Origin of the sequence: Spirillospora sp. NPDC000708 (assembly GCF_040299565.1) — a bacterium.
In the GTDB taxonomy this organism is placed as follows: Bacteria; Actinomycetota; Actinomycetes; order Streptosporangiales; family Streptosporangiaceae; genus Spirillospora.
Genome location: NZ_JBEPCJ010000001.1, coordinates 181669 through 235444 on the forward strand (window position 1 = coordinate 181669; position 53776 = coordinate 235444).

The following is a 53776-nucleotide window of genomic DNA, read 5'->3' on the forward strand; positions in this document are numbered from 1 at the left end:
GCCCCCCGTCGCCCCGCTGGGGCCGCCCCTGCCCCCCCCCCCCGGGGGGCCCCGGGGGGGCCCCGGCCCCCCCGCGCCCCCCCCCCCACGTCTCTGCGGCGACGGCTTCGGGGGTTCGGTGCTCAGGGTTCATGAAGGTGCGCCGAGCAGCGTCGCGGCGGCCGTGCGCGCGTGGCGGGCGGGGGCGGGATCGCCGGTGATGCCGGCGGTCACGATGGCCCCTTCGGCGAGCAGGAAGACCGGTTCGACGGCCGGCGATCCGGCGGCGCGGACCCATGCGGCGATCTGGTCATGGAAGGCCCGCTTGTGCGTCCGGACCTCGGCGAGCACCGCCGGGGACGAGGGGCCGAGCTCGCCGTGGGCGTTGATCCAGGCGCAGCCACGGAAGCCCGGCTCGGCGAACCACTCGGCGAGCCAGTCGAAGACCGCGAGGACCCGCTCGCGCGGATCGGGGACCCCTTCCACGTGGGCGGCCAGGCTTCCCCTCCACCGCTGGTCGCGCCGCCTGAGCATCGCGACGACGAGGTCCTCCTTGGCGGCGAAGATCCGGTAGATCCGCTTGAGCGGCAGGCCGGAGGCGGCGCGGACGTCGTCCATCCCGACCGCCTGGATCCCCCGCTCGTAGAAGAGCCTCTCCGCCGCGTCGAGCAGGGCTTCACGGTCCGACCGCGTCTGCTCGGCGGTGATCGGGGCGGGCACCCGCGCCTCCTTGACATTGAGAACGATGGTTCTCTAGCGTAGCGCCCATCGATAGAGAACGCTCGTTCTCAACCAAGGGGGCAGCCATGCCGGAAGATCGTCCGCCCTACCCGCCCTTCACGCGGGAGACGGCCCTGCAGAAGGTCCAGGCGGCTGAAGACGCGTGGAACACCCGCGATCCCGAACGCGTCGCGTCGGCCTACACGCCGGACTCGGTGTGGCGGAACCGGGACGCCTTCATCAGCGGCCGCGACGAGATCATCGCGTTCCTGACCCGCAAATGGGAGCGCGAACTGGACTACGCGCTGCGCAAGAGCCTCTGGGGATTCCGCGAGAACCGGATGGCCGTCCGGTTCCAGTACGAGTGGCACGACGCGGAAGGCCGGTGGTGGCGCAGCTACGGCAACGAACTCTGGGAGTTCGACGACCACGGCCTCATGCGGCGCCGCGAGGCGAGCATCAACGACGTCGCCATCACCGAAGCCGGCAGGCGCATTCACGGCCCCCGTCCCAAGAGCGAATACGGAATCGACATCCCGCTGCAGTAGCGCCCTGGACGTGTCGGCCGCTGACCTGTCTCCACCGGTGGCCGATGCGTCCGGCGTACCGGGCTCGATGGCTCTGCCTTGCGAAAATGCTCGTTAGGCCGATGATCTGTGCGCTCAGCGCTAATGACGGATGGCGTAAACGTATGGATAATCGGTGACGCGCCGTCCATGACGGCTGCCCTGTGCGCTGGCACGGGTCGGCGCGAACGGGTATTCATCGTTGACATCTTCGTGCTGAGGGCCGGTCCAGATGCAGTATGAGCAACCGACGCGAAGCGACACACCGCCGGCCGGAGATCGCCCCTTGTGGACGCTGATCGGCCCGGGACTGGCCACGATCGTCGGCCTGTTCCTGGTCACCGCGGCGTATGGGACGCATCGCTTCAGCGCCCCCGGCACGAAAACCGGATTGGTCTCCCCGATGGCTCCGGCCCTGGCCTTGAGCCAGGCGGATTTCTCTTCGGCGGTCATCGTCACCTACCTGGTCGCGGCCGTCCTGGCCCTTCCGGTGGGAGCTCTGCTCGGACGCCGCTATCCGACGGCCGTGACCGCCCCCGCGATCGGCATCATGATCCTCGGCGCGCTGCTGGTCGCTTTCGCCAACGCCACCGGAATGCTGGCCGCGGGGCGTTCGCTGGGCGGGGTCGGCGCGGGCGCGACGGTAGGAGCGACCGCCATGCTGGTGGGGCGCCTCCGCGACCGGCGGTGGCCGGTCGCCGCGGTGATGGCGGCCGCCGGGTTCCTCGCGCTGCTCAGCGGCCCCTTCGTCGATCAGGCGATGGCGGACGCGCTCAGCTGGCGCTGGACGTTCCTGGCCGCGGAACCGCTCCTGCTCGCCGCGCTGGCGGCCAGCACCGTCGCCGGAATCGTGCTGCTCGTGACTCGCCGGCCCGTCCGTCCGGCCCCCTATGGCACGCCTTATATGCCGCCGCCCTACCCGCCGCCTGGACCCCGCCCTTGAGCTGCGGCCCCCGCCGGTGGAGGCGGGGGCCGTTCTTCGGCGGTCGAGGCTATGACCAGGGCAGTTGGAGGTTGAGGGTGACGTCCCCGTCGATGGTGAAGGTGCACGGAACGGTGGCGGCGGATCCCGGGCAGCGGCCGGTCGTCCAGTCGCCGGCCGGGTTCTCGTGGGGCTCCGGGGTGTGGACGTAGGTGACCTCGTCGCCGTCGTGCACCGGGAAGGTGCAGGTGGCCGGCGCGTCGCAGGTGCCCGCCGGGGTCCCGGCGACGGTGATGTCGAGGTAGCGGGTCGCGTCCCCGCCGCCCCCGGCGTCGAGGTTGATGGTCAGGGTGCGCGGCGCGGGCGGGCCGTCCCCACCGTCCTGTCCTTGGCCGCCGTTCGGATCCTGACCGTTGTGGGGGTCCTGCTCGTTGTTGGGATTCTGGTCGTCGTTCGGGTTCTGGCCATTGTTCGGGTCCTGGCCGTCGTTGCCGTTCGGATCCTTGGGCGGTCGGTCGTCGCCCTTCTGCCCGTCTCCCGTCCGCGGCCGCCGGCTCGGCCCGGCCTTGGTCGTCTCGTGCTTCGGGGTGGGCGTTCTCCCCGCCTGCGGACGCCCGCTCTGGGGAAGAGGCCGCTCGTGCTCGGTGGCGGGCGAGGCGCCGGGCAGGGCGGGCAGGCGCGGCAACGCCTCCCGGACGGCGGGCGACCAGCGGCCCAGCGCGAGGCCCGCACCGACCAGTACCAGCAGGACGAACAGGGTGGTCAGCCCGCGGTCCCTGCGGCGAGGGCGCGGCGTCCTCGGCCTGGGGACGGGGCGGCGGGACGGACGGGCCCGGGAAGGCCGGCGCCGCGTGCGCGGCCGTGGCTGCCGGTGAGTGCTCGCGGCCGATGCGAACGTCCGGGCCGAGACCAGCCGGATCCGTGCGTCCAGCCGTTCGGCGGCTCTCGGCGAAAGCAGGAACGGCAGCGCGCGGAGGGCGGCGAAGATGCGTCTGTCTTCCTGGTCCTTGCAGCGCGAACAGGTATGGAGATGTCTGGCGATCTCCTCCAGGGAGGTCGCGGACAACTGCCCGTTCTCGGTCCGCCTGTCCTCCGCCGCGTCGAGCAGCTCGCGCAGCGCGTCGCAGGCGGTGCCGGGGTCGAGTTCGCCGCGGAGCCTCACCCGGAGCGCGGCGATCACGTGGCGGAGTCCCCTGCTGCGGGCCTTGTAGACGGAGGCCGCGGTCCCGCCGGCCTTGGCGGGCACTCCGGCGAGCTCGCGCAGCACCAGGTCCCGGACGATCTCCCGGGTCCGCGGCGTCAGCTGATCGACGGCCTCGTCGATCAGGGCCAGGGCACGGCCGTTCCATACCCGCCGGAACAGGTCGTCGAAGCCCGACGGATCGGCGGTATCGACATCGTCCAGCGCGACGGGGGCCTGGCGGGCCGACGTGGTGTAGCGCATGCACGTGTTGATGGCCGTGGTCCGCGCGTACTTGCCGAAGTCGTCGATCGACTGCCGCTTGTCGCGTTTCTGCCGCAGGGCGTCCAGCAGCGCCAGCGCGATGTCCTGCATCGCGTCCTCGACGACACCGGGATGCCGCCGCAACCGGGTCCAGCAGATCCGCTCCAGGTCGGGACGGTGCCCCTGGAGCAGCTCGATGACGGCTTCGGGCGCGGTGATGCCCCCCGCGTCCCGGCCCTCGAGGATGACCGACAGGAGCAGCGACTCGCGCTCCCGGTCGAGCCGCCCGTCCCCGGAATTCCGCACGCTCATGAAACCCGCCCCCGCTCCGGCTCGTCGCACCGCCGCCCCGCGGACGCCGGCCCCGCGGCACCCGGCCGCCGGACGAGGCCCGGTCGCGGCGCCCGCCTGACCAATCGCAAGAAGAGGTCGTGTCCCAGCTCCACCAGGAGACCGGACACGACCGACAGAACAAGCGCCTCGGTGAAACCAGCGCTCATCGTGGCTTCCTCTCGGTTCCCGGCGCCGTTGTGGCGCCCACTCGACCAAGGAGGAGCGCCGCGCCACGTCGGATCTGACAATTCGCAGGTCACGGGCGCTTTCAAGCGGGGAGGCCCGCCGCTCGGATCACCCTGCCCCGGTCTCACGCCGTGCCGGTCGGCCACACTTGAACGTTACGGATCCGCCCGTCCCGCGCCCGCCCGACGAGACAACGTGACCGGGAACGGACACGAGTGAGATCCGAATCCCGGACGTGATCGCAGGCCGAATACCGCCCATATTCCGCCACTCACACCAAAACGACCAGCGGCGAGAACTCGGGATTGCCGTGACGCTCAGTGGACGCCGCAGCCGGTCGTTCAATCCGGATCAGCCCGATGGGTGCGGACCGGTCGCCCTCAATAGCGGGTCATTGAGGCTCGGGCTCGGGCCCAGCGTCCGGTCGAGACGAAGCCGAGCAGCACGGTCGTGACGCCGCAGCCGACCAGAACGGCCGAGGCGGTGCGGCTCGACGCGAGGAACCCGGCGGACCCGACCGCGACGATCGAGCCGCACACCGCCACGCCGATCGCGGCGCCGGTCTGGCGGCAGGTCGAGGCGATCGCTCCGGCGACCCCGGCCTGGTCGCGCGGCATCCCGGACAGGGCGGTGTTGGTGATCGGGGTGCCGACCAGGCCGAAGCCGGCACCGAAGAGCAGATAGGCGAGCACGAGGTACCAGGCCCCCGTCTCGCGCCCGGCGCCGAGAAGCAGGCACGCTCCCGCCGTCAGCAGCAGCCCGGCCAGCACGAGCGCCGGCCGGGGACCCCGGGCGGCCACGATGCGGCCCGAGATCATCGCGCATGCCGCCAGCGCGGCGGCCATCGGGATGGTGAGCAGGCCCGCGTGCAGCGCGCTGTAGCCGCGGACGTCCTGCAGATAGAGGGTGTTGAGGAACAGGAAGCCGCCCAGGGCCATGAAGGCGACCAGCGCGATGATCGCCGCGCCCGAGAACGCCGGGCTGCGGAAGAGCCGGACGTCCACCAGCGGCCCCGCGCGCCGGGACTCGGTGACGACCAGCGCGAACACCGAGACGGCGGCCAGGACGAACAGTCCGATGATGAACGGCGAACTCCAGCCGTGCCGGGGTCCCTCGATGACGGCGGCCGTGACCGGGCCGAGGAAGGTGACGACGAGCAACTGGCCGAGAGGGTCGAACCGCTTGCCGCGCGCCGCCTTGGACTCGGGGACGAACCGCTGGGTCAGGTAGATGGCCAGGGCGCCGATCGGCACGTTGACCCAGAAGATGGACCGCCATCCGAGACCGCTGACCAGCAGGCCCCCGAGCACGGGCCCGCTCGCCCCGCCCAGGCCGGCCACCGCTCCCCAGGCGCCCACGGCGCGGGCGCGCTCCTTCGGGTCGGTGAAGGTGGTGGCGATGATCGACATCGCGACCGGGTTCAGCATCGAGCCGCCCACCGCCTGGAGCGCGCGGAAGGCGACCAGGGACCCGAGCGAGGGCGCGAGGCCGCACAGCAGGGACCCGAGCGAGAAGCACCCCAGCCCGACCTGGAACACCCGGCGCCGGCCGAACCGGTCGGCCAGCGAACCCGAGAACATCAGAAGGCACGCGATGACCAGCGTGTAGGCGTCGACCACCCATTGCAGGCCGCTGACCGGAGCGTGCAGCGCCTTCTGGATCGAAGGCAGCGCCACATTGGCGATCGTCGTGTCCAGCCCCGCCACGACCACGCTCAAGCAGCAGGTCAGCAGCACGACGGTCCGCTCGCGCGGCGACAGCGCAGGTGGGGACTCGGCGGAAAGGCCCGTGACCATTGCCGTCTAGATCTGCTTCTCTACAGCAATTGCCTTTGGCCGATGCGGCGACGTCGGGCCGCACGTACGCGGCCATATGCCTGTGCCGTCCCCGAACTCACCGAAAGCCGCTGATCGGCTGCACACCGGCACGTCGCGTCCCATGCGGCGACTGTAGGGAAGCCCAGGGACATTTCGATGACACCACCCTCACCGGAACCGGCTGCCTGGTCGGCTCGCCCGCCTACATCGCACCCGAGCGCATCAACGGCGAGCGCGCCACCGAAGCCGCCGACCTGTGGGCTCTCGGAGCCACCTTCTACACGCTCGTTGAAGGCCGTCCGCCTTTCACCCGCCCCGATGCCGTGGCCGTCTACGGTGCGGTCCTTCACCGGGCTCGCGCTCATGCACTGCGTCCCGTCATCGAAGCGCTCCTGACCACAGTGCCGCGCCCGGCAGGAAGCAGGCGTGGCGGCGTCTCCCGGATGGCTCCCCTTTCGGCGGCACTCGGCGCGGCGCGCCGGTGCTCCTCGCCGACCGCCTAGGCCGGGCGGGCGTTCGCCGGGTCAGGAGCGCAGGTAGGTGAGGACGGCCAGGACGCGGCGGTGCACGTCGGCGTCGGGCGGGAGGTCGAGCTTGGCCAGGAGGCTGTTGATGTGCTTGCCGACGGCGGCGGGCGACACCGTGAGCGACTGGGCGATGGCCGCGTTGGAGTGGCCTTGGGCCATGAGGGCCAGCACCTCGCGTTCGCGCGGGGTGAGGCGCCGCAGCGGGTCGCGGCGGCGGCCCAGCAGGTGGCGGACCACCTCCGGGTCGATGACGGTGCCGCCCTCGGCGACCTGCCGCACGGCACCGGCGAAGTCGGTGACGTCGATGACGCGGTCCTTCAGCAGGTAGCCGACCGCGCGGGCGTCGGTGGAGTCGAGCAGTTCACCGGCCGACGCCGCCTCGATGTACTGGCTGAGGACCAGCACGGGCAGACCCGGGTCGCGCTCGCGCAGGGCGATCGCGGCGCGCAGGCCGTCGTCGGTCTGGGTCGGCGGCATGCGCACGTCGGTGACGACGATGTCGGGCTCGTGCGCCTCGACCGCGGCGGTCAGCGCGGGCGCGTCCGCGACCGCCTCGACGACCTGGTGCCCGAACCGGGTGAGCACGGCGACCAGGCCGTCACGCATCAGGGCGCCGTCCTCGGCGAGGACGACGCGGAGGTGGCGGTCTCGCAGCATGGCAGCTCCACGGTCAGCAGGGTCGGGCCCCCGGGCGGGCTGGACAGGGTGAGGGTGCCGCCGACGACCGCGAGGCGGTCCGACAGGCCGGTGAGCCCGGTGCCGGCGGCCGGGTCGGCGCCGCCGACGCCGTCATCGCCGATCTCCAGGAGCAGGGTGTCGCCGCGCCGGCCGCCGGTGATCCAGGCGCGGCCCGCCTCGCTGTGCCGGACGATGTTGGCCAGCGCCTCGCAGACGACGAAGTACCCGGTGGCCTCCACCGGTGCGGGCAGCCGGCCGGCGAGGTCCAGGTCGAGGTCCAGGTCGAGGTCCACCGGTACCGGGGAGCGGTCCGCGGCGTCCTGCACCGCGGCGGCCAGCCCGTGCTGGGTGAGGACCTGCGGATGGATGCCGTGGATCAGCTCGCGCAGCTCGGTGAGCGCCAGCCGGGCCTGCCCGTGGGCGTGCGCGACGTGGTCGGCGGCGGGCCCGGGCGGCAGGTCGAGCAGCGCCAGCCCGAGGCTGGTGGCGACCGCGACCAGCCGCTGCTGCGCACCGTCGTGCAGGTCGCGCTCGATGCGGCGGCGCTCGGCCTCGAAGGCGTTGACGAGCCGGGCGCGGGACCCGGCCACCTCCGCCAGCAGCCGCGCGGCCTCGTCCGGACGCGGCGCGAGCATGCGCCGGGTCAGCGCCGCCCGCGCGGCCGCCGCCCCGGTGAGCAGGTAGGCGCCGGCCATCAGCAGCGCGATGCCCGCGGGCAGTGCCGCCAGCGCCTGGACGGGGGTGTGGATCGCCACGCCCGGCCACAGCCCCCGGCGGCCGCCCGACAGCACAGGCATCCAGGCGGTGAGCAGCGCGACGGGCAGCGCGACTCCGACGGCGGCCACGGCCAGGTCGAGCGGCCACAGCACGGTGGCCAGCAGGGCCGCGAAGCCCAGTTCCCGCCAGGTCGCGGCCTCCCGCACCCGGGTGGCCAGCCAGCCGCCCACGCCCGGACGGTCCGGAGGGCGGTGCGGGTCGGCGATCGGCCCGGAGTCCACCAGGCGCAGCCGCCACCGCTCGAACGCGGCGACGGGCACGCCCGCGAACGCCAGCGCCGCCAGCATCGGCAGCCCGACGGCCACCGAGGCCAGCGTCCCGCCGACGAGGAGCACGGCCACGACCACCGTCAGCACGAGCGCACCGGGAACCGAGCTGGTCACCAGGTACGCCAGGCTCCGCCACGGCCGGGCCGACGCCAGGAGACCCCGCCGCCGCAGTGCCGTGATCGCCTCCATCGCGCCAGAATAGAGGCGGTTTTCGGGAGCCGCCCATCCGGCTGGGGTGAGGGCCGGGGGTAAGGACAGGCATACCCCGAACACGGTGGCACGGCTGATCGACCCGGGCACCGCCGCACCGGTTGCCTGGAGCCATGGACATCGTTCGGCTCACCGCGGTGAGCAAGACCTATGGGACGGGCCCCGGCGCCGTCACCGCCCTGGACGGGGTCACGCTGGGCTTGGCGGAAGGGTCGTTCACCGCCGTCATGGGCGCGTCGGGGTCGGGCAAGTCGACGCTGCTGCAATGCGCCGCCGGGCTGGAGCGGCCGACGGCGGGCGCGGTCTCGCTGGACGGCAGGGACCTGTCGCGGCTGCGCGAGTCCGCGCTGACGAGGCTGCGGCGCGAGACGATCGGGTTCGTCTTCCAGTCGTACAACCTGCTGCCCGCGCTGACCGCCGAGCAGAACGTCGGGCTGCCGCTGCGGCTCGCCGGGCACCGCCCCGACCGGCGCGCCGTGCGGGCCGCGCTGGACGCCGTCGGCCTCGGCGACCGGGCGCGGCACCGGCCCGCCGAGCTGTCGGGCGGCCAGCAGCAGCGCGTCGCGATCGCCCGCGCCCTCGTCACCGCGCCGCGCGTGCTGTTCGCCGACGAGCCGACCGGAGCCCTGGACAGCGCGGCGTCGCGCACCGTGCTCGGCGTCCTGCGGACGCTGGTCGCCGAGCACGGCCAGACGATCGTCATGGTCAGCCACGACCCGGTCGCCGCCGCGCACGCCGACCGCGTCGTGTTCCTGGCCGACGGCCGTATCGCCGGCACGCTGGACGATCCCGACGCGGTGACCGTCGCCGGGCGCCTGGCCCGACTGGAGGAGGCGGCGGGCGCGGCGGGTGCGGCGGCCGGGGAGGCGACGGCATGCTGAGCGTCGCCGCCGCGGGCCTGCGCGCCCGCTGGACGTCCCTCGCCGGGCCGCTGGCCGCGCTCACCCTCGGCGTCGCGGTGATCGCCACGATGGCGCTGGTGCTGGGGGCCGCCTCCGACGACCCGCACCGGCTGCCGCGGCGGTTCGCCGCCGCCCCCGCCGTCGTCCAGGCCGACCCGAACCTGCGGCTCCGGGACCGCTACGGGACGCCGACTGCCGTCCCGTTCGCCGAGCAGCCCGCCCTGCCCGCCGCGGTCCTCGCCGCCTTCCCCGGCGCGGCGCTGGACCGCACGTTCCCCGCCCGGCTGCCCGGCGGCCCGTCCGACCAGGTCGGCCACGGCTGGTCCTCGGCCGCCTTCGCCCCCTACACCCTGGCCTCCGGCCGCGCCCCCGCGCGTCCCGGCGAGATCGTCACGACCGCCGGCGGGCGGCCGGGGCAGCGGGTCCTCGTGCACGCCGCCGACCGGGACGGTTTCTACACCGTCGTGGGGACCGCGCGGGCTCCCGCCGGCACGGCCGAGGTCGAGCACGCCGTCTTCTTCTCCGACGCCGAGGCGGCCCGGCTGTCGCCCCCGGTCGACGCGCTGGTGCCCGCCGGCCATGCCGCCGCCCGGCGAGCCGCCGGCCTCCCCGGCGTGCGGCTCCTGACCGGCCGCGACCGGGCCCTCGCCGATCCCGGCGCGCTCCGCGACCGCGCCGACCTGGCCTCGCTGACCTCCTTCCTCGGCATCGCCGCACTGCTCTCGGCCTCGGTCTCGCTGTACGTCACCGCCGGCGCCTTCGGACTGTCGGTCGCGCGCCGCCGGCGCGAGCTGGCGCTGCTGCGCACCCTCGGCGCGACACCGCTCCAGGTCGTCCGGTCGGTCGGCGTCGAGGCGGTGCTGATCGGGGTCGCGGGATCGGCCGCCGGATGCGTGCTCGGCCTGGGCGGCGGGCCGCTGCTCGCCCGGTGGCTCGCCCGGCACGCCATGGCCCCGTCCTGGTTCACCGTCCCGCGCACCACCGCGTGCGCGGTGCCGCTGACGCTCGCGTTCGCCGCCGGTGTCGCGGTGGCGGTGCTGGCCGTGGTCGCCGCCTCCGTCCGGGCCGCGACCATCCGCCCGGCCGAGGCCCTGCGCGCGGCGGACGCCGAACCCCGCGGATCGGGGCTGCCCCGGCGGCTGCTGGGACTGGCCGCGCTCGGCTTCGGCGCGGTGCTGCTGCTCGCGGTGGTGACGGCGGCGCCGGACGCCGTCCTGGACCCCAAGACCGACGTCGAGCTGGCGCTGCTGATCGTCGGTGGCGCGGTGCTGCTGGCCCCCGTCCTCCTCCCACCGCTGATCAGGGCGCTCACCTGGCCGCTCACCCGCGGTGCCGGGCCCGGCGGCCTGCTGGCCCGCGAACGGGTGGCCGCCGGCTCCCGCCAGGCCGCCGCCACGGTCGCCCCCGTGATGATCACGCTGGGCCTCGGGCTGGCCGTCCTCGGCACGACGGGCACCGTCCAGGCGGCCGAGGACCGCGGCCTGCATCGCCAGGCCGCGCCCGCCGACCTGGTCGTCCTGCCCTCCGGGGCCGCCGGGCTGCCGGCGTCGCTGGTCGCCCGCGTCCGCGCCGTACCGGGCGCGGCGGCGACCGCCGTCACCGACACCAGCGTGCTCGCCCGCGAACCCGCCCTGACCCCGTTCCACCTGGAAGCACCCGCGCCGGTCCCGTTCCCCGCCATCGCCGTCGACTCCCCTGCGGTGCTCGGGCTGCGCGTTCGCCAGGGCTCGCTGGACGGCTTGAACGACGCGACCGTGGCGCTCGACCGCTCCTGGCACAAGCGGGTCGGGCAGACCGTCCGCCTGTGGCTCGCCGACGGCACCCCGGCGGCCCTGCGGATCACCGCCGTGTTCGACGCCGAACCCGGCGGCCCGCGACTCGTCCTGGGACCGCACCGTGCCGGCGGCAGCGCCGGGCCCACCCGCGTCTACGTGCGCGGCGGCTCCACCGCCCTCACCGCCGTGAAGGCCGCGCTGGGTCCTGACCACCGGGCCGGCGCCGAGGCCACGGCCGTGCCCGCCGCCCGCTGGGCCGGCGGCGTCACCGACCGGCAGGCGGACCAGACCCGCGTCGGCCTGCTGGTGATGATCGGCATCGCCGCCGCCTACGGCGCGATCGGCGCCGTCACCACGGCCGCAACGGCGATCTCGGGCCGGCGCGGCGAGCTGGCCCTGCTCCGCAGGATCGGGACGACCCGGCGGCAGGCGTTCGCGTTCGTCTGCCAGGAGTACGCGCTGCTGGTGGCGGCCGGGGCGCTGACGGCGGCGGGCGCCGCGGGCATCGTGCTGGCCGGCGTGAGCCTGGCGGCCTGACCGCTCATCGGTCCCGCTGTGAAGGCCGGTCCCGCTGTGCGGGGCAGCGGTGCGGTGCGGGCCGGTGGTGCGGCCCTGCCTGGTGGACCACGATCGCCGTCTCGACCGAGGGGTAGATCGGGATGATCCGGGTGAAGCCGCTGGTCCGCAGGACCTGGCGGACGCGCTGGTTCACCGCCGCGACGGCGAGCACGCCCCCATCGGCGCCGTGCTCGTCCGTCTCCGGCCGCGGCGGGGGCCGCAGGAGGCGGTGAACGCCGGCCAGCACGCCGAGGCCGTTGGAGTCGACGAATTCGACCCGGGCGAAGTCCAGGATGAGGTGGCCGGCGCCGTCGCCGATCAGCGCGGCCAGGTGACCGCGCAGCTCGGCCGCGGAGGCGACGTCCAGCTCGCCGGCCAGGGTCACGACCGCCAGGCCGCCGTCCGCCGGCGGGAACCGGCTCTCCACGATCAAACCCACGGCCGTCACTCCCCGGGTTCCCTGCGAAGCGCGTGCTGCCTGGCCGTTTACCCGCTCCCGACCGGAGCACACGTGGCCGGCACAGAGAAGCCCAAGGTGTGATCTACGAAACTCTGTAGTGAACGAGGTAGATTTTCGAGAGAGCGGCGGGTAGTGTTCCTGTCATCGAAGAGAGACGAGTCCATGAGAAGCGGCAGAGAACGAACTGCCGGACGGTATGGATGACACCGGCCAGGCGTGCCGGGGCCAACGCAGTGCAAGGGGCTCCGGCAGCCGGCCGGACCGGCGGCCAACGGGCCGCCGGGAGCGACACAACGCAAGAAAAAGCAGTACGCAAGGAAACACGCAGTACCGAGAAACGCAGTACAGGTAGTGATGTCGAGGAAAGGAGGGTTCGACGCCATCGGGATCGCCCGCTGCAGGCTCCAGTCACGCCGCGCGGGTACCGCAGTTCCACGGATTGGAAGGTGGTCTACGGTCACGCATCCGCGATCCCCGCGGTCCCACGGTCATCAGAGTGGCACACGCGGAAGACCGGCTCTTCAGAGCCGGTAGATGGTGTTGTACCTTCGGGCCCCGGCGCCGCACTCTGGCGCCGGGGCCCCCGTTTGTCGTCGCTGCCGACCAAGGGCAGTACGGAAGGTTCATGAAGGCATCCCAGCCGGCCGAGGCCGGCGACCGGCACGACCGGCACCACCCCGAGATCCCCGGGCAGGACGACCCCGCCGGCCTCGAGGACAAGTTCGACGACGAGGACTACCCCGCCTACAGCATGGGCCGCGCCGCCGAGATGCTGGGCGTCACCCCCGCGTTCCTGCGCAGCCTCGACAACGCCCGGCTGTTCGTCCCGCAGCGCTCGTCCGGCGGCCACCGCCGCTACTCCCGCTACCAACTGCGGCTGGCGCAGCGCGCCCGCGACCTGGTCGACGAGGGGACTGCGCTCGAGGCCGCCTGCCGCATCATCGTCCTCGAAGACCAGCTCGCCGAAGCCCAGCGCATCAACGCCCGGCTCATGCGGGACCGCGACTCGCAGAACCCTCCCCAGCCCCCCGGATGATCCGGCCGGTGCCGGCGGCCTGAGGTGACGGCGTCTGACGCCAGGCGGGTGCGGGACTATCTACTATCGCTATAGTAGGTAGCTGTGAACGGTCGACGGAACACGTTTGCACCCGGCTGAGCAGCGCATATCCAGGCTGTGAACGCAGAGGACGCCGCGCGTGCCGACGGCCCGCCGGCCGGTCGCGTCCGGCCGGAGAGCCGACCGGACGACCGTCGTCACCAGGGACCGGCGATGCCCCCACCCGAGACCACGCCCCGCTCCGACTCCCCCGTCCTCAGCGTCATCGTGCCCGTCTACGGGGTCGAGGGGTATGTCCGCCAGTGCCTCGAATCGATCCTCGACCCGGCCGCCGCCGGAATCGAGGTCATCGCGGTGGACGACCGCTCGCCCGACAACTGCGGCGCGATCCTGGACGAGATGGCCGCGGCCGACCCCCGGCTCCGCGTCCGCCACCTGGACCGCAACGGCGGGCTCGGGCAGGCCCGCAACATCGGGCTCGACATGGCGGCGGGCGAGTACGTCTGGTTCTTCGACAGCGACGACCACGCGACCGAGGGCGCGGTCCGCGCGGTCCTGGACCGGCTGGCGAAGACCCGGCCCGACGTGCTGCTCGTCGACCACGAGCGCGAGCTGTGGGACGGCACCCGCGTGCCGAACTCCGGCGGCCGCCACTTCCGGGACCCGCCCGCGCCGGACTCCTTCCGGTGCGCGGACCGGCCGGACGTCCTGCGGATCATGATGGCGGCCTGGAACAAGGTGATCCGCCGCGAGTACCTGCTCGGCCTCGGGCTCCGCTTCAGCCCCGGCTACTACGAGGACCTCAACGTCACGTTCCCGCTGCTGATGGCGGCCGAGCGGCTGAGCCTGCTGGACCGGGTCTGCTACGTCTACCGGCAGCGCCGCTCCGGCGGCATCACGAGCAGCGCGAGCCGCCGCCACTTCGACGCCTTCGACCAGTACGAGCGGATCTTCGCGTTCATGGACGCTCATCCCGGCACCGAGCCGTTCCGCGGCCTGATGTTCGACCGGGTGATCGGCCACGCGCTGATGATCCTGGAGCGGGAGGACCGGATCTCCCCGCCCGACCGCCGCGAGTTCTTCGGCCGGATCACCGAGTTCTCCCGGCGGCGCCGGCCGTCCGGGCGGCGCGTTTCCGGCGGGCGGCTGAAGGCCGTGAAGTACCGGCTGATCGACAGGGGCGCCTACGCGCCGTACCGGCTGGCCGTCACGCTGGCCAAGGCGCGGCGGCGCGGCGGCGCGCTGCCGCGGACGGCCGTGCGGTTCGCGCGGCGCGGCAGGCGCACGGGCAGGCGGCTGCTCGGCCGCCTCTACTACCGCGTGCAACTGCGCATGCCCATCGACGAGAACCTGGTGGTGTACGCCGCGTACTGGTACCGCGGCGTCGCCTGCAACCCGGCCGCCATCTACGGGAAGGCCGCGGAGATGGCACCGCACCTGCACGGCGTCTGGGTGGTGAAGCCCGGAGCCGCAGGGCCCGTGCCGGACGGCGTGGACACCGTGGCGCCCGGCACGCTGCGGTATCTGAGGGTGCTGGCCCGGGCGAAGTACCTCGTCAACAACGTCACGTTCCCGAACGCGGTCATCAAGCGTCCCGGGCAGGTGCACGTGATGACGCAGCACGGCACCCCGCTGAAGAAGATGGGGCTGGACCAGATGGCGTTCCCCGTCGGCGCCAAGGGCCTCGACTTCAAGGCCCAGATCGCCCGCGCGGACCGCTGGGACTTCCTGCTGTCGTCCAACCCGCTGTCCAGCGAGGCCTGGCAGCGCGGGTTCCCCTGCCGCTACGAGCTGCTGGAGATCGGCTATCCGCGCAACGACCGGCTCGCCACGGCGACCCCGGACGAGCGGGCCCGCCTGCGCGCCCGGCTCGGCGTCCCCGAGGGCAAGAAGGCGGTCCTGTACGCCCCGACGCACCGGGAGTACCGCGACGGCTACCGGCCCATGTTCGACATCGACCGGTTCGCGCGCGAGCTCGGCGACGAGTACGTCCTGCTCCTCCGCCCGCACTACTACTATCCGGCGGCGGACGACGGCGGGGGCGACGACCGGGTCATGGACGTCTCCGGCCACCCGTCGGTCGAGGACCTCTGCATCGCGTCCGACGTGCTGCTGACCGACTATTCCTCGATCATGTTCGACTACGCCGTCCTGGAGGACCGGCCGATCGTCGTCCTCGCCAACGACTGGGAGACCTACCGGCTCACCAGGGGCGTCAACCTCGACATCACCGCAGCGCCGCCCGGCGTCCTCGCCCGCACCGAGGACGAGATGATCGAGGCGTTCCGGACCGGCGCGCCGTGGAGCGACACGGCGGCCAAGGCCCGCGACGCCTTCCGCGCCCGGTTCTGCCCCTGGGACGACGGCCGCGCGGCGGAGCGCGCCGTGGAGAGGGTCTTCCTCAGTGGGACGTGACCCCCGCCGCCCGCGTCGCCGCCGTCTGACCGCCTTGGGAGCGGGCCTTAATGTGGCCGGATGGGGTTCGAGGATCGGCTGGAAGCGCACCGGGTGGAGCTGACCGCCCACTGCTATCGGATGCTCGCCTGCGCGGCCGAGGCCGAGGACGCCGTCCAGGAGACCTTCGTGCGCGCCTGGAAGAACGCCGGCCGGTTCGACGAGGGCCGGGCCGCCCTGCGCACCTGGCTGTACCGGATCGCCACCAACGTCTGCCTCGACATGGCCCGCGCCGTCCAGCGGCGCGCGCTCGCGATGGATCTCGGTCCGGCCGCGCAGGCCGGGAGCGCTCTCGGCGCGCCGCTGGACCCCGGCGCGTTCGTGCGGCCGGTGCCCGACCGGCTCGTGCTGCCGTCCGGCGGCGACCCGGCCGAGCTCGCCGTCCAGCGCGACGCGGTCAGGCTGGCGTTCGTCGCCGCCCTGCAGTCCCTGCCGCCGCGCCAGCGGGCGGTCCTCATCCTGCGCGAGGTGCTGAGCTGGTCGGCCGAGGAGACGGCCGCGCTGCTCGGCAGCAGTACCGCGGCGGTCAACAGCGCCCTGCAACGCGCGCGGGCGGCCTTGTCCGCACGGCGCCCGCCGGCCGCGGGCGACGAGATCGACGAGGAGCTGCTCGACCGGTACGTCACGGCGTTCACCTCCTACGACGTCGACGGCCTGGTGGCGCTGCTCCACCGGGACGCCACCATGTCGATGCCGCCGTTCGCCTGGTGGCTCGGCGGCCGGGACGCGATCCGCACGGCCCTGCTCGGCGCGGGCGGAGCGTGCGCCAGCGACCGGCTGGTCCGCACGGCGGCCAACGGGTCGGCCGCCTTCGCGCAGTACCGGGACGGGCGGGCGTTCGGCCTGGTCGTCATCGACGTCCGGGACGGGCTGATCGCCGCCATGACCACCTATCTCGACGCCTCGCTGTTCCCGGTGTTCGGGCTGCCGATGACTCCGGAGCCGCCGTCCCGTATGTAGTGCATGACCGACACCGTTCACATGTGGCATGCCGAGTGCGGCACGGGCGCCCCCGTGGTCCTGCTGCACGGCGGGATGACCGACGGCCGCTGCTTCACCGGCAACCTCGACGGCCTCGCCGACGCCTTCCACCTCTACCTGCCCGACCGGCGCGGCCACGGCCGCACGCCCGACGCGCCCGGCCCGATCACCATCGAGATCATGGCGCGCGACACGATCGCGTTCCTGGACCGGGTGGTCGGCGGCCCCGCCCGCCTGGTGGGCTACAGCGCCGGCGGCAGCGTGGCGCTGCGGACCGCGATGCTCCGTCCCGACCTGGTCGAACGCCTCGTCCTGATCAGCACGGCCTACGACCTCGACGGGATGGTCTTCAGACCGTCGGCGGACGGGCCGATGCCGCCGCCGGTCGTCGACGCCTACGCCGAGGTGTCCCCGGACGGCCGCGACCACTTCCCCGTCGTCGTCCGGAAGATCGCGGACGCGGCCGCGACCGAACCGGCCCCCGACCCGTCCGACCTGCGCGCGGTGAAGGCCCGCACGCTGGTCCTGGCGGGCGACGACGACCTCGTCACCCTCGACCACACGATCGCGCTCTACCGGGCGCTGCCCGCAGCCGAGCTGGCCGTCCTGCCGAACGCCAGCCACCTGCTGCTGATGGAGCACCCCGAAACGGTGCGCGCCATGGTCCGGACCTTCCTGACCACCGACCCCGCGCCGACCTACATGCCCATCTCCCGCGCGGGCCACGACCCGACGGCGTAGATGACGTGGCGGCCCGGCGCGGCGGCGGCTAGGAGACGGCTTCCAGCGGCAGGTCGCTGCCGCGCCAGGTGGCCGCCAGCTCCTCGATCGGCACGCCGAGCGCCTCGCCGAGGCGGACGATCGTGCCGAATCCGGGGGACGGCAGCCGTCCGGTCTCGATCTTGCGCAGGGTCTCCGGCGAGATGCCGGCCGCGTCCGCGACCTCCGCGAGGTCGCGTCCCCCTCGCGCGTGGCGCAGCAGGGCGCCGAGGCGCCTGCCGGCTTCGATCTGCTCCGGTGTGAGCGGTTGGCGGACCATGCCCCCAGGATAGGGTTGGTATTACTATACCGGCAAGTGCTAAGGTTTCGGTATAGTAATACCAGCACCCTGGGACGTGAGGTACTCGTGATCGAACTGAAGACGCCGGCGGAGATCGAACGGATGCACGTGGCCGGGCGCTTCGTCGCCGAGGTGCTCTCCGAGATCGGCCGCGTCGCCGACGTGGGCGTGAACCTGCTGGACCTGGAGCAGCACGCGCGCGGCATGATCAAGCGGCGCGGCGCCGAGTCGTGCTACTGGGACTACGCGCCGTCCTTCGGCCGCGGCCCGTTCCGCAACGTCATCTGCCTGTCGGTCAACGACGCCGTCCTGCACGGCCTCCCCCACGACTACACGCTGCGCGACGGGGACGTGCTCAGCGCGGACATCGCCGTCGGCATCGACGGCTGGGTGGCCGACTCCGCGCGCACCGTCATCGTCGGCACCCCCGCCGAGGAGGACCTGCGGATCGTCCGCGCCACCGAGGAGGCGCTGGAGGCGGCGATCGAGATGGCGCGTCCGGGCAACCGCCTGGGCGACATCTCCGCCGCCATCTGGAAGGTGGCCAGCGACTACGGCTACCCGGTGAACACCGAGTTCGGCGGCCACGGCATCGGCCGCACCATGCACGAGGAGCCCCACGTCTCCAACAAGGGCCGGGCGGGCCGCGGCATGACGCTCCGGCCGGGGCTGACCCTCGCACTCGAACCCTGGCTCGCGCGGACGACCGACCGGATCGTCTACGACCCCGACGGCTGGACCATCCGGTCGGCCGACGGCTCGCGCACCGCCCACTCCGAGCACACGGTCGCCATCACCGAGGACGCTCCCCTCGTGCTCACCCGGCGCGAATCGGAGAACCCGGGCGGCTGATCCCGCCGGGCGGCCGCGAAGGGCCGTCGTGATCGACACCGGGCGAGGACGAGCGCGCAAGCCGATGCAGGCGTCCCCCCGCCCGCCATGGGGGAAGATGGCGGGTATGCGATCATCGACGGCCGCCGACGGCACCGGCGAGGACGACGCCGGCCGGTACCGGCGGCGCACCGCGCGCGTGCTGCTCGTGGACGACGCCGAACGCGTGCTGCTCTTCCGGTTCCCGCGCGTGCACCGCAGGCGGTTCCCGCGCGTGCACCGCAGGCCCAAGGCGGGCCACTGCTGGATCACCCCCGGCGGCGGCGTCGACGAAGGCGAGACCCTCGCTGAGGCCGCCGCCCGCGAACTCCTCGAGGAGACCGGCCTGGTGGCCGCGCCCGGCGACCTGGGCCCCACCGTCGCCTTCTCGTCCGGGTACGCCGACTTCCCCGGATGGGTGCGCGGCATGTTCCGCGACGACTACTTCCTGTACCGGACGGCCGCGACCGACATCGACACCACCGGGTTCACCGACGTGGAGCGCCGCAGCATCAGCGAGTACCGCTGGTGGCCGATCGCCGAACTGGAGAACGCGCCCGAACCCGTCTACCCGCTGCGGCTGGCGGCCCTGCTCACCGCGCTGCTCGCCGGCCCCGGCGGCGGCGAGCCCACGCAGCTCCCCTGGCACCACCCGTAGCCGGGGCTCGGCGAGCGCCCGGTGCACCGCGCCATGGCGCGTCCGGTCACTCGGATCCGGGAGCGGCCCGGCCTTCTCGCTCGCCGCCGGCCGGACGGACGAGGCCGTGGTCGTAGGCGAAGACGACCGCTTGGATCCGGTCGCGCAGGCCGAGCTTGGCGAGGATCCGCTTGACGTGGGTCGTGACGGTGGCCTCGGCGGCGTGGATCCGTCCGGCGATCTCCGCGTCGGACGCCCGCGGGCCAGGTGGAGCAGCACCTCGTGCTCGCGCGCGGTGAGGCGGTCGAGGCCCCGCCGGACAGGGTCTCCGGCGGGCTGCGCTTGAGCAGGAATCCGCTGGCCCCGGCGCGCACGGGCGGGGAAGACGTACTCGTCCAGCTCGAAGGGGTCAGGACCAGCACGCGGGCCGGCAGGCCCCGGGCGGTGATCTCCGCGGTGGCCGTGACGCCGTCCTTGATCGGCATGCGGACGTCCATCAGCACGATGTCGGCGACCACGGTGTCCTCCCGGTCCCGCAGCAGCCGCACGCGCACCGAGGTGGCCCACGCTCTACCGCGCGTCCCACACCGCCTTCCTTACCGGCTGCTTCCTCCCGCGCTGGCCCGAAGGAAGCCGCCCGGCCGAGGGCCCGATGCCTCGGGAGGCATAGCGCCATAGCAATATTGATCTTCGACAGCATGCTCTGAACGCCATAGCGTTCTTGCTGTGCGCAGCCGCACATCCAGCGAAGGAGAGGCCGACATGCTGACACCCACGCAACGCGAGGCCGAAGAGGCCGAGATCCGAGGGCAGATCGACAAGATCATCGACGGGCTCCGCGCGAAGGATCTCGAAGCGTTGAAGCGGCCCTACGCGCCGGGCGTCGTGTCCTTCGACATCGAGCCGCCGCTGCAGCATCTGGGGCTTGAGGCCAAGCTCGAGAACTGGGCGAGAGTGTTCGCGGTCTTCGGCGACGTGACGTACGAGATTCGCGACCTGACGCTCACCGTCGGCGACGGGCTGGCGTTCGGGCACGCCTTCGCCCGTCTCAGCGGCACGCTCAAGGACGGGACGGCGGTGGACGGCATGTGGGTGCGGGTCACCTACTGCCTTCAGAAGATCGACGGGACCTGGCTGATCGTGCACGATCAGGTCTCGGTGCCGCTCGACGTCCCGACCGGCAGGGGCGTGGTCGACCTCGAACCCTGACCGCCCGCGTCGGCGCACTCGCCGGCCCGGGACGGGCTGCGGCGTTCGAGGAGGACGACGTCGCGCCAGCGGCCGTGGTGGCGCCCGATCCGTTCCCGGACGCCGACCGCGCGGAAACCGGCCCGGGTGTGCAGGCGAAGGCTGGCGGTGTTCTCGGGGAAGACGCCGGACTGGACGGTCCAGATGCCGGCGCTCTCGGTGGAGTCGACGAAGGCGCGCAGCAGCGCCGAGGCGAGACCGCGGCCCCGGTGGTCGGGGTGGACGTAGACGCTGTGCTCGACGACCCCGGCGTACACGCACCGGTCGGAGACGGCGGAGGCGGCGATCCATCCCAGCACCGTCTCCGTCGTGGCGTCGGCCACGACGTACCGGTGGCCGGGCAGCTTCGCGAGGTCGAAACGCTCCCAGCTCGGTGCGCTGGTCTCGAAGCTCGCGTCGCCGGTGTCGAGACCGGCCTGATAGATCGCCAGGACGCCGGCGGCGTCTTCGGAGCGCATGGGGCGGATGAGCGTGCCGGGCGGGGACGCCGGCTTCCCGGCCCGCACGATCGCCGAGTGCAGACCGGGCGCCGCCTGATGGTTCACCGTGACGGTGATCGTCGTGAATCCCGCGGCGAGCAGGTGGCGGCGGTACTCCTCGACGGTCAGGGTGCCCGCGGGGCAGCCGGCGTCCTGTTCGACGGCCGCGCGCCGGCCGGGGTCGAGGCCGGGCTCGGCGATGATGTCGCTGACGCCGAGGCGGCCGCCGGGGCGCAGGACGCGGAAGGCCTCCGCGAGCACGCGGGCCTTGTCGGCGGCGAGGTTGATGACGCAGTTGGAGATGACCACGTCCACGTCGGCGTCGTCGAGCGGGACGTGCTCGATGCGCCCGTGCAGGAAGCGGGCGTTGCCGACGCCGGCCTTGCGGGCGTTGGCGCGGGCGAGGGCGAGCATGTCCTCGCTGGCGTCCAGGCCGTAGGCGGTCCCTGCCGGGCCGACGCGGCGGGCCGACAGCAGCACGTCCAGGCCGCCGCCCGACCCGAGGTCGAGCACGGTCTCGCCGGGGCGGAGGTCGGCGACGGCGAGGGGGTTGCCGCAGCCCAGGCTCGCGCGCAGCGCCGCCTCGGGCACTTCGTCCTCGGCCTGGTAGGCGGCGGCGCCGAAGCACGAATCGCCGCTCCCGCAGTCGTCCTGTGGTGTGTCACCGGCCAGAGCGGCTCGGGCGCGAGCGGAGTAACGGGCGACGATGGCGTCGGTGGCGGGCGTACCGCCGGTGCCGGAATCGGGCATCAGTCGTCTCCCTCGGGCGGGTCTTCCTCGGGCGGGCAGGTCGGCGCGGCCGGTGCGGGACGTCCCATGACCAGGTCGGCGGCGGTGGGGAAGCACTCCACGCACGCGGTGTTGATCCGGTAGAAGCGGGCGGTGCCGTGCCGGTCGACCAGCACGAACCGGACCTCGGCCAGCACCTTGAGGTGCGCGGACACGGTCGACTGGCCGACGTGGACGGCGTCGACGATCTCGCCGACGTTCATCGGCCGTCCCTGCCGGGCGAGCAGGGACACGATCTGGACGCGGGTCGGGTCCGCCAGCGCCTTGAACCAGGACGCGTACTCGGTCGCCGTCGGCCGGTCGAGCGGCCCTTTCGCCTCTTTCATCGTTAATCGACGATAGACGATGAAAGCGCCGCGGGAAAGAGGCGTGCGGCGGATACTCCCGGGCTCGCTCGACCGCGGCGCCTACCCGGGAGGCGGCTGGGCCGAGGTACGGCGGCGCAGGATCACCCATCGTCCTGCCAGGCCGATCGCGAACATGGCCACCCCGGCCACGACCGACGGCCAGGGCAGGGTGGCGACCAGGACGAGGCATCCGCCGGCGCCGAGCAGGTTGAGCGGGCGCGGCCAGCGGCGGTCGGACGCCGGCTGGGTGAACGCCGAGGCGTTCGCGATCGCGTAGTAGACGAGGACGCCGAAAGAGGAGAAGCCGATCACGCCGCGCAGGTCGGCGGTGGCCACCAGCACGCCGACCACGGCCGCCACGGCGATCTCGGCGCGGTGCGGGACCCGGTGGCGGGGATGGACGGCGGCGAGCCGGCCCGGCAGGTCGCGGTGGCGGGCCATGGCCAGGACGGTGCGTCCGATGCCGGCGATCAGCGCCAGCAGCGCGCCGAGCGCCGCCAGTGCGCCGCCCACCCGTACCACCGGCGCCAGACCGCCGGCGCCCGCGGCGTCGATGGCGGTGGCCAGCGGCGCGGTCGCGGAGGCGAGCCGGTGCGGCCCGGCGGCCAGCAGCGCCGCGGTCCCGACGGCCAGGTAGACCGCCACGGTGATGAACAGCGCGATCGGGATCGCGCGGGGAATGGTGCGGCGCGGGTCGCGGACCTCCTCGCCCAGGGTGGCGATGCGGGCGTACCCGGCGAAGGCGAAGAACAGCAGGCCGGCGGCCTGAAGGACGCCGTAGGCGCCGCCTGAGCCCAGCGACGACCAGCCGCCCAGCCGCGCGGTGCCGGCGTGGCCGCCCGCCGCGATGCCCGCGACCACGACGGCGAGGGCGATCAGGCTGGTGGCGACGAGCACGCGAGTGAGCAGGACGGTCTTTGTCACTCCGTGGTAGTTGAGCGCGGCCAGCCCCAGCACGGCCGCGACGGCCACGGCGCGCTGCGTCCACCAGGGACCGGGCACCGCATAGGAGGCGAAGGTGAGCGCCATCGCGGCGCACGAGGCGGTCTTGCCGACCACGAAGCCCCACCCGGCGGTGAAGCCCCACCAGTCGCCGAGGCGTTCGCGGCCGTAGACGTACGTGCCGCCGGACGTCGGGTAGGCCGCCGCCAGCTGCGCGGAGGCGACCGCGTTGCAGTAGGCGATCACCGCGGCGATCACCAGCCCGATCAGCAGCCCCGTCCCGGCGGCGCGCGCGGCGGGGCCGAACGCGGTGAACACCCCCGCCCCGATCATCGACCCGAGCCCGATCACCACCGCGTCCCCGGTCCCCAGCCGGCGCGCGAGGGCACCGCCGCCGGGCGGTGCCGCCGCCGTCCCGGCGGTCCCGGGCCCCGGGAGTGGTCCAGACGGCATCGCCGCCTCCAACCGCTATTCCATCAAACTGGTTTGATGTATCGTGCCGAGCATGCGGTCACCGAGTCAAGCCGTCCCGGGGCACGGCGCGCCCGGCGCGGGCGGAGCGGGCGGAGCGGGCCACGACGTGCCGGAGTTCGTGCGCCTGGCCGCCCACCCGGTGCGCTGGCGGCTGCTGACCGCACTCGCCACCGGCGACCTGCGGGTTCGGGAGCTCATGGCGCGGGCCGACGCACCGCAGAACCTGGTGTCCTACCACCTGCGGCTGCTGCGCGAGGGCGGCCTCGTCACCGCGACCCGCAGCAGTTTCGACGGCCGCGACAGCTACTACCGCCTCGACCTGGACCGCTGCGCGCACGCCCTCGCCGCGACCGGGACCGCCCTGCATCCGGCGCTGCGCGGCCTCGTCGCGCCCCCGACGCTCCCGGACGCGCGGCACCACCGGCCCCCGTGCGAAGTGCTGGTGGTGTGCACGGGCAACAGCGCCCGCTCACCGATCGCCGAAGCGCTGCTGCGCCACCACTCCGCCGGACGCGTGAACGCGATCAGCGCCGGCACCCGCCCCAAGGCCGCCCTGCATCCCGGCGCGGTGCGGGTCCTCCGCGAGAAGTACGGCATCGACATCGCCGGCCAGCGGCCCCGGCGCCTGGACGCCCTGCACGGCCGCCGGTTCGACTATGTGATCACCCTGTGCGACAAGGCCCGGGAGGTCTGTCCCGAGTTCGACGGCCGTACGCGGCGGATCCACTGGAGCATCCCCGATCCCGCCACTCCACTCGATCCCGCTACTTCGTCCGATCCCACCGGTCCGGACGACCGGGGCCGCGAGGCCGAGGAGGCCGCCTTCGCCCGCGCGGCTTCCGACATCGACACGCGCGTCCGCTACCTGCTGCCCGTCCTCGCCCTCGCATCGGAGGCCCGCCCATGACGGCGACCGACCAGTACGCCAGCGTCCGCTACCTCGTCGACGACGTCCAAGCGGCCGTCGACTTCTACACCGGCCACCTCGGCTTCACTCTCCGCCACAGCGCCGCGCCCGCCTTCGCCGACGTGGTGCGCGGACCGCTGCGGCTGCTGCTGTCCGGCCCCGCCAGCTCCGGCGCCCGCGCCACCCCCGCGGACACCGCCGGCGCCGGCCGCAACCGCATCCACCTGATCGTCGACGACCTGGACACCGAGATCGCCCGCCTCCGCGCGGCGGGCGTCGCGTTCCGCGGCGACGTCGTCTCCGGCCCGGGCGGACGCCAGATCCTGCTCAGCGACCCCGCGGGCAATCTCGTCGAGGTGTTCCAACCCGCCGCACGGCCCGCCGCGTCGCGCCCTTAGCCCGTCGCGGCGGTCATCGGCGGCGTGCGGCGCCGCCCGGCGGCACCTCTGCACGTCACGGCGATTCCGCCGGGAGGAGTTCGGCGAGCAGGGCGCGCACCCGCGCGTCGATCTCGTCGCGGATGGGCCGCACCTGCTCGACCGGCCGCCCGGCGGGGTCGTCGAGCCGCCAGTCGAGGTAGCGCTTGCCGGGGAAGACGGGGCAGACGTCGCCGCAGCCCATGGTGATGACGACGTCGGCGGCCCGGACGGCGTCGCCGGTCAACGGCTTCGGGAACTCCGTGGACAGGTCGAGACCGATCTCGGCCATCGCCTCGGCGACGGCGGGATTGACGGCGTCGGCGGGCGCGGACCCGGCCGAGCGGACGCGGACGCGCCCGGCGGCGTGGTGGTCCAGCAGGGCGGCGGCCATCTGGGAACGCCCGGCGTTGTGAACGCACACGAACAGCACCTCGGGCACGCCGGCGGCCTCGGTCACGGGGCCTCCCCCGAGGCGGGGCGGCGGCCCGGTCCGGTGCCGGTCACGAGACGGCCGCCGCGGTGGCGCGCGGTCCGAGGATCGCCGACAGCCGTTCCAGGACGCCGGGGTTGAGCCAGTAGTAGACCCAGGTCCCGCGCCGCTCGGAGCCGATCAGACCGGCCTGCCTGAGGACCTTCAGGTGGTGGCTGATCGTGGGCGCCGTGAGGTCGAACGCCGCGGTCAGGTCGCACACGCACGCCTCGCCGCCCTCGTGGCAGGCGATCAACGACAGCAGCCGCAGCCGGACGGGGTCGGCGACCGCCTTGAACAGCGGCGCCAGCTCGGCCGCCTCGGTCTCGCTCAACGGCTCGCGGACCAGGGGCGCGCAGCACGCTCCCTCGGCGTCGGCGGGGTTCACGATCGGCAACCGCTGCTTGGACATGCATCTAATTTGACATCCATCTATTCAGAGATGCAAACTCGGCCCGTCGGCTACTTAGATGCTCATCTAAACAGCGTTCACCGGGGCGCCCGCCGACCGGCGGGCGGCCGGCACCGCCCACGACCCGAGGGGAACCGCATGTCCCGCGTCCAGCTCGCCCTGCGCGTGTCCGACCTGGAGGGCTCGATCGCCTTCTACTCCAAGCTGTTCGGCGCCAAGCCGGCCAAGCTCCGGCCCGGCTACGCCAACTTCGCCATCGCCGAGCCGCCGCTCAAGCTCGTCCTGATCGAGGGCGAGGACGGCGAGCCGACCCGCATGGACCACCTCGGGGTCGAGGTCGAGGACTCCGGGCTCGTCAACGACGCGGCACGGCGGCTCGCCGGCGCCGGGCTCGCCACGCTGGAGGAGAACGGCACCTCGTGCTGCTACGCGCTCCAGGACAAGGTCTGGGTCCACGGCCCCGGCGGCGAACCCTGGGAGGTCTACACGGTCAAGGCCGACGCCGGCACCCTCGCCAAGGCCGGTGACTCCGCCTGCTGCACGACCGGCGAGAAGGCGGGCGACGACGAGCCTTCCCGGTCCGCCACCGGGTCGAGTTGCTGCTGAATCCCCCGGTCAGGCGGTCGGCCGGCGCAGGCCGCTCCGGTCGCGCGGCCCGGCCGCAGCCGGGCCGCTGCCGGGCCGCAGCCGGGCCGCGCTCATCCGTTGCCCGGCCGGTGGGCGGTGCCGAGGATCTGCGGAGCGGCGGGGAACGGCATGCCGGTGTCGGAGCGCTGGAGCGTTTCGAGGTCGTCGATGACGAAGCCCGCGTCCGCGATCGCCGCCGCGGTGTCGCGGCTCGTGTGGCAACCGCCGCTGACGATCGGCCACACGGTGGCGTCCGCGAGGCGCTGCATGCGCCGGCGGGCGGGCTCGCCGGCCTGGACGTGCTCGAAGAACCGGAGCTGCCCGCCGGGCCGCACGACACGGAAGAGCTCGGCGAGGGCGTTCGCCGGGTCGGGCACCGTGCACAGCACCAGGCAGGCCACGACGGCGTCGCAGGACCGGTCGTCGGCGGGCAGCCGGTCGGCGAGGCCGTCGACGACCTCCACCGGCACCGGTGCCCGCCGTGCGGCGGTCGTGGCCGCCCGCCGCAGCCGGGCCTCCGGTTCGACGGCCAGGACGCCGGTGACCTCGGCCGGATAGTGATCGAAGTTGGCGCCGGCGCCGGCCCCGACCTCCAGGACGCGTCCGGAGAGGCCGTGCAGGAGCCTCGTCCGGTACCGGCCGAGGCCGCGCTCCATCAGCGGTGACATGCGCGCGTAGAACCGCGCGAAGATCGGATGCCGCACAGGCGGCGGCGCTCCCGGTCCGGACATCGTTCGCTCCCCCTCGAGTCCTCGCTGAACGACCCCGTCCTTCCTCACTATGCCGGGTGCCGTTCGGCGCGGCGCCTCCGCGTCTACTCGGCGGGCGGGGCGATCCCGGTGAAGGCGAGGTCGACGATGGCGTTGATGTGGTCGGTGTCGGCGGCGCGGGGGGTGAGCAGCCGGCGGTAGTAGGCGGCGCCGTAGAGCAGTTCGGTGACGAGGTCCGGATCGGCGTCGGCCCGGACCTGGCCTTCGCGCTGCGCGATCCTGATGCGGTCGGCGGCGGCGCCCGCCAGGTGGCCGATGAAGCTGTCCCACAGGGCCCGGTGGATCTCGGGATCGTGCTGGGCCTCGCCGATCAGCGCGCGGTAGTGGGGGAAGACGTCCGGATCCCCGAGGATGCGCGAGGCCGCCGCCATCTGCGTCTTGATGTCGGCGACGAAGTCGCCGGTGTCCGGGAACGTCGCGTCCGTCCTCCAGGTGGTCAGCAGCCCGTCCAGCAGCACGGCGGCCTTGGACGGCCACCAGCGGTAGATCGTGTTCTTGCCGACGCCGGCGCGGGCGGCGATGCCCTCGATGCTGAGTTTGCGGTACCCCACCTCCTGACACAGCTCCATGGCGGCCTGGACGACGGCTTTGGCCGCCTCTTCACTGCGGCGATCGGGACGTCTCGGGGACATGGGCCCAGCATACCGTCTAGGCGATACGGAACGTTCCGTGTTGACTTGGTTCGCGAGCCCCGGCATCCTGAAGCGGCACGGAACGATCCGTGCCGCCAGTAAGGACAAGGCCGATGAAGGTTGAGATCACCCACGACATCGCCTGCAGCTGGTCGGCGCTCGGCTACGCCCGCTTCCGCCGGGCCGCCGAGGAGCACCGGGCCGGCGGCGGCGCGTTGACGGTGGTCTTCAGGCCGTACCAGACCGCCGTCCGTTCAGCGGGGACGCCGCTGGACGGCGGCCCGTCCCCGCTCGCCCCCACTGCGCGCGCCGAGCAGATCGCGCGGGCGGCGGCCGCCGACGGGCTGGTGATGAGGACGGACCGGATCGTGCCCGCCGACACCTCCCGCGCCCATCGGCTCATCGCGCTGGCGGCCGCGCACGGCCGGGCGGAGGAGATGGCCGCCCGCCTGTACCGCGCCCACTTCACCGACGGTCTGGACATCGCGGACGCGGGCGTGCTGCGGAGCCTGGCCTGCGCCGTCGGCGTGCCCTGGGACGCCGAGAAGGACGGCGAGCGGCCCCGTGCGGACCTCGCGCCGTCCGGCCCGCCGGTGCCGGTCTTCCGGTTCCCGGACGGGACCCTCCTCGTCGGAGCCGTGTCGCTCGCGGCGCTGCGGGGCGAACTGAAGCGGGCGGCCCTGCGCACCGCCGCCGCCTGATCCCCGAACGGCCCGGCGCAGCCGTGGCCGGAAAAAATCTCAGATCGCCCCGATCCGACCGATGAGTTCGCTCGGCATGCCCGGTCTCTCCTACGAACACAGCGCCTCGTACGAAGACGAAAGGGCAAGCAGATGAGCATCACCGGCTACACCACCGCTCCGTCGACGACCGCCACGACCTCGCCCCGCGCCGTCGCGCTGTGGCGCACCGGCGGGCTCGCCGCCGTCGCCGCCGCGGTGGCCACGACGGGCATCGCCGCCGTCGCCGACGCCGCCGGGATCTCCCTGGACGTCGACGGCGAGCCGATCCCGCTGCTCGGCTTCACCCAGCTGACCCTGGTGTGCTCCGCGATCGGCATCGTCCTGGCCGTGGCGCTGCGGCGCTGGGCCGCGACGCCCAAGCGCACGTTCCTGGTGGCCACCGCCGCTCTCACGGCGCTGTCGTTCGCGCCCGACCTCCTCGTCCCGGCGGCGCCGTCGACCCGGGCCGTCCTCATGCTGACCCACCTGGCGGCCGCGGCGATCGTCGTCCCGCTCGTCGCCGGCCGCCTGCCCGCCGCCCGCACCCGCTGACCCCGCGGAGGGACGCCGCGTCCGCGACCCGGACCCCACAGCCCCATCACCCGGCAGGGAGATGGGGCCCGCGGCCGTGAACGGGCGGCCGGGGCCCGCCCTGACGGGTCAGTGCCCGGGGATCAGCCCGGCGACGACGTCGATGTGCTCTACGGTGGGCGGCTCCGCGAACAGGTCCGCGCCGGCGGCTCGCAGGGCCGGCAGGTTGGCCTCCAGGTGGGCCCGGCGGTCGGCGTCGTCGGCGAACGCGTCGTAGATCGCGAACGTCGTCGGTCCGAGCCGCAGCGCGAACCAGACGACGGCCTTCCCCTCCTCGCGCACGATCTCCACCACGTCCTTGAACCTCGCCTCCACCTCGTCGACCTTGTCCGGCCTGGCCTCGACGCGGATGAACAGTCCCACGGTGACCATCGGGCACCCTCACTTCTGTAGTGATCGTTTGGAAAGTACGCTACCCCACATCTGTATCGATCGCTATAGAATGTCGGGCATGAGGACGGGACGCCCCCGGTCGTTCGACCGCGACCGGGCACTGGAGGACGCGATCGCCGTGTTCTGGGAGCACGGCTACGACGCCACGTCGGTCTCCATGCTCACCAAGGCGCTCGGCATCGGCGCGCCGAGCCTCTACGCGGCCTTCGGCGACAAGCGCGCCTTGTTCCTGGAGGCCCTCGACCGCTACCTGGGCACCTACGCCGCGTTCACCCGGCGCGCGCTCGCCGAGGAGACCGGCGCCCGCGACGCCGTCCGGCGCCTGCTGCACGAGGCGGCCGCCGCCTACACCCGGCCCGGCCTCCCGCACGGCTGCATGCTGATCAGCGCGGCCACCAACTGCTCGCCGCAGTCCGCCGACGTCGCCGCACACCTGCGCGACCTGCGCGAAGCGGGCACCCGCGCGCTCGAAGACGTGCTCCGGGCCGCCGTCCGGACCGGCGAACTCCCCGCGCACACCGACGCCCGCGGGCTTGCCTCCTTCTACGCCGCCGTCATGCAAGGCATGTCCGCCCGGGCCCGTGACGGCGCCGCGCAGAGCGAGCTGGAGCAGATCGCCGAGACGGCCCTCCGGGCGTGGCCCGACGCCCGCCGATCCTGACGGCGGGAACGCCCACGATCGTGACGGCGGGGACGCCCGCGTCGGTCAACGTACCGAGGCGCGACGGGCCGCCCCGCTCACCTTTTCTCCGTTTCGGTAGGACTACCGAAACGGAGAAAAGGGCTCAGAAGTGCGCTGAATGCCGGGTTACAGTCGCGTTGCCACGAGAATCGAACGGCAAGGGGGCTTCGCCGGATCTCGCGAGCGGGCACCATGACCACGAATTCACGCAGCGGGGGGAAACATGCTGGGTCGTGAATACAGCGGCGAACAGGGCGGTCTCACCGCGGAGCAAATCGCGTCGCTGACCATAGAGGGGCGGGGCGGCCAGCCACGGGAGGCGGGGAATCCCGGCGTCGTTCTCGGAGCGTCCGTTCACGAGGGCGTGTGGGTATCGGCGAAGACCGGGCAGCGGATCCACATGCGCATGGACCTGGCGGACTCCGCCACCGGCGCCCTCATGCCGCGTCCCACCATGCGGGTGTTCACGGGCGTCGCCGCCGCCACCGACGTCGTCGCGCTCACGACCGCCGACGGCGCGGCATGGCTCGCGGTCGCCCACGGCCCGGGCGCCCCGACCCGGTTCGGGTTCACGATCGCGCTGCCCGAGGGGCTGGCGCTGGAGCCGATGCCGTCCGGCGGACTCGACTTCATGCACCCGCATTACGGCGCGACCGTCGGCAGGCTCTACAGGCCGTGGGCGAGCGACGCGATGTTCCGCCCGTTGCCCGCGGAGTACCACGTCCGGGAACCGGCGGCCCTGACGGTGAGCGTGGACTCCGCCGGCGCCGTGTACCCGTTCGTCGTCGGCGTCGTCTACGGCAACTCTCCGCGCTGATCACCGTCGGCCGGCGGCCGCGGCCGGACGGGACGGCATGAACAGCGCGCTGACGTTGGCGATGACGCGCCCGCCGGCCGCGAACGTCGCCGTCCCCGCGGCGAGCCGCCGTCCGGTACGCGTCGGGACGACGGCTATGTCGACCCAGTCGCCCTCCCTGGCGGTCCCGACCATGTCGCAGGACAGGTTGACGGTGATGAGCGGTGTCGGCGGGTCCGTCCGGACCGCCAGGGCGTGCCCGATCACCACGTCGCCGACGGAGGCGATCACCCCGCCGTGCAGCAGCCCGCGGGCGTTGGTCTTGGGGCCCTCGACGAGGAATCGGGCGCGCAGCGGGTCGTCGCGGTGGCGCAGGAAGCCGCCGATGGCGGTGAGCAGCGGGCTCGGCCGGTCGTAGGGGACGTAGTCGGGGCGCGCGTCGGTCACGGTGCCTCCTCGGCGGCGGGACGGGGGTCGCGGGACGCGGTCGCGGCGAGGCCGCGCAGCGTCGCGGTGACCGTCAGGCGGAAGCGCCGGTCGGCCGCCTCCGGACCGCCGCCCAGCAGTCCGGAGGAGTCCAGGGCCAGCAGCCCCTGGACCGTCGCGAACAGGCCGATGGCCGCGTCCCGGGCCGAGCCGGGGGCGCGGTCGGGCCCGAGGACGGCCGCGACCCGGCCGACGACGATCGCGTGGATCTCCTCGGCGGCGCGGGCGTCGGACGCGCCGGGGCGGAACTCGGCGAACGGCCGGGAGAACATCACCTCGTGCAGGTGCGGGGCGCGGCGGGCGAACGACCGGACGGCCAGCGCCAGTTCGAGCACGTCCGCCTCGGGGTCGCCGGTGGGCTCCAGCGCGCGCAGGTCCGCCGCCAGCCGCGCGAAGCCGTCGGCGAACAGCGCGCGGGCAAGCCCGGCTTTGCCGCCGAACAGCTCGTTCACCGCCGCCAGCGACGTTCCCGCCCCGGCGGCGACCGCCCGGGTGGTCACCGCTCCGGCGCCGCCCGTCTCCAGCAGCCGCCCGGCGGCCGCCAGCACGTCGCCGCGCATCGCCTCGGTCCGCGTCTTCCGCCGTCCCACGCCGCCACCCTACCTCTTTTCGGATCAGTGATCCGAAAAGCGCGGGGCCCGGACGGCGCGGCGGTTCACCAGGAGCCGCCTCCCCCGCCGCCGTCACCGCCGCCGACCCCTCCCCCGCCTCCATCGCCGCCGAAACCGCCGATGGGGCCGTGGCTCGACCCGCCCCATCCGGACCTGGTCCGCCGGGTCGAGGAGAGCGTCCGGGGCAGCGTCCCCTGGGCGCGCTTCGCCTTCCGCGCGGACGCGTCGACGAACACCGTCGCGACCTCGGCGAAGCGGTCCTGGAGTCCCTTCTCCGGGCCGTCGTCGGTGTACCACTCGGGCGGGCCGCCCCGTGCCGCGACGTACCTGCGCAGGATCCCCGCGTATCGCCGCGCCACCGCGAACGGGAGGTCCTCGGCGTCCGGCACGTCCTTGATCACGAGGCCCCCGGTGTAGCGGTCCGCCTCGTCCCTGAGCTGCTGAGCACGGCGGGTGAAGAGGTCGATGCGCCGCGAGCGCACCCAGACGACCGGGGCCGCCACGAGCAGGGCCGCGCCCCAGGCCGTCACGTCCGTCACGGCGCCTTCGGCGACCGGGCCGTAGACCAGGCACAGGACCCCGGCCACGCCCAGCAGCACCGACGCGAACCGCAGCAGGGGCACGCCCGCCGACCAGGGCCGCCGCCAGCCGTGCGCGTCGACGGCCTCCTCCACCAGCGGACGCAGGCGCCGGGCCAGCCCGAGACCGTCGACGTCCTCGGCGGCGGCCTCGTCGCCGCCGGAGAACACCTCGTCGAGGAACGCCTTCTCGTAAGGCCGCAGGTCCGCGCCGTCGCGGGAGCCGGTCAGCCGGAGCCGCGGCCCGCCGCCGGCCGGCCGGGTGATCCTCAGGTGCCCGCGAGCGGCGAGGTCCACGGCGATGCTCGCGCCGAGGTCGGCTCCGCCGGCCTCGGCGGCCCAGTCGGTGCACAGGACGGTGAGTTCCGCGGGCACGGCGGCGGGGACCGCCGCGGCGGAGTCCATGCCCGCCCAGTGGAGGGGGCGCAGGAACACCACCACCTCGGCCGCGACGGCGAGCAACGCCGCCGGGACCGCGAGCCAGCCGAGCGCGCCGACCCGCCAGCCGCCCTCCCCGGACGGCTGCGGCCGCACCGCGCCGTGCGGCAGCACTGCCCGGACGGTGATGCCCTGCCCCGCTTCCAGCCGCTGCCCGAAGGCCGCGCTGCCCTGGCCGGTGTTCCACGCGCCGGCGCACGGCGCGGTCGAACCGCGGGGCCCGGCGTAGCAGGCCAGGGACCGGTAGGCGGCCGGCGCCCGGAGCAGGACGGTCGCCACGTCGATCGGGACCTTCCATTCGGTGCCGACCGCGTTCCAGTCCAGGACGTCCGACCGGACGGCGTGCTTCGCGGTGTAGTCGAGCGTGTAGGTGTGCACGCCGGTGACCAGCGTGGACGGGTCGCCGATCCGCACGTCCACGGCGCCCTTGGAGCGGGTGACGGACCGTCCGGCCGGCGCGTCGGGGCTGCCAGTGCGCACGTTCCCGATCGACGCGCGACCGGTCGGGATGCGCCGCTCGATGCCGTGCCGGCGCGCGCCCCCGAAGTCGTAGACGATCCTCTCCTGGACATGGAGGACGCCGTCCCGGTCCACCGCCAGATCGACCGCGTACGACCGGATGCGCTCCTGCACGGGCGCCGCCGACGCCGCCGGGGCGAGGAAGAGGAGCGCGAGGCAGGCCGCCGCCGCCGCGCCGAGCAAGATCCGCCGCATACGTCGTACGACTCCGGAAACGGGCGCCCGGTTCTGCCCGGCCCCACCCGGCGGCCCGGTCCGCTCCGCCCGCACGCCCGGGCCGGCCGTCCGGCCTATGACGGAACGCGTTCCTCCGGGTGCGGTCGGGCACCGCCCGGCGGGCCGATCACCTCCGGCCGCCGCTAAACCTGAGAAATGTCGATCATGGGCGAGGCGTCCGTCATCGAAAGTTCACAAGTGATCGACCGCTGATTATCAAGGTCTTGCGGGAAGCGCGAAGGGAGGAGCAATACTAGTCGCCGGGTTCATTCCCGCTCCCCACGGGACTTCACCGCGAAGGGACGTGATACCGCAGGTCAGCCGGTTTCGATAAAGCCGTTTCAGCCATTGCTTCAATGCGTGTCCCCAGCATGCCCGAAGAAAGGGAGAAAACCGTGAACCGTCTCGTCGACCGGATTCTCGACCGGATCGCGCCCAAGGCGACCGCGTCCGCCTGCAGCGGCGGCTACTTCTGCAACGCCGCCGGCCACCCGGGCTACTGGTACCGCTTCTGCTGCCTGGACAGCGGCTGCCAGTGGACCAAGATCCGCAGCTCCTGCTGACCCGACCCCGGGACGGGTCCGGGCGGCGGCGGCGCGCACCGCGGGCCGCCGCCGCCCGGCGCCCGAGGCCCGGCGTCCGGCGCCCGGAAAGAAGGAGCGCGGGGCGCGGGCGGGCACCCGTCCACCCCCCTTCGACGAGATCGATCGACCTGTTCGCGAGGAGTTCCCGATGCCCTACCTGGTGGCGGCCGTGGTGTTGCTCGGCGTGGCCTGCCTGCTGAACATGCTGCTCACGATGGGGATCCTGCGGCGGCTGCGGGCCGACGCCGGCCGCCCCGCCGCGGCGGACCTGCCGTTCGAGCTGGGGCCGGGCGCGTCCATCGGGGAGTTCGCCGCCGTGACGACGGACGGCGAGCCGGTGGACCACGACGTCCTCGGCGGCGTCGTCGCGTTCCTGTCCGCCGACTGCCCGGCCTGCCACGACCTGCTGCCCGAACTCGTCGAGCGGGCCCGCCGGCTCGACCGCGACGACGTGCTGGTGGTGGTCGGCGGGGACGACCCGGAGACCGTGCGGGCGCTGAGCCCGGTGGCGCGGGTCGTCGCGGCCGAGGCCGACGGCGGGCCGGTGGCGCGGGCGTTCCGCAACACCTGGACCCCGGCGCTGTACCTCGTCGGCGACCGGCGGGTCCTCGCCACGGCGGGACGTGTCGGCGACCTGCCCGACCCGCCGGGGGCGCGACGGCCGTCCGGGCAGGCCGCCGGCAGGCACTGAGCGGTGGGCGACTCCCCCGCCGGCGGCATGCGCGTCGGCGCCGCCGGCCTGTGGGCCGCCGCCGTGCGGGCCGTCGCGCTCATCCTGCGGTCGGCCAGGGCCGGCGCGCCGCTCTTCGTCGTCCTGACGCTCGCCGCGTCCGCGGCGCCGGTCGCGACCGCGTGGCTGACCAAGACGGTGATCGACCGGCTGACGACCCCGCACGGCGCGGTCGGCGGCCCGGCGCTCGGGCTGGCCGCGACCGGGCTCGCCGCGGCGGCCCTGCCGGTGGCCGTCCACTACCTGAGGGCGCAGATCGGCCGGTCCGCCGGCCTGGCCGGGACCGACCGGCTGTTCGCCGCGGCCGAGCGGCAGGTCGGGCTGCGCAACTTCGAGGACCCCGCCTACCAGGACCGGCTCAGGCTCGCCCAGGAGGGCGTCGGCCGGATCCCCGAGATCGTGGACGGCATCGGCGGCGGCCTCGGCGGCGCGGCGTCCCTGCTCGGCTTCCTCGGCTCCCTGCTCCTGATCAGCCCGGCCATGACCGCCGTCGTCCTCATCGCCGCGGTCCCCGCGCTCGCCGCCGAGATCCTGCTCACCCGGCGCCGGTCGGCGATGGAGTGGAGCATCGAGCGGTACCACCGCCGCGAGTACTTCTACGGGCAGCTCCTCACCGGGACGGCCGCCGCCACCGAGATCCGCCTCTTCGGCATCGGCGCGTTCCTGCGCGGGCTGATGATGCGGGAGCGGCGGAGCGCCAATGCCGAGAGCCGGCGGATGGACCTGCGCGAGCTCCGGACGCAGGGCGGGCTCACGGTCATGAGCGCGGCGGCCGCCGGGGCCGGGCTGTGGTGGGCGGTCACGGCGGCGCGGCGCGGCGAGATCGGCATCGGGGACGTGTCCATGTTCCTCGCGGCGGTCGTCGGCGTGCAGGGGGCGCTCGGGACGCTCACCGCGGCGATCTCCGGAGGGCAGGCCCGGCTGCTGGCCTTCACCCACTTCATCGCCGTCACCGACGCCGAGCCCGACCTGCCGAAGGCGCTGGACGGGGAGGCGCCGCCGCTGCGGAAGGGCATCGAACTGCAGGACGTCTGGTTCCGCTACAGCGACGACCATCCGTGGGTGCTGCAAGGCGTCGACCTGACGATCCCGCAGGGAAGCGCCGTCGCGCTCGTCGGCCTCAACGGCGCCGGGAAGAGCACCCTCGTCAAGCTGCTCTGCCGGATGTACGACCCGACCAAGGGCCGGATCCTCTGGGACGGCGTCGACCTTCGCGACATCCCGCCCGCGCGGCTGCGCGAGCGCATCAGCGCGGTGTTCCAGGACCACATGAACTACGACATGACGGCCGGTGAGAACATCGCGCTCGGCGACCTCACCGCGCTCGGCGACCGGGACCGCCTCCGGCGGGCGGCCGTCCGGGCGGGCATCGACGGCACGCTCTCCTCGCTGCCGCGCGGCTACGGCACCCCGCTCACCCGGATGTTCGTGCTCGGGGCGGACCAGGACGACCCGGTGACCGGCGTCGTGCTGTCCGGCGGGCAGTGGCAGCGGCTCGCGCTGGCCCGCGCGCTGGTGCGGGAGGGCCGGGACCTGATGATCCTCGACGAGCCCAGCTCGGGCCTCGACCCCGAGGCCGAGCAGGAGGTCCACGCCCGCATGCGGGAGCACCGCGAGGGCCGCACCAGCCTGCTGATCTCCCACCGGCTCAGCGCCGTCCGCGACGCCGACCGCATCGCGGTCCTGCGGGACGGGCGGATCGTCGAGCACGGGACGCACGACGCGCTGCTCGCGGCGGACGGCGGCTACGCCCGGCTCTTCCGCATGCAGGCCGCCGGCTACCAGCAGGAGGTGCCGTGACGCTCGCGCGCTCCGCCGCGGGAACGCTGATGGCCGCCGGGCTGCTGGCGCTGGCGGTCCGCCGCGTCCTCATCGTCACGACCGTGGACGGCGCGAGCATGGAACCGGGCCTGCGGTCCGGCGGCCGCGTGCTCGTCCGCAGGACGAGGCGCGCCCGCCGCGGCCAGGTGGTGCTCTTCTGGGCCGCGGACGGGCAGGACGGGACGGACGGGAACGGGCGTCCGGCCGCCCGGCGCGGGACGCTGCTCCTCAAGCGGGTCGTGGCCGTGCAGGGCGACACGCTCCCCGCCGACTGGGCCGACCCGGACGTGGAAGGGATCGCCGGAACCACCGTGCCGCGCGGCTCCCTGGTGGTCCTGGGCGACAACCGTCCGACGAGCTGGGACTCCCGGCACTACGGGTACGTCTCCGGCGACCGGCTCGTAGGCGTCGTGATCCGCACCCTGCCCGCTCCCACCGCCCGGTAGGGGTGGTTGCTCTGGCCGAACACGGCGTCGATGGCGAGCAGCCGCATCAGGCAGTGACCGACGGGCGGCGGGCGCGGGCGGCCGCCGCCGCCAGCAGCAGGACCGCCCCCGTCCCGAAGACGGCGTTCCCGGTCAGGGCGGTCGCGACGGGGACGCCCATCTCCTCGGCGTGCGTGAAGCCCACCCACACGTAGGTGAGCAGCGCGCCGCCCGCCAGCGCCAGACGATGGGACGGGCCCCAGCCGCGGCTCCGCGACCAGCGCGCGCACACCGCGACCGCCGCGCCGAGCACGACGAACCACGCCGCCACCGGCCACCAGACCGAGAGCCCCTCGGGCAGCCGGTCGCGCAGCCAGTAAAGGCTCGTGACGGCGAAGGCCGCGGCGCCGACCGTCCACGGGCTCGGCGCATCCGCGTCCACCTGCGGCTTGACCGCCGGACGGCGTCCCAGGACGAATCCCGCGACGATCAGCCCGACGATCGCGATGCCCGCGACGGCGAACTGGCGCGGCGAGGCGACGAAGTGCTCCGACCGCGCCTGCGCGACGCCCAGCAGGACCGAAGCGGCCACGAACAGCAGTCCGGCGGCGAGCAGCCCGGCCCGCCCGAGCCACGGCCGGCGCGGATCGCGCGTGAACGCCTCGACGAGCGCGATCGGGACGCAGATGCTCCAGATCGTGTGCATCGACACGACGTCCTCCAGCATCTCGACGCTGGTGCCGAGCAGCGGGATGTGCGTGGCCGCGTAAGCCGAGCCCATGTCGAACCCGCCGTAGTGCGGGTTCCACAGCATCTGGTCGACCGGGCCCTCCTCGATCAGCGCGTAGGCGACGGCGAGGACGATCATTGTCGGCCGGCCGTGCCCGGCCCGCCGGGCCGTCTCGCGCACCAGCAGCGCGCCGCCGCCGTACAGCGGGGCCAGCATGACCAGGCCGGACAGCTCGGTGATCGGCTGGTTGCCGAGCAGGAACAGCGCCAGTGCGGGCACGAACCGGCGGCGGCACGCGGAACGGAACATGCTCGCGAGCCTAGGAACGGGCACCCGCACGCCGAATCGGCCAACGGTCGACGCCCGGATGGCCACCTGGCCGTGCCGCTCGCTACCTCGGTCCGTGCTCGTCCGGCTCGTCCGGCTCGTCCGCCGCTCCTCACGGGTCGCGGACACCGATCGCGGCCGCGAGCGCGAACGCGCCGAGGCCGATCAGGGCCGCGGTCGCGGCGACCGCGCCCAGGTCGAAGAGCCGGCCGATGAGCAGGTCGCCCGCGAAGGAGAACAGCCCGGCGGCGGACTGCAGGACGCCGTAGTAGGCGCCGAAATATCCGACCGGGGCGTGGCAGGCGGTGCGTTGGAAGACCGCCGGCTGGATCAGCCCGTTCGACAGGCCGTTGAGGACGGCCGCGATCAGCAGCGGGACCGTCCGGGTGCCGTCCAGGGGCGCGAGGACGCAGAACGCCGCCGCGGCGCACAGCAGGCCGAGGCGCAGCACCCAGGGACGTTCGCCGCGGTGGCCGGCGGCCACGAAGGGCTGGGCGGCCGCCGCGACCGCGGCCAGGACGCAGAAGCACAGCGTCGCCGCCGCCGGAGTGAAGTCCAGGAGCGGGACGGCGGTGAGCATGCCGTTGGCCAGCAGCGTCGTCGGCGAGGCCGCCAGCGCGAAGAGCAGGAAGGAGCGGTCGCGGAACACCGTGCGCACGCCCGCGAAGAGCTCCCGACGGCGTCTCACCGCAGGCTGCGGGCTGCGGTGAGGCACGAGGAGGAACAACACGCCGCCGGTCGCCCACAGGGCGGCCGCCGTCGCGGCCAGAGGAGCGAAGCCTCGGCCGACGGAGAGGATCGCAAGGCCCATGACCGGGCCGAACACCGTCGCGACGTGCTGCATCGCGACATGGCCGGCGAACCCGCGCGCCCGGCGGCCGGGGCCGACCCCGGCCAGCAGGCACTGCGCGGCGGGGTTGTAGAGCGCGCCGCCGAGGGCGAGGACGACGGCCGCGCACAGCAGCGGCCCGACGCCGTCGACCGTGCCGAGCAGGACGAACCCCAGCGCGCGCAGGACGCAGGCGATCGCTCCGGTACGGTGGGGCCCGAGCAGGTCGGTGATCGAGCCGACCGGCAGCAGGAGCGCGGACTGCAGGCCCACCTGGACGCCGAGGATCAGCCCGACCGTCCCGGCCGGCAGGCCGAGGTCGTGCCGCAGGTGGGCGACCAGGTGCGCCGCGACCGCGAAGAAGCCCAGGCAGGAGGCGAGCTGGATCGCGACCACGGTCGTGATCACCCGGCGGTCGGGCGGCCTCCCGGCGGAGCGGGCCCCTGCCGGGGCGGGACTATCGACGATCACCCGCCGCAGCACACCAGAAAGACGGGAGATGTCCCAACACGGGAGGCCCCTCGTCTCTTGACCACCAGCGAACATACGTTTCCGGCTATCGATCGATGATCGATATCGGACTTGGACGCCGCCGGAACGGCCGTGCTGTCATGGCCGCCATGCCCAGCGCGCGACCCTCTTGCGAAGCCGAAGGCGGCCACCACCCGACGCCCTTCGAGCGGTCCGGACCGTCCAGGCGCGCCCTGCTGCTCGGCGCGGCGCTCCTGCCGCTTGCGGGATGCGACGACCAGCACCAGTCGAGCCCGAGGCCGTCAGCATCGGAGCGCCGCACCACCGCTCCCCCGGACGATCCGCGCTTCGCCGCACTGGAGCGCAAGCACCGCGCCCGCCTTGGCGTCTACGCCGTGGCCACCGGCACCGGCGCCGCGGTGGCCTACCGCGCCGACGAGCGGTTCGCGTTCTGCTCCACTTTCAAGGCGCTCGCCGCGGCGGCGGTGCTGCACGGCAACCCGCTCGGCCATCTCGACAAGCGCGTCACCTATACCAAGGCCGACGTCGACTCCATCTCGCCGATCACCGAGAACCACATCGCGACAGGAATGACCATCGGGCAACTGTGCGACGCGGCCATCCGGTACAGCGACGGCACCGCGGGCAACCTGCTGATGCGCGACCTCGGCGGCCCCGCCCGGCTGACCGCCTACCTGCGCGGCCTCGGCGACACCGTGGGCCGCATGGACGACTACGAGCCGGAGCTCAACAAGATCGGCCCGGGCGATCCCCGCGACACCACCACGCCCCGCGCCATCGCCGCCGACTACCGCGCGCTCGTCCTCGGGGACGCGCTGCCCGCGGACAAGCGCGCCCTGCTCAAGGGCTGGATGCTGCGCAGCATGACCGGCGCCACCCGCATCCGCGCCGGGCTGCCGAAAGGATGGACGGTCGCCGACAAGACCGGCAACGGCAACTGGGGCCGTGTCAACGACGTCGCCGTCGTGTGGCCGCCGCGGACACCCCCGCTGGTGGTGGCCGTCATGACCGACCGCCGCGGATACGGCGCGCCCTACAAGGACGCCCTGATCGCAGAAGCGGCCGCCCACGTGGCGACCCGGCTCACGACCTGACCGCTCCCGCTGGGGTGAGGGGCCGAGACCGCGATTGGTCGCCGGGGCTTGCCGGAAGGAGAACGGTGAACTGTACTGAAGCGGAGGCGGCCGAGGCCGATCGCCGCCGCCCGCTTCTCCGTTCCGCGTCAGGGATCCGCCGATGAACAGTTCACGGAAGGGCGCCGTCGGCCTGACGGTCGTCGCGCTGGTCATCTGGGCGGTCTTCATCGTGTGGTGGGCCGAGACCGCCTCCTCGGCCGCGCATCACCTGAGCGCCACCGACTGGCAGGGCAACCACCGGACCAAGGTGCGCCTGCTGTTCAGCGCATGCGTGATCGGCGGGCTTCCTCCGCTGGGCGCCGCCCTCGGCTGGGTGGCGGGGCCGCTGGCGGCGCCTTCCAGACCGGTCGCCCTGGCCACCGCGTGGGGCTTCTTGTCCGGCACGCTGGGCCTGGGAGTGTGCGCCCTCATCGGGTTCGGCATCGCCCTGTCCCGCATCGAGTTCGTCTTCTAGCCCGGCCGGAGAACCGGCCGCCACCCGGCCGAGCCAGAAGGCGAGGCGTCCGTCTGCGCCGCGTCGCGGCCGGTACTGCGGGTGGGCCATGATCGGGACATGGCACTGTCGACGGCGTTCACGGACATGTTCGGAGTGCGGCACCCGATCGCCTTGGCCCCGATGGGCGGGTCGGCCGGCGGCGCGCTGACGGCGGCCGTCTCGCGCGGCGGCGGCCTCGGGCTGCTGGGCAGCGGGACCGGGGACCCGGACTGGCTGGCCCGCGAGCTGCCGGTCCTGGCCGAGGAGGTCGCCGGGAGGCCGTGGGGCATCGGCTTCCAGGCATGGGCGATCGACGACGGGACGATCGCGCGTGCGCTGGAGCACCGCCCGAGCGCGGTGATGCTGTCGTTCGGCGACCCCGGCCCGTTCGCGGAGCGCGTCCGCGGCGCGGGCACGGCGCTGATCCTCCAGGTGACCGACCTGGAGGAGGCCCGCCGGGCGGTCGACCTGGGCGCGGACGTGATCGTCGCGCAGGGCACCGAGGCCGGCGGGCACGGCGCCCGGCACGGGCGGTCCACGCTGCCGTTCGTGCCCGTCGTGGTGGACCTGGCGGCGCCGGTGCCCGTGCTGGCGGCCGGCGGGATCGCCGACGGCCGCGGCGTCGCGGCCGCCCTGGCGCTGGGGGCCGCCGGGGCGCTGCTCGGCACCCGCTTCCAGGCCACCGCCGAGGCCCTCGTCGACCCCGCGACCGCGAAGGCGCTCGTCGAAGCGCGCGCGGAGGACACCGAGCGCAACAGGGTGCTGGACATCGCCCGGGGCTCGCGGTGGCCGGAGCGGTACACCGCGCGCACCCTCGGCCACCCTTTCCTGGACGAATGGCGGGGCCGGGAGGACGAGCTCGCGGCCGACGCCCACGCCGGGCAGGCGTACCGGGACGCCGTGGCGCGAGGCGAGATCCCCGCTCTGCCGCGGTGGGCGGGCGAGGGCGTCGATCTCATCGAGGACCTGCCGTCCGCCGCCGATCTGGTCGGCTCCCTCGCCGCGCAGGCCGAGGAGGCCCTGGCCCGAGCCCTCGGGCGCTGACCGCGACGGCACGGAAGCGGCGACCACGAATTTCCTACTAGATTAGTGAGAATAGGCATCGGGGCGCCGGGAGGAGCGGAGCATGGCGTTCAGCCATCTTTCCCATCTGGAGTGCGGTTGGTGCGGGACCGAGCGCGACGCCGGCGTCCTGCGGAACCTGTGCCCCGAATGCGGGAGGCCGCTGCTCGCCCGCTACGACCTGCCCGCGGTCCGCGCGGCGGTGCGCCCGGAGGACGTCGCGGGACGACCGCCCGACCTGTGGCGCTACCACGAGCTGCTGCCCGTCGGGAGCCCGGAGGCGGTGGTGAGCCTGGGCGAGGGGATGACGCCGCTGCTGCCGGTCCCCCGGTACGGCGAGCGCATCGGGCTGCCCGGGCTGCTGATGAAGGACGAGGGGCTGCTCCCGTCCGGCTCGTTCAAGGCGCGCGGGGCGGCCGTCGGGGTGTCGCGGGCGGCGGAGCTCGGCGTCGAGCGCCTCGCGATGCCCACCAACGGCAACGCCGGCGCCGCGTGGGCCCTCTACGGCGCCCGCGCCGGCCTGACCGCCACGATCGTGATGCCGGTCGACGCCCCGGAGATCACCCGGCGCGAGTGCGCGGCGGCCGGCGCCGACCTGCACCTGGTCGACGGCCTGATCAGCGACGCCGGTCGGGTCGTCGGCGAGCTGGTCGCGGCGTCCGGGGGCCGGATCTTCGACGCCTCGACGCTCTAGGAGCCCTACCGCATCGAGGGCAAGAAGACGATGGGCGTGGAGATCGTCGAGCAGCTCGGCTGGACGCCGCCCGACGCGATCCTCTATCCGACGGGCGGCGGCGTGGGGCTGATCGGGATCCACAAGGCCCTGACCGAGCTGCGCGAGCTGGGCTGGATCTCCGGCCCGCTCCCGCGCCTGGTGGCCGTGCAGGCGGAGGGCTGCGCCCCGGTCGTCGAGGCGTTCGAGCGGGGCGAGCGGACGACCCGGCCCTGGGAGAAGGCGAGCACGGTGGCGTTCGGTATCAACGTCCCCAAGCCCCTGGGCGACTTCCTCATCCTCGACGCGCTGGCGGAGACGTCCGGCACGGCGGTCGCCGTGACCGACGACGAGCTGCTGGCCGAGCTGAGGGAGGTCACCGCGCTGGAGGGGGCGTTCGTCTGCCCCGAGGGCGCCGCCGCGTTCGCCGCCGCCCGGAAGCTGCGGGCGTCAGGTTGGCTGGGCGAGGACGAGCGCGTCGTCGTCCTCAACACCGGCGCCGGACTGAAATACCCCGGGACCGTGCCCGTCGCGGCGCCGGTCCTTCCGGCCGACGGCCGCCTCGCGTGAGCGCCGGGCCGGCGGCCGCGCCGTTCGAATGCCGCGAGCCCGCCGGGGCGGCGCGCGGGCGGGCCGCGGGGCGGCTCGCGGCGGCCGCCCTGCCGGTCGTGTTCGTGCCGATCTGGAGCAGCGGCTATCTCGCCGGGACGCTCGGGGCGCGCAGCGGGGCGTCGCTCGCCCTGGTCGCCTGGCGGTTCCTCGTCGCGTTCACCGTCCTCGGAGCGGTCTCCCTCGCCACCCGGGCGCCGTGGCCGAGGGAGCGGCGCACGTACGCGCACCTGCTCGTGACGGGCGTGCTGCTCCAGACGGTGCAGCTCGGCGGCGTGTTCTTCGGGCTGGCGCACGGCGTGCCGGCGGGGCTGTCGTCGCTGATCCTGAGCGCCTGCCCGCTGATCGTCGCGGCGGTCGCGGTCCCGATGTTCTCCGAACGGCTGACGGGCCGGCAGTGGGCCGGTCTCGCGCTGGGACTGGCGGGCGTCGCCGTCTGCGTCAGCGGGAACCTGTCGGGCGGAGCGCGGACCGCCGGGTACGCCTACACGGGCCTGGCGCTGGCCGGCCTCGCCGCCGGGACGCTCTACCAGAAGCGGTTCGGAGGCTCGGTGGACCTGCGGACGGGGACCACCGTGCAGCTCCTCGGCGCGACCCTCACCACGTTCCCGCTGGCGATGGCGCACGGCGGCCTGCGCATCCCGCTGACCGGGCAGGCGCTCGGATCATTGGCGTGGCTGGCGGTCGTCAACTCGATCGGCGCGCTCGTCCTGCTGTTCGTCCTGCTGCGGCGCGGCACGGGCGGCGCGGCGACCAGCCTGCTGTACCTGGTGCCGCCGGTGACGGCCGTGCTCGCGGTGCCGATCCTCGGGCAGGGCATCACCGCGAGCGTGATCGCCGGTATGGCGGTCTCGGGCGCGGGCGTCCTGCTGGTGCTGGCCCGGGCGCCCCGGTAGGCCGCCGGCGCCGGGCGGTCGCGCGGCCGGTGCCGGGTTCTGGGATCGTGTCCTTGACCGGTCCGGCGGCTCGCCGGTCCCCCGGCCGACCGGCGCGCTCGCCGCGAAGGAGGAAGCCCGATGAGCACCTGCATCGTCGTCGGAGCCGGCCTCGCCGGCGCCGCGGCCGCCTGGCAGCTGGCCCGGCGCGGTCACGAGGTGACCGTGCTTGAACGCTCCACGCCGGCGAACGGCGCGGGCAGCTCGCACGGGTCCGCGCGCATCCTCCGGTACGCCTACCCCGACCCGTTCTACGCCCGGCTCGTCGTCGACGCGCGGCTCGAATGGGACGTGCTGGAGCGCCTCGCCGGGGAGCGCCTCGTCACCCCGACGGGGTCGGTGGACTTCGGCGCCGACCGTGACCCGGCGGCGCTGGCGGCCGTGTTCGAGGAGGTCGGCGTCGACCACGAGCTGCTCACCGGCGCCGAGGCGGCCGCGCGCTGGCCGCAGTTCGACTTCGGCGACAGCGGCGCGGACGTGCTGTGGCACCCGGACGCCGGGGTGATCGACGCGGAGTCCGCCGTCGCGGCCATGCTGCGGCTGGCGCGGGCCGACGGCGCCCGCGTCGAGACGGGGTGGCCGGTGGCCTCGGTCGAGCGCGCTGGCGCCGGCCTGCGGGTGGTCGGAGCGGACGGGCGCGCCGAGGAGGCCGAGAAGGTCGTCGTCACCGCCGGCGGATGGCTCCCCGACCTGCTCGGCGACCTGGCTCTGCCCGAGTCCTTCCTGGCGGCGTTCCCGCCGCTGCGGGTGATGCAGGAGAACGCCTACCACTTCCCCTACCGCGCCGGCTCGGACGGACCGTGGCCGACGTTCATCCACGGGATCCCGTCCATGCTGGTCTACGGGCTGCCGGGCGGGCGCGACGCCGCCCTCCCCGGCGGCCGGACCGGGCTGAAGGTCGCCGAGTACAACGGCGGCCGGCCGATCCGCAGCGCGGCGGCGCAGAGCGGGGAGATCGACCCCGCCAACCGCGCGCGGGTCGCGGCGTACGTCCGCCGGACCCTGCCCGGCCTCGTCCCCGAGCCGTACGCCGAGACGACCTGCCTCTTCACCAACACCCCCACCGAGGACTTCGTGATCGACGGCGTGGACGGGATCACCGTCGCCTCGCCCTGCTCGGGGCACGGCGCCAAGTTCGCGCCGCTGCTCGGCCGGATCATCGCCGACGCGGTGTCCGGTGAGCGCGCCGCACCGGCGAGATTTCTAGTTTCCCGACGGGAATAGTGGGTCTTCGAGGCGGGTTGCCGCCGACATGACGATCGGAGTAGCGCTTCATCCAGGCCCGTCCGGCAACGCGGTCGACGAGGCGGTGGCGGCGGCGAAAGAGGCCGAGGCGGCGGGGCTGGGCTCGGTCTGGCTCGGGCAGCGGTTCGACTACGACGCGGTGGGGCTCGCGGGCCTGGTCGGCCGGGAGGCGCCCGGCCTGGCCGTGGGGACGTCGGCCGTGCCGATCTTCGCGAGGCACCCGATCCTGGTCGCGAGCCAGGCGCAGACCTCGCAGGCCGCGACGCGCGGCCGGTTCCACCTGGGCCTCGCACTCGGGGCCAAGGCGTTCGTCGAGCCCGTGTTCGGCGTGCCCTACGACCGGCCCGTCGCGCGGCTGGCCGAGTTCCTCACCGTGCTGCGCTCCCTGACCGAGACCGGCACCGCGGACTTCCGCGGCGAGACGCTGACCGCCGCGCCGCCGATGCCCGCCGCCGTGCCGGGCGCGGAGCCGGCGGTTCCGCTGCTGGTCGCCGCGATGGGCCCGCAGGCGCTGCGCGTCACCGGCGAGCTCGGCGACGGCACGCTCCCGTTCCTGGCCGGTCCGCGGACGCTGGGCGAGCACATCGTCCCGGCCATCACCGCGGCCGCCGCGCGCGCCGGTCGCCCCGCTCCCCGCGTCGTCGCCCTCGTCCCCGGAGTGGTGACCGGCGACGTCGACGCCGCGCGGACGGCCGCCGCCCAGCAGTTCGCCTTCTACGACCGCGTCCCCTCCTACCAGCGGGTCGTCGCTCTGGAAGGCGCATCGAAGGCGGCGGACCTGCTCGTCGCGGGCGACGAGGAGACCATCGCCGCCGCGGTCCGGCGCTACTTCGACGCCGGCGCGACCGAGGTCGTCCTCACCCAGACCGGCATCACGGGCCCGGCGGACCAGGCCAGGACGTGGCGCGTCCTCGGCGACCTGGCGCGCGGCGCGGCTCCCGCCACGGCCGGCTGACGCGAGGACGTCTCCGGGAAGCCGGCGGCGCCGCTCAGGGGACCCGTTCGACCTGCCTGCGGGGCGAGCGGCCGAGGGCGGCGAGGCGGCCGGCGAGGACGGCGGCCTGGGCCCGGATCTCGGGGATGGCCGTGGTCTCGTAGCGGACGCCGCGCAGGGGCGGCCCCAGGGTGAACAGGTCGCCGTGGGGCCGCCCCGCCGCGTCGCGGACGGCGCCGTCGGGGTCCGCGTCCAGCCCGAGGCCGAGCGGTCCGGGACGGGCGACCCCCGCGGTGACGAGGCTCGACAGGAACGGGTCGGTCGCCGGGCCGCCCGCCGGGCCGGTGCCGTTGATCAGCCAGCCGACCTCCAGCTCCGAGGCCCCGCCCTCGGTCGCGACGCGCACGGTGAGCCCGTGGCCGGCGCCCGCCCGGACGTCCTCGACGCGGCCGCGGTGGACGCGGAGGCGGCCCTCGGCGCGCAGCGCCTCGATCCGGGCGGCGGAGGCCGGCGGGATCCGGTGGCGGTGCACCTCCCAGTGCCGGGCGACCAGGCCGAGGAAGCGCCGCCGGTCGGCGTCCGACAGCCGCCCCCACAGGGCGGGGACGTGCGGCCGGACGGCGTCGACGAAGCCGTGCCACTCCCCGCCGTTGCCGCGGACGGCGAGCCTGGCCCAGCGCAGCAGCTCCCGCAGCGTCATCGGTTCGGCGGGCAGGACGAGTCCGGCTTCCGGCGGGCGCGGCGGCGGATGGTGCGCGCGGGGCAGCAGCCCGTGCCGGGACACGGCGTGGACGACGCGGCCCGGACGCCTCCCGCTCAGGCTGATCGCCAGATCGACCATGGTCAGCCCGGTGCCGACGATGAGGACGGGCGCGTCGTCGTCGATGGCGTCCAGCGCTCCGCGCCGCCACGGGTCGGCGATGTACCGGGGGGCGGGCGGCGCCCAGGGCAGGCGGCCCGGCGCCTGGTTGCCGACGGCCAGCACGACGGCGTCGGCCGCGCGGGACGTGCCGTCGGCGAGGCGGAGCGTCCACCCCTTGGCGGCGGGGCCGGCATCGAGGGAGAGCACGGTGCCGGTCAGCTCGGTCAGGTGGCCGGGCCGTGCCCGGGCCGAGGTGTCGAGGAGGTCGCGCAGATAGCGGCCGTACAGCGGGCGCGGGAGGAAGTCCTCTCCGGACGCCTCGATCCCCTGGGCGCGCGTCCAGTCCAGGAGGTGGCCGGGGTCGCCCTCGACGCCGCTCATGTTCGCCGCGCGGGCGTTCAGCAGGTGGTTCGGGTCGTCGGTGGAGTACGCCTGGCCGCGCCCGTGCAGGCCCCGCCCGTCGATGAGGAGGAGCCGCGGCACCGGGCCGGTGCGGCGCAGGAGATGCGCGGCCATCAGTGTCGCGCTCGCACCGCCGCCGACCACGGCGATCAGTGGCTCGGCTGCGCTGTCAGCGACATGGTCGGCCATGCCTCCGAGAGTAGCCGATATTTCCTACAAGAATTATGCAATTTTCTTCGCGGCGAGCCCGCGGGGCCGACGGCCGGATCTTTGGGTACGACGGTGACGACGCCTAGCGGAGACGATCGCCCCTATGACGATGACGCCCGAATCCGACGAGCGGCTGCGCTTCGAGCACCGCACCCTGCCCCAGCGGGTCCGGTTCGCCCCGGGCGACGCCGCCGCCGCGCTCGCCGAGGAGATCGCCGCGCTCGGAGCGTCCCGCGTGATGGCGATCGCCGCCAAGGGCGGGGCGGAGACCGCCCGGCGGGTCGCGGGCGGCCTGCCGGTCGCGCACTGGCACCACGAGACCGCCATGCACGTGCCGCTGCCGGTCGCCGAACGCGCCCGCGCGGCGGCCCGCGAGCACCGCGCCGACGCGCTCGTCTGCGTCGGCGGCGGGTCCACCACCGGGCTGGCCAAGGCGGTCGCGCTCACCACCGGGCTGCCGATCGTCGCGGTCCCGACGACCTACGCCGGCTCCGAGGCCACCGACGTCTGGGGCCTCACCGAGAACGGCCGCAAGACCACCGGCACCGACGACCGGGTCCTGCCCCGCGCGGTCGTCTACGACGCCTCGCTCACGCTCACCCTCCCGGCCGACCTCAGCGCCGCGTCCGGGCTCAACGCGCTGGCGCACTGCGTGGACGCGATGTGGGGCCCGCGCGCCGACCCGATCGACCGGGCGCTGGCCGGCGAGGGCATCCGGGCGCTGCGGATCGGCCTGCCCCGGGTGGTGGCCGACCCCGCCGGGCTGCCGGGCCGCGAGCACGCCTTGTACGGCTCCTATCTCGCCGCGGTGGCGTTCGCGTCGGCGGGGTCCGGGCTGCACCACAAGGTCTGCCACGTGCTGGGCGGGATGTTCGACCTGCCGCACGCGCAGACCCACGCGGTCGTCCTGCCGCACGTGCTCGCCTTCAACGCGCCCGCCGCCCCGGACGCGGAAGCCCGGATCGCCGCCGCCTTCGGCGCCGACGGCGCGATCGCCGGGCTGGACCGGCTGCGCGCCCGGCTGCGCGCCCCGACCGCCCTGCGCGACCTGGGCATGCCCGAGGACGGGATCGCGGCCGCCGTCCCGGCCGTCCTCGCCGCCGTCCCCGCGAACAACCCGCGCCCCGTCACCGCCGACGACCTCGCCGCCCTGCTGCGGGCGGCATGGGAAGGGACCGAGCCCCGATGACCCAGGACCGCACGACGCCCGACGAGACCGCCGCCGCCGAGCAGGCCGCCGCCGAGCAGGAGCGGCGCGAGGAGGAACTCCTCGAACGGGTGCTGCGCTCGTTCGACGGCTGCGCCGACCCCCGGCTCAGGGAGCTGATGCGCGCGCTCGTACGGCACCTGCACGCCTTCCTGCGCGAGGTCCGGCTCACCGAGGACGAATGGTGGAGGGCCATCGGGTTCCTCACCCGGACCGGCCACGTCACCGACGACCGGCGGCAGGAGTTCGTCCTGCTCTCCGACACCCTCGGCGCCTCGATGCAGACGATCACGATCAACAACCGGGCCCACCGCGACGCCACCGAGGCGACCGTGTTCGGGCCGTTCTTCGTCGACGGCGCTCCCCGGATCGAGCTCGGCGGCGACATCGGCGGCGGCGCCTCCGGCGAGCCCTGCTGGGTCGAGGGGACGGTGCGCGACACCGGCGGCGCCCCCGTCCCCGGCGCCCGCGTGGACGTGTGGGAGGCCGACGCCGACGGCCGCTACGACGTCCAGTACGACGACGGCCGCACCGCCGGACGGGCCCACCTGTTCACCGGACCGGACGGGGACTACCGGTTCTGGGCCGTCACGCCCACGCCCTACCCCATCCCGGACGACGGGCCGGTGGGCGCGATGCTCGCCGCCGTCGGCCGCTCCCCCATGCGCGCCTCGCACCTGCACTTCAAGGTGTCCGCCCCCGGCCACCGCACCCTGGTCACCCACATCTTCGTGCGCGGCGACGCGCTGCTGGACGCCGACACCGTCTTCGGCGTCAGGGAATCGCTGGTCAAGGACTTCGAGCGGCTGCCGGCCGGCACGCCCACCCCCGACGGCCGCGCCGTCGGCGGCACCTGGTCGAGGACCAGGTTCGACATCGTCCTGGCGCCCGTCGGCGCCTGACCGGCGAGCCGCCGCCCTCTCTTCGGAACCCGCCGGCCCCGGACGGCGCCGGGCCGATCGCTCACATCCCGGCCCCGCCGTCTCTTGACGTTCCCACACATGTAGGCGTAAACAAATGGAAACAGACGTGAAACGGCGGTGAACCCACAGTGAGCTGCGAACCGCGCCGAGGCGGCACACGATGATCGTCACGCTGACGCTGAACCCCAGCCTCGACCGCACGATCGACGTCGACCGGCTCGTCAAGGGCACGATGACCCGGGCGAGGTCGGCGCGCATCGACCCCGGCGGCAAGGGTGTGAACGTGTCCCGCGCGCTGCTGGCCAACCGGGTGCCGACGGTCGCGGTGGTCACCTCCGGCGGCGCGGACGGCGAGCAGCTCGTCCGGCTGCTGGAGGGCGACGGCATCGCCGTCCACGCCGTGCCGGTGGCCGGGCGGACCCGCTCGAACGTGACGATCGTGGAGCCCGACGGCGTCGTCACCAAGCTCAACGAGCCCGGCGAGCCGCTGTCGCGCGACGAGCTGGACGCGGTCGCCGACGTCGTGCTCGACGAGGCCGAGGGCGCGAGCTGGGCGGTGACCTGCGGCAGCCTCCCGCCGGGAGTGCCCGCCGACATCTACGCCCGGCTGTGCGAGTTCTTCACCTCCGCCGGGGTGCGGGTCGCCGTCGACGCCAGCGGCCCGGCGCTGCTCGCCGCCGTCGGCGCGGGACCGCACCTGGTCAAGCCGAACCGGGACGAGCTGTCCGAGGCCGTCGGGCGGCCGGTCGCCAGCGTCGGCGACGCGGTCGAGGCGGCCAGGGAACTGCGCGAGCGCGGTGCGGGGACCGTGCTCGCCAGCCTGGGCGCCGACGGCGCCGTCCTCGTCGACGAGGACGGCGTCACGATCGGGACGGCGCCCGTCGCCGAGACGCGGAGCACGGTGGGCGCGGGCGACGCGCTGCTCGCCGGGTTCCTCGCGGCGGGCGCGCGGGGCGCCCCGGCGCTGGCCGAAGGGCTGGCCTGGGGAGCCGCCGCGGTGCGCCTGCCCGCCAGCCGGATGCCGCGCCCGGACGACATCCGGCGCGACATCGTCCGCATCGACGCCCGGCCGGACCTCGGCCGTTCGCTCATCGCCTGATCCTCACGCAGACCCCCCGAACCCTGAGGAGGCCGAGATGGCCGCTGCGTACACACCAGCCGTCAGCGGAAGCGGGCTGAAAGCCGGAGTCCAGCGCCTGGGCGGCCATCTGGCCGGGATGGTGATGCCCAACATCGGCGCGTTCATCGCGTGGGGGCTGGTCACCGCGCTGTTCATCCCGACCGGATGGCTCCCGAACAAGCACTTCGGAGAGCTGGTCGACCCGACCATCACCTACCTGCTGCCGATCCTCATCGGCTACACCGGCGGCCGGATGGTGCACGGCCAGCGCGGGGCGGTCGTCGGCGCGGTCGCCACCATGGGCGTCGTGGTGGGATCCAAGATCCCCATGTTCCTCGGCGCGATGATCGTCGGGCCGCTCGCCGCCTACCTGCTCAAGAAGGTGGACGCCTACATCCAGGAGCGGACCCGGACCGGGTTCGAGATGCTGGTCGACAACTTCACCGCCGGGATCGTCGGCGGCGCCGTGGCCGTGTTCGGCGTCTGGGGCGTCGGCCCGATCGTCCGGCAGGTGACCAAGGGCGCGGGCAACGGCGTCGAGTGGCTGATCCACCACCACCTGCTGCCGCTGGCGTCGGTGCTGATCGAACCGGCGAAGGTGCTGTTCCTCAACAACGCGGTGAACCACGGCGTGCTCGCCCCGCTGGGCTTCGCGGAGGCGGCGAAGAACGGCAGGTCGATCCTGTTCATGCTGGAGTCGAACCCGGGGCCGGGGCTGGGCGTGCTGCTGGCCTACCTGATGTTCGGCCCGCGGTCGCTGCGGCCGAGCGTGCCGGCCGCGATCATCATCCACTTCCTCGGCGGCATCCACGAGATCTACTTCCCCTACATCCTGATGAAGCCCCGGCTCATCCTCGCGACCATGGCCGGCGGCGCGGCCGGCATCGCCACCTTCATGGCCACGGACGCGGGCCTGGTCGCCACGCCGTCGCCCGGCAGCATCTTCGCCTACGTCGCCGAGACCCCCAAGCACGGCTGGATCGGCGTCTACCTGGGCGTCCTCGTCGCCGCGGCCGTCTCGTTCGCGGTCGGCGCGGCGCTGCTCGGGTTCGGGAGGTTCGCCGAGAAGAAGCCGGACGAGGACGGGACGGAGGCGTCCGGTGCCACCGCACCGGCCGCCGGCGCGGCGGATCCGGCCACCGGCGCGGACGAACCCGCCGCCGACGTCCCGCCCGCGAAGACCGCCAGCCCCTCACCCCAGGAGGCGTGACCAGATGAACGGCAAGGACATCCGCAAGATCGTCGTGGCGTGCGACGCCGGCATGGGCAGCAGCGTGATGCTCGCGAGCAGCCTCCGCAAGGAGCTGCGGAAGGCGGGCGTCGCGGTCGAGCACACCCCGGTGAACTCCATCCCCGGCGACGCCGACGTCGTCGTCTGCCACGAGGGCCTCGGCGCCCGCGCGCGGGCCGGCGCGCCGGACAAGCCGCTCGTCACCTTCCAGGTGTTCCTCGGCGACCCGGCGGTGGCGCGCCTGGTGGCGGCCATCAAGGACGGCGGCGAGATCGGTGCCTGACCTGCTGGCCCGCTCCGCCGTCCGGCTCGACGCGGCCGCGGCCGGCCGGGACGACGCCGTCCGGCAGTGCGGGCGGGCGCTCGTCTCGGCCGGCGCGGCCGAGCCCGGCTACATCGACGCGATGCTCGCCCGCGAGCGGACGGTCTCGACGTACGTGGGCGAGGGCGTGGCGATCCCGCACGGCACCCTCGCCGGCAAGGAGCTGGTGCACCACGACGCGCTGTGCGTCCTGCGCTTCCCCGGCGGGGTGGACTGGAACGGCGAACGGGTCGCCCTGTGCGTCGGCATCGCCGCCCGGGGCGACGGCCACGTGCGGATCCTGTCCGAGCTCGCGCAGATCCTGCTGGACCCCGGCCGCGCGCGGAGGCTGCGCGAGGCCGCGGACCCCGACGAAGTGATCCGGCTGCTGCGGCCGGACGGAGAGGAGATCGCCCAGTGAAGGTCGCCCGCTTCCACGCCCCCGGGGACATCCGCGTCGAGGACGCCGCCGAGCCCGTCCCCGGCCCCGGCGACGTCGCGATCAGGGTGCGGAACTGCTCCACCTGCGGCACCGACGTCAAGATCTCGAGGTTCGGCCACCACCACATCCGGCCGCCCCGCGTCATGGGGCACGAGATCGCCGGCGAGGTCGTCGCGACCGGCGGGGACGTGACCGGCTGGGCGCCGGGCGACCGGGTGCAGGTGATCGCCGCCATCCCGTGCGGGCGGTGCGAGGAGTGCCGGCGCGGGCACCTGACCGTGTGCCCGAACCAGGAGTCGATGG

58 protein-coding genes and 2 pseudogenes (1 of these 60 cut by a window edge) are annotated in these 53776 nt (G+C 74.3%); 37 read left to right on the forward strand and 23 right to left on the reverse strand.

What is annotated here, in order from left to right; translation table 11 throughout:
• Positions 1-129: 129 nt before the first annotated feature.
• Positions 130-699, reverse strand: coding sequence for a TetR/AcrR family transcriptional regulator (locus ABT299_RS00910; protein ID WP_387020140.1), 570 nt, complete (start codon positions 697-699; stop codon positions 130-132).
• 86 nt (positions 700-785) lie between these two features.
• Here ABT299_RS00910 and ABT299_RS00915 point away from each other — a divergent pair, with 86 nt between their 5' ends.
• Both ABT299_RS00915 and ABT299_RS00920 read left to right on the forward strand, forming a co-directional pair.
• Positions 786-1247: a nuclear transport factor 2 family protein gene (locus tag ABT299_RS00915; protein ID WP_500249318.1), complete on the forward strand. Its 462-nt coding sequence runs from the start codon at positions 786-788 to the stop codon at positions 1245-1247.
• Between the two features lie 304 nt (positions 1248-1551).
• Positions 1552-2208: an MFS transporter gene (locus tag ABT299_RS00920; protein WP_500249319.1), complete on the forward strand. Its 657-nt coding sequence runs from the start codon at positions 1552-1554 to the stop codon at positions 2206-2208.
• 49 nt (positions 2209-2257) lie between these two features.
• Here the strand turns inward: ABT299_RS00920 and ABT299_RS00925 are convergent, their stop codons facing one another.
• Positions 2258-3943 (reverse strand): hypothetical protein, encoded by a 1686-nt coding sequence (locus tag ABT299_RS00925; protein ID WP_500249320.1) that lies wholly within the window; start codon positions 3941-3943, stop codon positions 2258-2260.
• A gap of 587 nt (positions 3944-4530) precedes the next feature.
• A complete protein-coding gene (locus tag ABT299_RS00930) occupies positions 4531-5946 on the reverse strand; it encodes an MFS transporter (protein ID WP_500249321.1) in 1416 nt (471 codons plus the stop codon).
• A 35-nt stretch (positions 5947-5981) separates the two neighbouring features.
• On the opposite strand from ABT299_RS00930, the gene ABT299_RS00935 reads away from it, so the two are divergent.
• Positions 5982-6470: a protein kinase domain-containing protein gene (locus ABT299_RS00935; protein WP_500249322.1), complete on the forward strand. Its 489-nt coding sequence runs from the start codon at positions 5982-5984 to the stop codon at positions 6468-6470.
• A 21-nt stretch (positions 6471-6491) separates the two neighbouring features.
• On the opposite strand, the gene ABT299_RS00940 is transcribed toward ABT299_RS00935, so the two are convergent.
• Positions 6492-7151 carry a response regulator gene (locus ABT299_RS00940; RefSeq protein ID WP_190851732.1) on the reverse strand — a complete coding sequence of 220 codons (660 nt, stop codon included), beginning with the start codon at positions 7149-7151 and terminating at the stop codon, positions 6492-6494.
• On the reverse strand, positions 7100-8407 hold the full coding sequence (locus ABT299_RS00945; RefSeq protein WP_500249323.1) for a sensor histidine kinase: 1308 nt from the start codon (positions 8405-8407) through the stop codon (positions 7100-7102). Before ABT299_RS00945 ends, ABT299_RS00940 begins: the two co-directional genes overlap by 52 nt.
• 134 nt (positions 8408-8541) lie before the next feature.
• Between ABT299_RS00945 and ABT299_RS00950 the strand changes: the two genes are divergently transcribed.
• Positions 8542-9309: an ABC transporter ATP-binding protein gene (locus ABT299_RS00950; protein ID WP_500249324.1), complete on the forward strand. Its 768-nt coding sequence runs from the start codon at positions 8542-8544 to the stop codon at positions 9307-9309.
• Positions 9303-11642 (forward strand): FtsX-like permease family protein, encoded by a 2340-nt coding sequence (locus tag ABT299_RS00955; RefSeq protein ID WP_500249325.1) that lies wholly within the window; start codon positions 9303-9305, stop codon positions 11640-11642. The genes ABT299_RS00950 and ABT299_RS00955 overlap by 7 nt, the downstream gene beginning before the upstream one ends.
• 4 nt (positions 11643-11646) lie before the next feature.
• Here the strand turns inward: ABT299_RS00955 and ABT299_RS00960 are convergent, their stop codons facing one another.
• A complete protein-coding gene (locus tag ABT299_RS00960) occupies positions 11647-12102 on the reverse strand; it encodes an STAS domain-containing protein (RefSeq protein WP_500249326.1) in 456 nt (151 codons plus the stop codon).
• 772 nt (positions 12103-12874) lie between these two features.
• Between ABT299_RS00960 and ABT299_RS00965 the strand changes: the two genes are divergently transcribed.
• The 4 genes from ABT299_RS00965 to ABT299_RS00980 all read left to right on the forward strand — a co-directional run bounded on the left by ABT299_RS00965 (position 12875) and on the right by ABT299_RS00980 (position 17356).
• Positions 12875-13159, forward strand: a complete 285-nt coding sequence (locus tag ABT299_RS00965; protein WP_500199503.1) for a MerR family transcriptional regulator — start codon at positions 12875-12877, stop codon at positions 13157-13159.
• A gap of 234 nt (positions 13160-13393) precedes the next feature.
• Positions 13394-15595, forward strand: a complete 2202-nt coding sequence (locus ABT299_RS00970) for a bifunctional glycosyltransferase/CDP-glycerol:glycerophosphate glycerophosphotransferase (RefSeq protein WP_500249327.1) — start codon at positions 13394-13396, stop codon at positions 15593-15595.
• Positions 15596-15655: 60 nt separating this feature from the next.
• The gene (locus ABT299_RS00975; RefSeq protein WP_500249328.1) at positions 15656-16594 is read left to right on the forward strand and encodes a sigma-70 family RNA polymerase sigma factor; all 939 of its coding nucleotides are present in this window, start codon (positions 15656-15658) and stop codon (positions 16592-16594) included.
• Positions 16595-16597: 3 nt separating this feature from the next.
• Positions 16598-17356: an alpha/beta fold hydrolase gene (locus ABT299_RS00980; protein WP_500249329.1), complete on the forward strand. Its 759-nt coding sequence runs from the start codon at positions 16598-16600 to the stop codon at positions 17354-17356.
• A 28-nt stretch (positions 17357-17384) separates the two neighbouring features.
• On the opposite strand, the gene ABT299_RS00985 is transcribed toward ABT299_RS00980, so the two are convergent.
• Complete coding sequence (locus ABT299_RS00985; RefSeq protein WP_190851711.1) at positions 17385-17654, reverse strand: helix-turn-helix domain-containing protein; 270 nt, start codon at positions 17652-17654, stop codon at positions 17385-17387.
• 87 nt (positions 17655-17741) lie between these two features.
• Here ABT299_RS00985 and map point away from each other — a divergent pair, with 87 nt between their 5' ends.
• Positions 17742-18527 (forward strand): type I methionyl aminopeptidase, encoded by a 786-nt coding sequence (gene map, locus ABT299_RS00990; RefSeq protein ID WP_190851709.1) that lies wholly within the window; start codon positions 17742-17744, stop codon positions 18525-18527.
• A 106-nt stretch (positions 18528-18633) separates the two neighbouring features.
• Complete coding sequence (locus tag ABT299_RS00995; RefSeq protein WP_500249330.1) at positions 18634-19203, forward strand: NUDIX hydrolase; 570 nt, start codon at positions 18634-18636, stop codon at positions 19201-19203.
• Between the two features lie 46 nt (positions 19204-19249).
• Here ABT299_RS00995 and ABT299_RS01000 read toward each other — a convergent pair whose 3' ends face one another.
• Complete coding sequence (locus ABT299_RS01000; protein WP_500249412.1) at positions 19250-19423, reverse strand: response regulator transcription factor; 174 nt, start codon at positions 19421-19423, stop codon at positions 19250-19252.
• A gap of 139 nt (positions 19424-19562) precedes the next feature.
• Positions 19563-19679, reverse strand: a pseudogene (locus ABT299_RS01005) (hypothetical protein); the annotation flags it as partial.
• Between the two features lie 265 nt (positions 19680-19944).
• Between ABT299_RS01005 and ABT299_RS01010 the strand changes: the two are divergent.
• On the forward strand, positions 19945-20391 hold the full coding sequence (locus ABT299_RS01010) for a YybH family protein (protein WP_500249331.1): 447 nt from the start codon (positions 19945-19947) through the stop codon (positions 20389-20391).
• On the opposite strand, the gene ABT299_RS01015 is transcribed toward ABT299_RS01010, so the two are convergent.
• The 3 genes from ABT299_RS01015 to ABT299_RS01025 form a co-directional block, all read right to left on the reverse strand.
• Complete coding sequence (locus ABT299_RS01015) at positions 20331-21659, reverse strand: GNAT family N-acetyltransferase (protein ID WP_500249332.1); 1329 nt, start codon at positions 21657-21659, stop codon at positions 20331-20333. The genes ABT299_RS01010 and ABT299_RS01015 overlap by 61 nt on opposite strands.
• On the reverse strand, positions 21659-22024 hold the full coding sequence (locus tag ABT299_RS01020; protein ID WP_500249333.1) for an ArsR/SmtB family transcription factor: 366 nt from the start codon (positions 22022-22024) through the stop codon (positions 21659-21661). The genes ABT299_RS01015 and ABT299_RS01020 overlap by 1 nt, the downstream gene beginning before the upstream one ends.
• Before the next feature lie 81 nt (positions 22025-22105).
• On the reverse strand, positions 22106-23440 hold the full coding sequence (locus ABT299_RS01025; protein ID WP_500249334.1) for an APC family permease: 1335 nt from the start codon (positions 23438-23440) through the stop codon (positions 22106-22108).
• A gap of 52 nt (positions 23441-23492) precedes the next feature.
• Between ABT299_RS01025 and ABT299_RS01030 the strand changes: the two genes are divergently transcribed.
• Positions 23493-24368 carry an arsenate reductase/protein-tyrosine-phosphatase family protein gene (locus tag ABT299_RS01030; RefSeq protein ID WP_500249335.1) on the forward strand — a complete coding sequence of 292 codons (876 nt, stop codon included), beginning with the start codon at positions 23493-23495 and terminating at the stop codon, positions 24366-24368.
• Positions 24365-24766, forward strand: coding sequence for a VOC family protein (locus ABT299_RS01035; RefSeq protein ID WP_387020087.1), 402 nt, complete (start codon positions 24365-24367; stop codon positions 24764-24766). The genes ABT299_RS01030 and ABT299_RS01035 overlap by 4 nt, the downstream gene beginning before the upstream one ends.
• 55 nt (positions 24767-24821) lie before the next feature.
• Here ABT299_RS01035 and ABT299_RS01040 read toward each other — a convergent pair whose 3' ends face one another.
• Both ABT299_RS01040 and ABT299_RS01045 read right to left on the reverse strand, forming a co-directional pair.
• The gene (locus ABT299_RS01040) at positions 24822-25244 is read right to left on the reverse strand and encodes an arsenate reductase ArsC (protein ID WP_500249336.1); all 423 of its coding nucleotides are present in this window, start codon (positions 25242-25244) and stop codon (positions 24822-24824) included.
• A gap of 43 nt (positions 25245-25287) precedes the next feature.
• The gene (locus ABT299_RS01045) at positions 25288-25668 is read right to left on the reverse strand and encodes an ArsR/SmtB family transcription factor (protein WP_190851691.1); all 381 of its coding nucleotides are present in this window, start codon (positions 25666-25668) and stop codon (positions 25288-25290) included.
• 138 nt (positions 25669-25806) lie between these two features.
• Here ABT299_RS01045 and ABT299_RS01050 point away from each other — a divergent pair, with 138 nt between their 5' ends.
• On the forward strand, positions 25807-26274 hold the full coding sequence (locus ABT299_RS01050) for an ArsI/CadI family heavy metal resistance metalloenzyme (protein ID WP_500249337.1): 468 nt from the start codon (positions 25807-25809) through the stop codon (positions 26272-26274).
• 92 nt (positions 26275-26366) lie between these two features.
• On the opposite strand, the gene ABT299_RS01055 is transcribed toward ABT299_RS01050, so the two are convergent.
• On the reverse strand, positions 26367-27026 hold the full coding sequence (locus tag ABT299_RS01055) for a class I SAM-dependent methyltransferase (RefSeq protein WP_500249338.1): 660 nt from the start codon (positions 27024-27026) through the stop codon (positions 26367-26369).
• Between the two features lie 83 nt (positions 27027-27109).
• Complete coding sequence (locus ABT299_RS01060) at positions 27110-27697, reverse strand: TetR/AcrR family transcriptional regulator (protein WP_190851685.1); 588 nt, start codon at positions 27695-27697, stop codon at positions 27110-27112.
• Between the two features lie 113 nt (positions 27698-27810).
• Between ABT299_RS01060 and ABT299_RS01065 the strand changes: the two genes are divergently transcribed.
• Both ABT299_RS01065 and ABT299_RS01070 read left to right on the forward strand, forming a co-directional pair.
• The gene (locus tag ABT299_RS01065; protein ID WP_500249339.1) at positions 27811-28398 is read left to right on the forward strand and encodes a DsbA family oxidoreductase; all 588 of its coding nucleotides are present in this window, start codon (positions 27811-27813) and stop codon (positions 28396-28398) included.
• A gap of 132 nt (positions 28399-28530) precedes the next feature.
• The gene (locus ABT299_RS01070; RefSeq protein ID WP_500249340.1) at positions 28531-28971 is read left to right on the forward strand and encodes a DUF6069 family protein; all 441 of its coding nucleotides are present in this window, start codon (positions 28531-28533) and stop codon (positions 28969-28971) included.
• 108 nt (positions 28972-29079) lie between these two features.
• Here the strand turns inward: ABT299_RS01070 and ABT299_RS01075 are convergent, their stop codons facing one another.
• Positions 29080-29382: a putative quinol monooxygenase gene (locus tag ABT299_RS01075; RefSeq protein ID WP_190851673.1), complete on the reverse strand. Its 303-nt coding sequence runs from the start codon at positions 29380-29382 to the stop codon at positions 29080-29082.
• Positions 29383-29461: 79 nt separating this feature from the next.
• Here ABT299_RS01075 and ABT299_RS01080 point away from each other — a divergent pair, with 79 nt between their 5' ends.
• On the forward strand, positions 29462-30064 hold the full coding sequence (locus ABT299_RS01080) for a TetR/AcrR family transcriptional regulator (protein ID WP_500249341.1): 603 nt from the start codon (positions 29462-29464) through the stop codon (positions 30062-30064).
• Between the two features lie 427 nt (positions 30065-30491).
• On the forward strand, positions 30492-30902 hold the full coding sequence (locus ABT299_RS01085; RefSeq protein WP_500249342.1) for a hypothetical protein: 411 nt from the start codon (positions 30492-30494) through the stop codon (positions 30900-30902).
• Here the strand turns inward: ABT299_RS01085 and ABT299_RS01090 are convergent, their stop codons facing one another.
• From ABT299_RS01090 to ABT299_RS01100, 3 genes are all read right to left on the reverse strand, one after another.
• Positions 30903-31328, reverse strand: coding sequence for a PaaI family thioesterase (locus ABT299_RS01090; protein ID WP_500249343.1), 426 nt, complete (start codon positions 31326-31328; stop codon positions 30903-30905). It abuts the gene before it with no gap.
• The gene (locus ABT299_RS01095; RefSeq protein WP_387020060.1) at positions 31325-31957 is read right to left on the reverse strand and encodes a TetR/AcrR family transcriptional regulator; all 633 of its coding nucleotides are present in this window, start codon (positions 31955-31957) and stop codon (positions 31325-31327) included. Before ABT299_RS01095 ends, ABT299_RS01090 begins: the two co-directional genes overlap by 4 nt.
• A gap of 65 nt (positions 31958-32022) precedes the next feature.
• Positions 32023-33708, reverse strand: a complete 1686-nt coding sequence (locus ABT299_RS01100) for a DUF2207 domain-containing protein (protein ID WP_500249344.1) — start codon at positions 33706-33708, stop codon at positions 32023-32025.
• A gap of 416 nt (positions 33709-34124) precedes the next feature.
• On the opposite strand from ABT299_RS01100, the gene ABT299_RS01105 reads away from it, so the two are divergent.
• The 4 genes from ABT299_RS01105 to ABT299_RS01120 all read left to right on the forward strand — a co-directional run bounded on the left by ABT299_RS01105 (position 34125) and on the right by ABT299_RS01120 (position 37310).
• Positions 34125-34292: a hypothetical protein gene (locus tag ABT299_RS01105; protein WP_190851661.1), complete on the forward strand. Its 168-nt coding sequence runs from the start codon at positions 34125-34127 to the stop codon at positions 34290-34292.
• A gap of 169 nt (positions 34293-34461) precedes the next feature.
• Positions 34462-35004 (forward strand): peroxiredoxin family protein, encoded by a 543-nt coding sequence (locus tag ABT299_RS01110; RefSeq protein ID WP_387020053.1) that lies wholly within the window; start codon positions 34462-34464, stop codon positions 35002-35004.
• 3 nt (positions 35005-35007) lie between these two features.
• A complete protein-coding gene (locus ABT299_RS01115; protein WP_500249345.1) occupies positions 35008-36843 on the forward strand; it encodes an ABC transporter ATP-binding protein in 1836 nt (611 codons plus the stop codon).
• Positions 36840-37310, forward strand: coding sequence for a S26 family signal peptidase (locus ABT299_RS01120; protein ID WP_500249346.1), 471 nt, complete (start codon positions 36840-36842; stop codon positions 37308-37310). The genes ABT299_RS01115 and ABT299_RS01120 overlap by 4 nt, the downstream gene beginning before the upstream one ends.
• A 46-nt stretch (positions 37311-37356) precedes the next feature.
• Here the strand turns inward: ABT299_RS01120 and ABT299_RS01125 are convergent, their stop codons facing one another.
• Together ABT299_RS01125 and ABT299_RS01130 are read right to left on the reverse strand one after the other, a co-directional pair.
• Complete coding sequence (locus ABT299_RS01125; RefSeq protein WP_500249347.1) at positions 37357-38328, reverse strand: AF_0692 family protein; 972 nt, start codon at positions 38326-38328, stop codon at positions 37357-37359.
• A 130-nt stretch (positions 38329-38458) separates the two neighbouring features.
• Complete coding sequence (locus ABT299_RS01130; RefSeq protein WP_500249348.1) at positions 38459-39646, reverse strand: MFS transporter; 1188 nt, start codon at positions 39644-39646, stop codon at positions 38459-38461.
• Between the two features lie 149 nt (positions 39647-39795).
• On the opposite strand from ABT299_RS01130, the gene bla reads away from it, so the two are divergent.
• The 7 genes and pseudogenes from bla (at position 39796) to ABT299_RS01165 (ending at position 46796) form a co-directional block, all read left to right on the forward strand.
• Positions 39796-40761 carry a class A beta-lactamase gene (bla, locus tag ABT299_RS01135; RefSeq protein WP_500249349.1) on the forward strand — a complete coding sequence of 322 codons (966 nt, stop codon included), beginning with the start codon at positions 39796-39798 and terminating at the stop codon, positions 40759-40761.
• A gap of 142 nt (positions 40762-40903) precedes the next feature.
• The gene (locus ABT299_RS01140; RefSeq protein WP_500249350.1) at positions 40904-41257 is read left to right on the forward strand and encodes a hypothetical protein; all 354 of its coding nucleotides are present in this window, start codon (positions 40904-40906) and stop codon (positions 41255-41257) included.
• A gap of 99 nt (positions 41258-41356) precedes the next feature.
• Positions 41357-42322: an NAD(P)H-dependent flavin oxidoreductase gene (locus ABT299_RS01145; protein WP_190851648.1), complete on the forward strand. Its 966-nt coding sequence runs from the start codon at positions 41357-41359 to the stop codon at positions 42320-42322.
• Between the two features lie 82 nt (positions 42323-42404).
• Positions 42405-43622 (forward strand): annotated as a pseudogene (locus ABT299_RS01150) (threonine synthase).
• The gene (locus ABT299_RS01155) at positions 43619-44557 is read left to right on the forward strand and encodes a DMT family transporter (protein WP_500249351.1); all 939 of its coding nucleotides are present in this window, start codon (positions 43619-43621) and stop codon (positions 44555-44557) included. Before ABT299_RS01150 ends, ABT299_RS01155 begins: the two are co-directional and overlap by 4 nt.
• Before the next feature lie 120 nt (positions 44558-44677).
• The gene (locus tag ABT299_RS01160; protein WP_500249352.1) at positions 44678-45820 is read left to right on the forward strand and encodes an FAD-dependent oxidoreductase; all 1143 of its coding nucleotides are present in this window, start codon (positions 44678-44680) and stop codon (positions 45818-45820) included.
• Positions 45821-45848: 28 nt separating this feature from the next.
• The gene (locus ABT299_RS01165) at positions 45849-46796 is read left to right on the forward strand and encodes a TIGR03564 family F420-dependent LLM class oxidoreductase (RefSeq protein ID WP_190851639.1); all 948 of its coding nucleotides are present in this window, start codon (positions 45849-45851) and stop codon (positions 46794-46796) included.
• A 34-nt stretch (positions 46797-46830) separates the two neighbouring features.
• Here the strand turns inward: ABT299_RS01165 and ABT299_RS01170 are convergent, their stop codons facing one another.
• Positions 46831-48228: an FAD/NAD(P)-binding protein gene (locus ABT299_RS01170; protein WP_500249353.1), complete on the reverse strand. Its 1398-nt coding sequence runs from the start codon at positions 48226-48228 to the stop codon at positions 46831-46833.
• A gap of 124 nt (positions 48229-48352) precedes the next feature.
• On the opposite strand from ABT299_RS01170, the gene ABT299_RS01175 reads away from it, so the two are divergent.
• From ABT299_RS01175 to ABT299_RS01205, 7 genes are all read left to right on the forward strand, one after another.
• Positions 48353-49438 carry a maleylacetate reductase gene (locus ABT299_RS01175; RefSeq protein WP_500249354.1) on the forward strand — a complete coding sequence of 362 codons (1086 nt, stop codon included), beginning with the start codon at positions 48353-48355 and terminating at the stop codon, positions 49436-49438.
• Positions 49435-50358 (forward strand): dioxygenase family protein, encoded by a 924-nt coding sequence (locus tag ABT299_RS01180; protein ID WP_500249355.1) that lies wholly within the window; start codon positions 49435-49437, stop codon positions 50356-50358. Before ABT299_RS01175 ends, ABT299_RS01180 begins: the two co-directional genes overlap by 4 nt.
• Before the next feature lie 181 nt (positions 50359-50539).
• Positions 50540-51478, forward strand: coding sequence for a 1-phosphofructokinase (pfkB, locus tag ABT299_RS01185; RefSeq protein ID WP_190851633.1), 939 nt, complete (start codon positions 50540-50542; stop codon positions 51476-51478).
• A 37-nt stretch (positions 51479-51515) separates the two neighbouring features.
• Entirely contained in the window at positions 51516-52709 is a 1194-nt protein-coding gene (mtlA, locus tag ABT299_RS01190) for a mannitol-specific PTS transporter subunit IIC (protein ID WP_500249356.1), read from the forward strand.
• Between the two features lie 4 nt (positions 52710-52713).
• Positions 52714-53013 carry a PTS lactose transporter subunit IIB gene (locus ABT299_RS01195; protein ID WP_190851629.1) on the forward strand — a complete coding sequence of 100 codons (300 nt, stop codon included), beginning with the start codon at positions 52714-52716 and terminating at the stop codon, positions 53011-53013.
• Complete coding sequence (locus ABT299_RS01200; protein WP_500249357.1) at positions 53006-53452, forward strand: PTS mannitol transporter subunit IIA; 447 nt, start codon at positions 53006-53008, stop codon at positions 53450-53452. Before ABT299_RS01195 ends, ABT299_RS01200 begins: the two co-directional genes overlap by 8 nt.
• A protein-coding gene (locus ABT299_RS01205) for a zinc-dependent dehydrogenase (protein ID WP_500249358.1) crosses the window boundary here: on the forward strand, positions 53449-53776 show its 5' end (the start). 707 nt of this gene lie beyond the right edge of the window; only the first 328 of its 1035 coding nucleotides appear in the window; it begins with the start codon at positions 53449-53451; its stop codon lies beyond the right edge, outside the window. Before ABT299_RS01200 ends, ABT299_RS01205 begins: the two co-directional genes overlap by 4 nt.

Coding starts and splice junctions, on each gene's coding strand:
- ABT299_RS01045 (WP_190851691.1), bottom strand. CDS start 25,668: ATGTCCAAGCAGCGGTTGCCGATCGTGAACCCCGCCGACGCCGAGGGA.
- bla (WP_500249349.1), top strand. CDS start 39,796: ATGCCCAGCGCGCGACCCTCTTGCGAAGCCGAAGGCGGCCACCACCCG.
- ABT299_RS00985 (WP_190851711.1), bottom strand. CDS start 17,654: ATGGTCCGCCAACCGCTCACACCGGAGCAGATCGAAGCCGGCAGGCGC.
- ABT299_RS00955 (WP_500249325.1), top strand. CDS start 9,303: ATGCTGAGCGTCGCCGCCGCGGGCCTGCGCGCCCGCTGGACGTCCCTC.
- ABT299_RS01140 (WP_500249350.1), top strand. CDS start 40,904: ATGAACAGTTCACGGAAGGGCGCCGTCGGCCTGACGGTCGTCGCGCTG.
- ABT299_RS01175 (WP_500249354.1), top strand. CDS start 48,353: ATGACGATGACGCCCGAATCCGACGAGCGGCTGCGCTTCGAGCACCGC.
- ABT299_RS00925 (WP_500249320.1), bottom strand. CDS start 3,943: ATGAGCGTGCGGAATTCCGGGGACGGGCGGCTCGACCGGGAGCGCGAG.
- ABT299_RS01050 (WP_500249337.1), top strand. CDS start 25,807: ATGTCCCGCGTCCAGCTCGCCCTGCGCGTGTCCGACCTGGAGGGCTCG.
- ABT299_RS00915 (WP_500249318.1), top strand. CDS start 786: ATGCCGGAAGATCGTCCGCCCTACCCGCCCTTCACGCGGGAGACGGCC.
- ABT299_RS00930 (WP_500249321.1), bottom strand. CDS start 5,946: ATGGTCACGGGCCTTTCCGCCGAGTCCCCACCTGCGCTGTCGCCGCGC.
- ABT299_RS01100 (WP_500249344.1), bottom strand. CDS start 33,708: ATGCGGCGGATCTTGCTCGGCGCGGCGGCGGCGGCCTGCCTCGCGCTC.
- ABT299_RS01015 (WP_500249332.1), bottom strand. CDS start 21,659: ATGCCCGATTCCGGCACCGGCGGTACGCCCGCCACCGACGCCATCGTC.
- ABT299_RS00940 (WP_190851732.1), bottom strand. CDS start 7,151: ATGCTGCGAGACCGCCACCTCCGCGTCGTCCTCGCCGAGGACGGCGCC.
- ABT299_RS01165 (WP_190851639.1), top strand. CDS start 45,849: ATGACGATCGGAGTAGCGCTTCATCCAGGCCCGTCCGGCAACGCGGTC.
- ABT299_RS01180 (WP_500249355.1), top strand. CDS start 49,435: ATGACCCAGGACCGCACGACGCCCGACGAGACCGCCGCCGCCGAGCAG.
- ABT299_RS01025 (WP_500249334.1), bottom strand. CDS start 23,440: ATGCCGTCTGGACCACTCCCGGGGCCCGGGACCGCCGGGACGGCGGCG.
- ABT299_RS00965 (WP_500199503.1), top strand. CDS start 12,875: ATGGGCCGCGCCGCCGAGATGCTGGGCGTCACCCCCGCGTTCCTGCGC.
- ABT299_RS01070 (WP_500249340.1), top strand. CDS start 28,531: ATGAGCATCACCGGCTACACCACCGCTCCGTCGACGACCGCCACGACC.
- pfkB (WP_190851633.1), top strand. CDS start 50,540: ATGATCGTCACGCTGACGCTGAACCCCAGCCTCGACCGCACGATCGAC.
- ABT299_RS00980 (WP_500249329.1), top strand. CDS start 16,598: ATGACCGACACCGTTCACATGTGGCATGCCGAGTGCGGCACGGGCGCC.
- ABT299_RS00975 (WP_500249328.1), top strand. CDS start 15,656: ATGGGGTTCGAGGATCGGCTGGAAGCGCACCGGGTGGAGCTGACCGCC.
- ABT299_RS01195 (WP_190851629.1), top strand. CDS start 52,714: ATGAACGGCAAGGACATCCGCAAGATCGTCGTGGCGTGCGACGCCGGC.
- ABT299_RS01125 (WP_500249347.1), bottom strand. CDS start 38,328: ATGTTCCGTTCCGCGTGCCGCCGCCGGTTCGTGCCCGCACTGGCGCTG.
- ABT299_RS01060 (WP_190851685.1), bottom strand. CDS start 27,697: ATGTCCCCGAGACGTCCCGATCGCCGCAGTGAAGAGGCGGCCAAAGCC.
- ABT299_RS01160 (WP_500249352.1), top strand. CDS start 44,678: ATGAGCACCTGCATCGTCGTCGGAGCCGGCCTCGCCGGCGCCGCGGCC.
- mtlA (WP_500249356.1), top strand. CDS start 51,516: ATGGCCGCTGCGTACACACCAGCCGTCAGCGGAAGCGGGCTGAAAGCC.
- ABT299_RS00970 (WP_500249327.1), top strand. CDS start 13,394: ATGCCCCCACCCGAGACCACGCCCCGCTCCGACTCCCCCGTCCTCAGC.
- ABT299_RS01030 (WP_500249335.1), top strand. CDS start 23,493: ATGCGGTCACCGAGTCAAGCCGTCCCGGGGCACGGCGCGCCCGGCGCG.
- ABT299_RS01080 (WP_500249341.1), top strand. CDS start 29,462: ATGAGGACGGGACGCCCCCGGTCGTTCGACCGCGACCGGGCACTGGAG.
- ABT299_RS01065 (WP_500249339.1), top strand. CDS start 27,811: ATGAAGGTTGAGATCACCCACGACATCGCCTGCAGCTGGTCGGCGCTC.
- ABT299_RS01145 (WP_190851648.1), top strand. CDS start 41,357: ATGGCACTGTCGACGGCGTTCACGGACATGTTCGGAGTGCGGCACCCG.
- ABT299_RS01010 (WP_500249331.1), top strand. CDS start 19,945: ATGCTGACACCCACGCAACGCGAGGCCGAAGAGGCCGAGATCCGAGGG.
- ABT299_RS01035 (WP_387020087.1), top strand. CDS start 24,365: ATGACGGCGACCGACCAGTACGCCAGCGTCCGCTACCTCGTCGACGAC.
- ABT299_RS01075 (WP_190851673.1), bottom strand. CDS start 29,382: ATGGTCACCGTGGGACTGTTCATCCGCGTCGAGGCCAGGCCGGACAAG.
- ABT299_RS01085 (WP_500249342.1), top strand. CDS start 30,492: ATGGACCTGGCGGACTCCGCCACCGGCGCCCTCATGCCGCGTCCCACC.
- ABT299_RS01055 (WP_500249338.1), bottom strand. CDS start 27,026: ATGTCCGGACCGGGAGCGCCGCCGCCTGTGCGGCATCCGATCTTCGCG.
- ABT299_RS00950 (WP_500249324.1), top strand. CDS start 8,542: ATGGACATCGTTCGGCTCACCGCGGTGAGCAAGACCTATGGGACGGGC.
- ABT299_RS01020 (WP_500249333.1), bottom strand. CDS start 22,024: ATGAAAGAGGCGAAAGGGCCGCTCGACCGGCCGACGGCGACCGAGTAC.
- ABT299_RS00995 (WP_500249330.1), top strand. CDS start 18,634: ATGCGATCATCGACGGCCGCCGACGGCACCGGCGAGGACGACGCCGGC.
- ABT299_RS00945 (WP_500249323.1), bottom strand. CDS start 8,407: ATGGAGGCGATCACGGCACTGCGGCGGCGGGGTCTCCTGGCGTCGGCC.
- ABT299_RS01110 (WP_387020053.1), top strand. CDS start 34,462: ATGCCCTACCTGGTGGCGGCCGTGGTGTTGCTCGGCGTGGCCTGCCTG.
- ABT299_RS01170 (WP_500249353.1), bottom strand. CDS start 48,228: ATGGCCGACCATGTCGCTGACAGCGCAGCCGAGCCACTGATCGCCGTG.